The sequence below is a fragment of the Streptococcus parasanguinis genome (assembly GCF_964238605.1).
Lineage (GTDB): Bacteria > Bacillota > Bacilli > Lactobacillales > Streptococcaceae > Streptococcus > Streptococcus parasanguinis_AJ.
Window position 1 is genome coordinate 15550 of sequence record NZ_CAXSMM010000009.1, and the last position, 57671, is coordinate 73220.

Consider the following 57671-nt stretch of genomic DNA (forward strand, 5'->3'; position numbering starts at 1 on the left):
ACGTTCCTTATTACCTTAGCAAACGTTAGTGAGCTTAGGTACATTGATGCAGTTCGAACGACAGTGAGAACTACGATCCTTATAATACTTAATGAGGTGAACTCAGAGAGTTCAACCGAATTTAGAGATATTGATGCAGTTTGAGCTAAGCGAAAACTACGTTCCTTATTACCTTAGCAAACGTTAGTGAGCTTAGGTACATTGATGCAGTTCGAACGACAGTGAGAACTACGATCTTTATTTCCTTAGCGAACGTTAGTGAGCTTAAGTACATGGATGCCTTGCGGAACTACTTTTTACAGGACAACAAAATAACCTCCACGAGAGCTCTGGTTTTTGATCATGACTCTTGGGAGGTTTTTTCATCTTTTATCTTTTTGACATTACATATCTTTGTGGATACGATAAGTATTGTAAGCAGTGACTACATTAGCAACGGCACTGACCCTTGAGCTACGTGCGATATCGGCTTGTAGGGCATTGGCCTCCTCTTGCAGATTCACTTGCGTTTCATGAAATTGTTGCATTTCAAGCAGATTATAGGCTTCTGGCAAGGTAGAGGCACGGCCTTCTGCAATTAAGTTATATAGTCGGAAGAGGTCGTGGTAATTGTAAAATTTTTGCGGGAAACCTTGCATCCCTTGTTGGTAGGCTGGTTGGCTGATTTCCTGGTTATAAAGAGCCCGGGCATTGGCAAGAGCTTGCTTGGCTGGGGCTACAAATACAAAATATTTGATCGCAATCAACCCACCCATCAATCCGAGCATTAGTAGAAAACCGTGCATCAGGTGACTTTGTTCTAAGAGAAAAATCGTAAAAGCAAAAAGAAGATTGAGGGCCAGTGTGACCGTGATTGGCCCATTGAGTCTCTTCGCTGCTTTATTTAAACGGTTTTGTTGCCGTTGAACTTCATCCCAAGCAACTGCTGCAGGGGCTGTTAGCACGCGCTTTTCATCTAATAGCTGTAAAATTTCTTGTGTCGTCATTGTCAAACTCCTTTTGTTATAAGCTTATCTTCTAGAATTGACCTTATTTTATCAAAAATCCCTTCCTAAAAAAGGGCCATGTAAACTATAGTTTCATTTTTCTTAAAAATCGAAGAATTTCTAGTTTTTTTGTCAAAAATTAAACTCAGAGTTTAATTCCAGCCTTTTTTGAGGTATACTAATGGTATGATAATTGAAAGGAAGTTCCCCTATGTCCTCATCTTCGCCATTTGGTCCAACATTTCGTAAGATTCGTGAAGCACGCGGTCTTTCTCTAAAAGAAGTCGCTGCAGATATTGTCTCTCCTCAGTTCCTCAGCCAATTTGAGCGTTCTCAAAAAGGAGTAACCATTGAGACCTTCTCTCGCCTCTTGCTGTCTATGGGGGTGGATTGGGATACCTTTTTGTCCCATTATCCTGGCTTAACCATTCAAAATTTCAGCCCCATTTTGATGAAACACATCAATCAAGAAAACATGGATTTTCTGTCCATTATTGAGCGCTTAAAGCACGAAAAATCACCTGTTGCAGAGGAAAACAAAGAACTCTGGCAACTCTATTTGCGTTCGCTTGAAATCAATGTCAATAACGCGATGGGAAAAGAGATCCACCTAGAAGACGCACCTGTCTCGATTCAACGAATCGCTCAAGAAGTGCCTTTTGCCTATCAAAATGAAATTGAGCAAGACTTTACCATTGCTCTTTTGTCTGTCTTGCCCTATGAAGTCGTCGCTAAGATTCGAAAGGAATCCTTGGAACTTTTTGAAAGCAGTTATTCAGCTTACTCTGCCAATGCATTGGCCTCTTTGCTGTTAAATCTAGCCAACTATCTTATTAAAAAAGAACTCTACTTAGAAGCTCTGAATTTTCTTCAATCGATTAACCAGCTTCGCAAGCGCAAACCGATTTTAAACACCAGTATTTCCATGCAGTTAGAATTTATGCAGGTCTATGCCCTCCTTGGCTTAAATGACAAGGAAGGGGTTTACCGTGCCAAGCAGGTCCTAAAAGCCCTGGAAGGTTTGATTGCACTCGAAAATTTCGGAAGCCCGCTTGTTCAGATCAAAACAAAATTCATGTTGCGAGTCAACGAACTCAACAAAACCGGCATTGATTTCTTCAGCGAATAAAGGCATCTCAGACTTTAGACCGATTCTTTCAATCAGCGCCTTTTCTTAAGATTTCTTTAAGCAAACCGCCTTATAATAAAACCATCAAATGAAGACCTCCTGACTTTGTTTGATAGAAAATCCTAAACTTTTTCATAATAATCTCCCTATAAGAGCCACCAAAACCGGTGGCTTTTTCTACGTACCTTAGTGAGTCAAGTCCAATAGAGACGTAGACGAACTTAGGTACATTGACGCAGTTCGAACGACAGTGAGAACTACGGTCTTTATAATACTTAATGAGGTGAACTCAGAGAGTTTAACCGAATTTAGAGATATTGATGCAGTTTGAGCAAAGCGAAAACTACGTTCCTTATTCCCTTAGCGAACATCAGCGAGCTTAGGTACATTGATGCAGTTCGAACGGCAGTGAGAACTACGTCCCTTCTCCTTCATTTGTACAAATACTCCAATTTATGCTCGATCTATGTTATAATGAAGGGAATTTTTGTCTGAGGAGGATTTATGAAAAAAACACATTCTATGCTATTCATCCCGGGCATCATTATGCTTGGGATTGTTTTACGAACACCATTTACTACGCTTCCGACGGTCTTGTCTGACATCGCTGCTGGTTTGGGGGTAGATGTGAGCTCTCTGGGACTATTGACTAGCTTACCACTTCTCACCTTTGCCATTTTCTCACCTTTTGCGATTCAATTTGCTAAAAGGTTGGGGATTGAGCGCCTCTTTTTCCTAGTTTTGATCGTGATTACGATCGGATCTGCCATTCGGATTATCAATCTTCCCTTTCTCTATCTGGGAACCATCTTGATTGGAGCAAGTATTGCCTTTCTCAATGTGCTGCTTCCAAGCTTGATTCAGGCCAATCGGCCTAAGCAACTCGGTGTGCTAACGACTCTCTACATCACCTCTATGGGGATGTCCACAGCGATCGCCTCTTCTGTGGCCGTTCCGATCACCAAAGCCACTTCTTGGCAAGGTTTGGTCAACATCTTGACAGCCTTATGTGCTCTTGCTTTGGTCATCTGGATTCCTAACCTTCGCTACAACCACCATCTAAAAAAGACAGCTACTACGGAATCTAGTAGCAAGTGGTATACCAATAAATATGTTTGGGCTATCATGATTTTTGGAGGCTTGCAGTCACTGCTTTTCTACACAAGTATGACTTGGCTTCCGACCATGGCTGTTCAAGCTGGCCTTTCAAAGGTTGAATCTGGACTACTGGCCTCCGTGTTCACCCTGATCAGTCTCCCATTCTCCTTAACGATCCCAAGTTTAACGACACGGTTATCCGATCGCAATCGACGCTTGATGCTTACGATTGTTGTCGGAGCAGGGATTCTGGGGGTAGCCATGCTCTTAATCCCGACTAGCAACTTCTTCTACTGGTTGGTATTAAATGCCCTAATTGGAAGTTCCGTTAGTTCGCTCTTCCCTTACCTCATGGTCGCTTTCTCCATGAAATCCAGCACACCTGAAAAAACAGCTCAACTTTCCGGTCTTGCTCAAACAGGAGGCTACGTCTTTGCAGCCTTTGGTCCCATCCTCTTCGGCTACAGCAAATCTCTCTTTCACTCTTGGACACCTGCCATTCTTATGCTCCTGGTCTTAACCATCATCATGGCCATTGCTCTTTATCAGGTGGAAAAAGTCGATCATATTTTATAACCATCGTCTGGCTGGAAGATTCGTCTTCCGGCCTTTTTTGTGTATACAAAAAAAGAACTAGGCACTTGTCCTAGTTCGAAGTTTTATTATCCGTTAAATGAGATATGTACGTGATCGTAGTGGTTTGCTGTATCTCCACCACGGTCTGGCATTTGGTTCCATGTATTAGCTGGTCCGTAAATGTTGTCGACTGGCATGTAGAATTGTTGTTTCCAGATAACATATGAGATACCTGCACGGTCCATGTTGTCAATAGCATATTGGGCAACTTGATCCCCGAGTTGTGAACTTGTTGGTACCATTACGTCCACTGCAAGTCCTTTACCATGATCGTCTGGATCCCCTTCACGGTAACCACCAATGTTTGTGATACCAAATTTTGCAGCGATTTCTTGACGGAAAGCTTGTGCTTGTGGTTGAAGGTGTGGATCATTTGGAATCGTATTTCCACTTGCTGGAGTTGATGCTACTGGTTGTACTTCAGGGGCAGCTGCGGGTTGTGCTGCCGGAGCTTCCTCTGCTGGAGCTGGTGTTGTTTCAGCAGGAGTTTCTGCTGCTGGAGCAGATTGAGGAGCTTCTGCTGGGGCTGCTTCTTGATTTTGAATTGCAACATTGACAGCTGGAGCACCGTAGTTTGGTGTTTCTGGAACAGCTGGTTGAGCTGGTGTTTCTGCTCCTGAGACAGCAATTACAGGAGCTTCCGCTGGAGCTTCTTGAGTGCCCGCTGCTGGAGCAACTGGAACAGCTTTGTTATCTTCGTTTACTGGTTTAGACAAATCGTTAACAGCTACTGTTTGGTCATCAACTGTCACTTGGTTTGTTGTCAAGTCAGCACTTGCAACGGTTGCATCTGTCGCACCTGCTTGAGGAGTTTGGATTTCAACTGAAGTTACTTCTTTTTGATCATTTACTGTTGTTTTCAAAACAGTACCTGGGTAGATCAAATCCATGTTGCTGATGTTGTTCAAGTTTGCCAACACATGTACATCGATTCCAAGCGCTTCTGCGATCGAACTCAATGTATCACCATATTTGATGGTATAAGTTTGTTGGTTTTCACCGCTTTGTTGGATATCATGTTTGATTTCATCTACTGAGCGAGCTACCCAATCTTCAAGTGTTTCTGCAGTGGCTTTTGTAAATGGAATCACTGCAAGAGCTACTGTTGAAGCGATCAAGGCTTTCGTATTAACTTTTAATTTCATCTTTTATCCTCTTTTTTCTTTGTTTTTTTGCTCAATATTTTCTTGAACAAATGAACTACTACTCTATCTTATCACAATTTAAAAATAATAAAAGGTCTTTTTGTCTATTTAACAAAACTGTATTTTTCTTGTAATATTTCGTCTTTCTTGTCACATTGTTACAAACTAGTAACATAAAAATAGGGTAGTGGAAGAAGAGTGAGAGGGTGCAAAAAAGCCTCATCCAGGAGCCGTTCCTCGATGAGGTTCTTGTTTTTTTAAAGTAATTGAGGCCGGGCTGAAAAGCTGGGTGAAAAACGCAAACTGTAATAGTACTAACTTCAAAGGCACAGTAGCTGATTGGATTTTTCTCTCACTTTAAGAGCTCGGAAAAATCCTAATCAGCCTTGTGGGGGCAGGACAACGAAGCATTCTATACAACAGTGCTTCTGTCCTGCTCCCTATTTTCCTTTGAGTTGCTTAACGGCTTTGTATCTTGATGTATCTTATTTTACCTTCATGATTCTGACGAGGTTGGCGCGTTCGGCTTCTTCGAGTTTCATTTCGATATAATAGATAGTCTCTTTGAGGTCTGGGATGGTCGCATACTCGAGTCCGTTCACTCGACGGCGGGTTTTCTCGATTTCATCTGCCATGAGTTGGCAGCTTTTTTCGATTTCCGCTAACTTGAGCAAATCTGGGAGTAGATCCCCCATTTCTTGGATCGTGCTATCCATTTGACTGTTGGAGGCGAGGTAGCTATAAACCACGTCCCCTTCATCATCTCCGTATGGATTATCGATACGGGCATGGAGCTTGGGCACGCGCACACTCATGACATTTTCTTCCTCGATATGGAGCATCACTTCTCGCGTAGGAACGGCAAAGATTTCTTCCACCATGAGGTCGCTCTCTAAGGACTTGGCCATCACGAAATCTTGCATATTGCCCACAAGCGCTGCCTCCACCTTTTGGCGCAGACGATTATTCTCACGCACAGCTTCAATAAAACGGCGCATAAGTTCATCCCGCTTATCCTTGAGCAACTTGTGCCCCCGGGTTGCTGTCTTGAGGCGCTCTTTGAGAATATTGAGCTCCATCCGAGTTGGTTTTACATTTAATCGTGCCATAGGCTAATCCTCTTTGTTTGGCAGATACTTGTCAATCATCTCATCCTTGATCCGTTTAAGCTCTGTTCTTGGAAGGATGGATAAGAGTTCCCAACCGAGATCCAAACTTTCCTCAATCGTCCGATTGGTAGTGAAACCTTGGTTGATGTATTCCTGCTCAAAGCGGTCCGTAAATTTAACATAGAGCTTGTCGGTATCTGACAAGGCAGATTCCCCAAGCACTACAGCCAGTTCTTTGGCTTGTTTTCCTTGGGCGTAAGCCGCAAAGAGCTGGTTCATGGTCGCCGCATGGTCTTCCCGAGTCTTGCCTTCACCAGAACCCTTGTCCTTCAAACGAGAAAGGGATGGAAGAACATTGATCGGTGGGCGGTAACCACTATTGTAGAGATCGCGGGACAGGATAATCTGACCCTCTGTGATGTAGCCTGTCAAGTCAGGGATAGGGTGGGTGATGTCATCTTCTGGCATGGAGAGGATCGGGATTTGGGTCACAGATCCTTTCTTTCCAACCAAGCGTCCTGCACGTTCGTAGAGGGTTGAGAGGTTAGTATAGAGGTAACCTGGATAGCCCCGACGACCTGGAACTTCCCGGCGGGCAGCAGATACTTCCCGAAGGGCCTCACAGTAGTTGGTCATGTCGGTCATGATAACCAAGACGTGCATGTCTTTTTCATAGGCCAAATATTCGGCGGCTGTCAAGGCGATCCGAGGAGTCGCAATCCGTTCGATAGCTGGGTCATTGGCTAGGTTGATAAAGAGGACAGAGCGGTCAATGGCACCTGTCTCCCGAAGGTCGTTCATAAAGAACTCGGCTTCTTCAAAGGTAATTCCCATGGCCGCAAAGACCACGGCGAAGTTTTCTTCCGAATTAAGAACCGTCGCTTGACGAGCAATCTGAGCCGCCAACTCCTTGTGAGGAAGACCAGAACCTGAGAATACTGGGAGTTTTTGGCCCCGAACCAAGGTATTCAAATGGTCAATGGCTGAGATTCCTGTCTGGATAAATTCATCCGGATAGTCCCGCGAAACAGGGTTAATAGCTTGTCCATCAATGTCCAAGTACTTCTCTGGGATAATCTCTGGACCGCCATCGATGGGTTTCCCCATCCCGTTAAAGATGCGTCCGACCATGTCTTCAGACACAGGAAGTTCTAGGGGACGTCCAGTAAAGCGGACCTTGGCTTTTTCCAAGTTGATCCCGCTAGATCCTTCAAAGAGCTGGACCATGGCCTTATCTTCTTGGACTTCGAGGACTTGTCCCTGACGGGTCGTTCCATCATGAAGCTTGATTTCTACTAGTTCATTGTAGTGAACCCCTTCGACCTGATCGACAATCATCAAGGGGCCAACAACTTCGCTGACAGTACGGTATTCTTTAATCACGCTCATTGTCTACTCCTCCTTTTGCGACGATTTGGTGTAGGGTTTCTACGATTTCTTCTTTCAGGGCTTGAATGGTTGCCAACTGATCCTCATGGATGAACTTGCTCCGGGCAATGCGGTCTCGAAGAGCCACGGTTCCTTCCATGATTTCTGTGAAATAAGCTCCCAATTCCAACGCTTTTTGACTTTCTTGGTCAAAGGTCAAAATGTTGGTCAACAAGGCCACCTGCTTGCTGAAAGAGGTATAGGTATCGACCTCATCAAAGGCGTTTTGTTGCAGGTAGTCTTCACGGATCATCTTAGCCGCATTCATGGTCAAGCGGTCTTTTTCAGACAAGGAATCTAGACCAACCAAGCGGACGATTTCTTGCAATTCACTTTCCTTTTGAAGCAAATTCATAGCGCGGGTCACTTTTTCAGACCAACTGATTTGTTCATGTAGATCGATATAGCGACCGACTTCATCTTGGTAAAGCGAATAAGAACTCAACCAGTTGATGGCTGGGAAGTGACGACGTTGGGCCAATTGAGCATCTAAGCCCCAGAAGACCTTGACAATCCGCAAGGTATTTTGGGTCACCGGCTCTGAAATGTCTCCACCTGGAGGGGAAACGGCACCGATGGCGGTAATCGAACCTTCACGCGCAGTGGTTCCGAGTGTCTTAACCCGACCTGCACGCTCGTAATATTCAGCAATCCGGCTACCAAGATAGGCTGGGTAGCCTTCATCCCCTGGCATTTCTTCTAGACGACCAGACATTTCACGGAGAGCTTCTGCCCAGCGTGAAGTCGAATCCGCCATGATGGCAACGGAATAGCCCATATCACGGAAGTATTCGGCAATAGTAATCCCTGTGTAGATGGAAGCTTCCCGCGCCGCTACCGGCATGTTCGAAGTGTTGGCGATCAGAACGGTCCGTTGCATGATGGATTGACCAGTCGTTGGATCGATCAATTCTGGAAATTCATTCAGAACGTCCGTCATTTCATTTCCGCGTTCCCCACAACCAACGTAAATTACGATGTCTACATTGGCAAACTTGGCCACCTGGTGTTGCACAACTGTTTTTCCAGCTCCGAAAGGACCAGGAACAGCTGCAGCTCCACCTTTAGTCACAGGGAAGAAGGTATCGATGACCCGTTGACCGGTGACCAAAGGCTCTACTGGAATGAGTTTTTGTGCAAAGGGACGGCCTCGACGAACCGGCCATTTTTGCATCAGGGTTCCAGTAAAGAGGCTACCATCTGCCTGCTCGATCTCATAGACTGGCTCTTCCACTGTGTAAGAACCTGCTGCGATCTTGGTCACACGTCCACTCACACCAAAGGGTACCATGATGCGGTGCTCCACCATATTGGTCTCTTGAACGGTACCGACGATGTCTCCTGCAACCACTTCTGTCCCTTCAGTCACGCTTGGTTCGAAGGCCCATTTGGTGTCCCGATCTAGATTTGGAACTTGCACCCCACGAACCAAAAAGTCACTGGCAGTCACTTCTTGGAAGCGTTCCAAGGGGCGTTGGATCCCGTCAAACATCTGAGAGATCAAGCCTGGTCCCAATTCAACAGAAAGGGGAGCTCCGGTTGTGACCACTGGTTCTCCTGGACCGACTCCAGATGTTTCTTCATATACTTGGATAGAGGCTTCATCCCGCCGCATCTCAATAATTTCGCCAATCAAACCAAGATCGCCGACCCGGCAAATGTCTTGAATATTGGCCTCCTGCATCCCTGATGCGACCACCAAGGGACCGGAAACTTTGATAATTTTTCCTTGAGTCATGTATTCCTCCTGGGAATCCTTTGTTTCTTTGTTTTACTTTTGTACTATCTCTCTTAGAGATTGCTTTTGTTGGCCATTGGCATCGAAATTACTTGGATCCAACCAGGCTTCGAAGCGCTGTTTGATAGCTGGCCATTCTTGGTCAATGATAGACAACCAGTCTGTATCACGGGTACGACCTTTATAAACAATAGCCTGACGGAAACAGCCTTCATAGGTGAACCCTAAGCGCTCAGCTGCTTTGCGAGAAGCTTGGTTTAAAGCATCGCATTTCCACTCATAGCGGCGGTAGCCTAAATCTTCAAACACGTAGCGCGCTAACAGATACTGGGCTTCCGTAGCCATGCGTGTTTTTTGGAGCGCTGGCGAGTAGGTCACTGCTCCGACTTCGATCACCCGATTAGCTTGATCGATCCGCATGAGAGAGAAAGTCCCCAAAGCCTTGCCTGAATCTTTGTCTACAATGGCATAGTAAAAGCGACCTTGGGCTGTCATAAGATCATCTAATAAGTGGTCCCACTCCTCCTCATTGCGGGCAGGGCCTTTGAACAGAAAGGTCCACATCGCTGCTGGAGAGTCCGGCCCGTAGACCTGATAAAGATCTGCTCCATGTTTTTCTTTTGAGAGGCGCTCGATCACGGTATAGCGACCTTCGATCTGCTCAATAGCTGGCAGACGCCCTGGTGTAAAATCCGGCAGTGCATCGCCAATCGCTTGGCCAAATTCATTTGTTCTCATAAAATATCCTGTCCTACTGCTTTTTCGACATTATCACGAATCCGCTGTTGGCCGAGTCCCGTAGTTCCTCTATGGGTCGGGATAAGGATCAGAGCCGGAGTCAGCTGCTGGTCGTAAAAAGCCACTGTATCTGGAATAGCCTGAGCAATATCCTCTGTCAGGTAGATAATCCCGAAGTTTTCCCGACTGAGTTTTCGCAGGGTATTGATCGCTTCTTGTGGCTCTGTGACCGGATAGGTTTGAAAGCCAATCAGGCGAAAAGGAAGGATGGCGTCCCGATTGCCCACAACTGCGATCTTATAGGTCTGTTTGTCCATAAATCGGTCTCATCCTTTCTTTGATGTCTGCTAGCGGAAAACCATTGTCTAAACCAGAGAGGACCAAACGAAGGTTGGTCACCTCTAACTCTTTTCCGTAAAGATAACGAACAAAGGGTAGGGGTCCATCGACTTCAAAACGGCCAGCGTCTAGAAGACTGAATTTCACCAAACTCTCTAAATACTCCAACTCTACGGTCTTTAGTTGACCAGTGCGCATCTTTTCTTCATAAGTCTCTAAGGCGAGATCGTAGTCCAGCGGATTGACTTGATAAAACCAGGTCAACCACTGACCGGATTCTAACAGGTCGATCACCTGATGGGCACTAAGGCTCCCTTCATCTGAGAGTAATTGGTGCATAAAGCTATGCGGTTTTTGCTGATCCAAGGCCCGCTTAACTGTAATCGCATTGTAAAAGTCAATGGTCACGTCCACCAACTGCTTCAGAATCGGATGATATAGACTGTCCCCTAGGTATCTCAGGTGTTTAAAATAAGCTAAATCCATCCCGATTTCGAGAACCCGCAAGTCCTGATAGTCTTGGAATTCTTGCCAGGTTGCAGCCACTTCTTCCGCCATAAAGGCCGGACAATGCTCTGCAGAAAAGGTCGCCACCAAATGCTCGAGCACATCGAGAGAATAAGGACCGATAGGGATTAATAAGTGCCCCAACTTGCGCTCTGTCGCCTTATGTTTTAGATAAACCTTGAGATTATGATAGGTGTATTTCAAGGTAAACAGGCTAACCAAGTCTGGCTGAGGGCTTACCTCAAAAGCCCATTGGTATTCTGCCAACAAGGCTGCCATCAGACGGGCTTCAAGGGCTGATAAATCCTTGATCTCCTGGCTATCTAGAGCATAAGGTGTCCCTTGTAGCAAGCCTTCTCGACTCTCGCTTGAGGGACTTGCAAGCAACTGCTCGAACTGACTGGGACTGAGAAAACTAGCCTCACGTACGCTGATTCCTGTATTGACTTGAGAATAGGTCCGTTCGCTCATTGCAACCTCCTAGTTCTCTTCATCTGTGAAAATGCTGGCTGCCATCTGGTAGCTTTCTTGCTCCCAAATGGAATCCACCAAATCACGGTAGAGATAGTTGTCATCAACCTTCCCAACCGACAAGACAAAGCCTGCTTGAGCTGGGATCGTTGCATCTGCAACTGTCACATTCTGATGCGTCTGCTTCAATCTCTCGAGAGCTGCTGAATCAAATTTAGCAGCGCTCACCGCTCCAAAGGTCAGGGTCACAACTTGTCCCTGATAGCGATCTAAGACCGTATCTACAAACTGCATTTCCTTTTCAAGGGGCCAAGCCACCATCGCTTCATAAGCATCCGCAAAGAGATCCTTTAAGACTCGTTGCTTGGTGACAAGGGTTGATTGGCGTTTTTTATTTTCGATTTGTTGGGTTTCACGTTGCAATTGACGTTGAATCCGCTTGAGCTGCTCGGAGCGTTGATTGAGTTTGTCTTGGATCAAACGCTCTTCTTGTACAGTCTCTTCTTTTAGGATGGTTTCCTTGGCCTCTTCTAAGAGTTTACGCCCTTTTTCGTGGGCTTGGGCCAAGATCGAATCCTTTAATTGGGTTTGTTCATCCATATCGTTTTTTCTCCTATTGCATGCGTCTTGTGTTTTTCGCCTCGCGAGGCGAATCCATCAAAGCTAGCTCTTAGCCGACGCGTAGGGTCAATAGGAAGGACACAACGAAGGCCAAGATGGCGTAGGTTTCAACCATGGCCGCAAGGATAACCCCTTTCATCATGTCTTCAGGGCGTTTGGCCAAGATTTGCATCCCTGCTGTCGCAACATTTCCTTGGTGTTTGGCTGAGAAATAACCAACAATCGCAACTGGAAGAGCTGTAAAGAAGTAAGCAACCCCTGTTTCAAGTGGCATATCTGGCTTAATTTGCAACCAGATCAAGATCCCGATAACGAAACCGTACAAACCTTGTGTACCTGGCAACAATTGCAAAATCAAGGCTTGGGCAAATTTTTCAGGTTGTTCTTTCAAGAGTGCTGCTGCTGCTTGACCCGTTTTACCAACCCCAAGGGCAGATCCCATTCCACTAAGTGCAACGGCGATCGCCACACCAAACGCTGCAAAGAAGGCGCCCCCATGGGCTGAAAAATATGATGCTAAAGATTCCATGAATATACTCCTATTTATTAAAGATAATACTTATTTTTTTGTTTTAATATAGCGTTCAGAAGGTTTGAGAGGACGAAATGGCTTGCCTCCTCCTTCGTAGAACTTACCGAAGAACTCCACAAAGATCAAACGGGCTCCATGCACATATCCTGACAAGAAGGACAGGAACATATTAATGGCATGTAGGACGATAAAGAGCAGAAGCCCTACCGTAAACCGTCCAAGCGGTGGGAAGAGATTGACAATGAGGTTAAAGGCCGAACCGATACTAGCTCCAGACAAGCCCAAGGCCATCAAACGAGTGAAGCTGACCAAGTCTCCGACATAGCCACTGACATTGTAGAGGTTAAAGAGACCAGAGGCTAGACCGGACAACTTCTTGGCACTGACAATGGAAACAATCAAGATCCCAATGGCATTCAAAATAGCCAGCCACTTGCCAATCGGAACTAGAACGCTCATCCCTGGCAAGATATTGCCTACTGCTAGAAGCATTAAGCCAAGTAGGATCAAGACCCAAGCAAAGCCAGCATTATAGGCTTCGGTGTAGTCTTTGAGGCGAACATTTTTCATTCCTCCTAGGAAGAGGCCCACTAAGACGGTGATAAAACCAAAGACCACTGAGAGGATCAGGATGGTCATGGCGTTGCTGGTCGTACTGATCAGGGCGAAAGGCATCTCAAATCCAAAGAAAGAGCCATAGACCACACCCCAAAGGGCAACTGAAATTCCGAGGAGACTGAAGAAACGAAGGTTCTTGGCTGTACCAGGCTTGAGCTTGAAGGCTTTAAGGGCAAAGCCTGTCGCCAAGGTTAGCAACAGTCCATAACCGATATCTGCGACCATCATGCCAAAGAAAACAAAGTAGAAGAGAGAAACGATTGGTGTCGGATCTTTCTCGTAATACTTAGGCAGGGCGTACATCTCTGTGACTAATTCAAAGGGCTCTACCAAGGCATTATTTCGCAACTGGATCGGAACGTCATCCCAATCTTTTTCCGTCACATCGCGTGTCTCTAGTAAGACCCGAGAACCAAAACCTTCTTTCAAGAAGTCTCGTAATGAGGCCACTTGGGAGGTTTCAATCCACCCCTCTAGAGCTACCAAGCTTTGCGTGCTGGCAAGAAGCGACTTGGCTTCCTCCCGAGCTCCCGAACTCAGCAAGTAATCCATCTGGTACTTGAGCTGGTCCAGCTCCTTCTGGGAGTTTTGTAACTCGGCTAGGGTTGCTGCAACTACAGCGTCTTGCTCTTTGATTTCCCCTTCTAGGCGATCCAAGTAGGCGGCCGGGACCTGCTCTTCTTCATAGTCCAATTCTTTGAATCCATGGTCTTCTAGAAGCTCCTGAACAGCTACACGATCTCCTGAACGATACAAGATGACATAGCCGTGTTCGGTTTCAGATGTAAAGACTTCTTCTAACTCCAGCTCAGGATGAGCTTTTAAGGAAGAACGAACAGCGTCTGTATCGCTATTGGGAATGGTCCCGATCAAGCCATGCACATAGTGAAAATTAGCGAGAGCAGCTGGCGTCACCTCTAACGGTCGCCATTTTTCTAAGCGCTCTATCTCTCCCTTTGCATCCGCAATCTTCTGACAAGCCTTGTCTAACACGCGCAATTGGCGTTTCAACTTGGTCAATAGGAGATCCTCATCTCGAATCATCCCATGGGCCTGCAAGTCATCAAAAGACAAGCTTAAGGGTTCTTCCTTCAGGGCTTGCAGGGCCTTTTTCTCAGGCATATAAGGCTCCAGAGTCTGAATCATTTTTTCAACTTGTTCTTGACGTTTTTGCAGCTCTACCAAAGCTTGACGATTGTCCTCTGTCAAGGGTTGAGACAAGGTATTTGCCTCAAAGGCAGCCTGCCATTCTTCATGCTCACTGAGGTCATAAATCTGGATTTTTGCCTCAGACTGTAGCGCTAGTAGGAGACTGTCCAAGTCATCTTTGGGCAAGATGAGGGACAGTTTTTGCATCTGACTAACGGCCATAGCTTGCTACCACCTTTTCTACAATGGCTTCAACTAGCCCAGCTCGTTTATCGGTCATCGCCTCTTGTACCCTGGCATCATTGCGCGCAACCGTTTCTTCCAGATCTTTCGTTAAACGGACGAGTCTTTCCTGGGCGTTTTTTTCTGCCTCTGTGACCAATTGCTTGGTTTCCTCATCGTAATGCTGTGCCACTGTTGCAAGTCGATCGCGCGAATCCGTTCGGATTTGTTCAACTTGAGCTTCATAACCTACGATCACGCCCTGAGCAGCTTGCTCGATCTCTTGCATCATCTCGAGTGTTGCATTCGACATCGTCACACCTCCTTATTCAACTATTGTTCTTCCAACAACAGTACAATTATCTTAAATTATACCACAATTCATATCGTTTGTTCAGGCCCAACCGGGAATTTTCAGAAAATTGTGGACAACAAATAAGACCTTAGTTTCAAGTTTGGTAGCGTTCTCTTCTTTTCTCCTATCCTGTTCCTAGTTTCAGTATTTCTTGATTTCTTTTACTTGAATAAAGCGGTTACCCATGTTATAATGTGTAATATATTATAGGAGCATCCTGTTATTTCATCTCGTGAGAAAGGAGGATTGCTGTGAAACAAGATCAAGATTTACGCGCCATTATCGCCAGCTATGAAGCTGAGTTAACAGATATGGAACGCGACATTGCCCAATATTTTTTATCATCGGAAGCACGACAGCACTCCCTGTCCTCTTCTCGTGTAACGGAGTTACTCCACGTCTCAAAGGCAGCTTTAACGCGTTTCTCTCAAAAATGTGGTTTTTCCGGCTATCGTGAGTTTGTCTATCATTTTAATGAGGAAACAAAGAATCAAAAACAGGTGCAAGAGCATGACGAACTCACTCTCAGCGTCTTGCAACGCTACCACCATATCAGTAACGTCACTGAAAGTCTGGTAAAAGATTCTCAATTAGATCAGGTAGCTGAACTAATCGATCAAGTAGACCGAGTCTATTTCTTCGGGATCGGTAGTTCCGGATTAGTCGCTCGAGAAATGAAATTGCGCTTTATGCGATTGGGCGTCGTTTGTGAAGCCCTGACTGATCAAGACGGCTTTGCTTGGACGACCAGTATTCTCGATTCCTCTTGTTTAGTCATCGGTTTCTCATTGTCAGGAGGCACCAACTCCATTACAGATAGTCTCCTGGACGCCAAAGAAAAAGGGGCTAAAACGGTTCTTGTGACCGCTAACCCGGCTGCCATCCACCAAGGATTTACAGAAGTGTTACCGGCCGCACCTCTTCCTAGTAGTACCTATATCGATCGAATCTCCGCCATTTTACCACTCCTCATTGTGGTCGATTTGATCTATGCTCATTTCCTTAATAAAAGTCGAGAACAAAAGGAAATTGTCTTTAATAGCTACTGGGAAAACAAAAAACTTTCTAATCAACGTTCTCGAAAATCTTAATATGGTCTCCCTATTTAAAAAGCATGAAAGATCAGGCTTTCTTCATCTTTCATGCTTTTTTTGATGAATCAAAAACAAGTCGCCAACGCGACTTGTTTTATGTTTCATGTTTTTGTCTAAAGTGATAGTAAGCCCCCAACATACCTGCGGCGTTTTGATGGTGGGCAAATTCCAAACGGATCTTATCTGCTAGGCTAGGAACCAGTTCGGCACACAGGGCTTGATAGATTTTTGGCTTGAGGATGGCTTCCTGAGCCATAATCCCCCCTCCAAGAACGATGACCTCTGGATTGACCACATAGGCGATATTGGCCAGTCCTTTTCCGAGATAGGCCACCATCCGATCAATTCCAGCCATACAGATCTTATCTCCCTCCGTTGCCTGCTTGAAGATCCGGCGACCATTCCACTGTTCCACAGGATCACCATGATGTTCTGCCACGTACTCGACCAAAGCCGTCGTTGAAGCTAGATCCTGAAAGGCACCGTCTGGCAAATGAAGATAGCCAACCTCACAGGCTGAATTGCTAAAACCATGAAAGACCTGACCATCAAGCAAGAGGCAACCGCCGATCCCCGTCCCAATTGTCAGGCAAACAGCATTGTTCGATCCTTTTGCATGGCCTGTAGTGACCTCTGCGAGACCAGCACAGTTGACATCATTTTCAATCTCGCAAGGGATCTGAAAGGTCTCTTCGATTTCCTTTTTGAATTGGGTGCCTGCATAGTTGGGAATTTGCGGGCCAGCATAAAAGATTTCTCCCTTATCAGGATCGACCATTCCGGCCGAAGAAATCGCAACCCCTGCCAAGGGATGCTTCTTCAAATAACGGGCTACGATTTCCTTTGTTGTGTTAAGAATGTGAGGTCCTCCTTTTTGGGCCTCCGTTGGCATTTCATGGGTCTCTAGGAGTTGCCCTTTTGCATCGGCTAGACCATACTTGATACTGGTCCCTCCGATATCAATTACAACATATGGATTCATCTAGACCTCCTTTGATCAAAGGAATCTGGCTTTTGTGTCCTGAATGAGTTGAGCAGCACGTTGAATCACTTCTTGATCCGCTTCTACTACTGGCGTCAAAGGGGAGCGAACAGATCCCAAGTCCAAACCTTCATTGATGCGCAAAACCGCTTTGATGACTGCATACATATTGCCATGAGCAGACGTCAAGACTCCGATAATGTCATTGATGGCAAACTGTAGGGCACGCGCAGTCTCTAAATCTTTCTCAGCAATCAGCTGATTGAGCTTCAAGAAAAGTTCTGGCATCGCACCATAGGTACCACCGATCCCAGCATGCGCTCCCATGAGACGGCCACCTAGGAATTGTTCATCCGGACCATTAAAGACGATATGGTCATCGCCTCCTAAAGAAGCAAAGGTTTGAATGTCCTGAACAGGCATCGAAGAATTCTTGACCCCAATCACCCGTGGATTTTTCAACATTTCCTTGTAAAGACTCGGTGTCAAAGCAACCCCTGCTAATTGCGGGATATTATAAATGACGAAGTCTGTATTGGGTGCGGCTGCACTGATTTCGTTCCAGTAGTGGGCAACACTGTATTCTGGCAAGCGGAAATAGATCGGCGGAATGGCCGCAATGGCATCCACTCCTAATTCTTCCGCATGTCGTGCCAATTCCACGCTATCCTTGGTGTTGTTGCAGGCTACGTGAGCAATGATGGTCAATTTCCCTTTAGCTACTGCCATCACTTCTTCTAGAATCAGCTTGCGGTCGGCCACGCTCTGGTAGATACATTCGCCAGAGGATCCGTTGACATACAAGCCCTGCACACCTTTCGCGATAAAATATTCTACCAGCGCACGTACCCGCTCCGGGCTAATTTCTCCTTGGTCATCATAGCAGGCGTAAAAAGCGGGGATGACTCCTTCATATTTTTTTAAATCTGACATTTTTTCTCCTTTTGTCACTAATAAATTCATTTTATTCTTGGTACTGGGCAAAAATCTTTTCCATTAATCCAACTTGTGCAAAAACCAAGCTTGAAAAGCCGAACAAGAAAAAGATCATGAGTCCCAATAGGAAAGCTAAAACCGAGCTTGCAAGAGCCATACATAGAAGTAAGAGAGCACTTCCCATGACGAAGAACCAAGGAAAATGTAAGCCTGTCACAATCATGGCTTTTTGCAAACACTCTTTCCAATCCAATTGGTAGCGGGCCGCAATAGGATAAGCAGCCAATAAGATCAACACAAGAAAGAGAAAGAGGCCTAAACAAATGGTTTTCAAAGCTTGGAAAGCTAGGGAAGTTTGCCCCCAAAATAAGAATAAATCAAAGAGACAAATACCTGCAACAATCAGTTCTAAACTTCCTAGTTGCAAGCCTATTTTCCAATTGTCCCGAAAAGCCTTCGCATAACTACGAATCACCGGAACACGACGCTGGTGCTTAATGGCAAATAAGGTCTGATACAAACTAATTTTCGCAATTCCAATCGTGAGAACTGGTAAACAACTTAGCACAAATAAAAGATTAACAGTTACCAAGTCGAGGACCTTCTCACTAATACGCATCACTACATTGTCCGTGTTAAAAACGGTTTTGATCAATCCTGCCCCCTTAGATGACATAGGCACTCCTTTCTAACGTGATCAATCGATCGCAATTTTAAATAGATATTTTTTCACGATATCTTCTTGCCCTGCATAGCCATTGGGTTGGTGAGGCTCCCCTGGAAAGAAAATCGCAAAATTATGATAGCCTAGATGAAGCGGATAAGACTCCTGGCAATGGACAAAACCGATGTCCGATGCTTCATCAAATGCGATAGCCTCACCTGTCACACGAGATCCATAACTCGAAAACTCATGCCCTTCTACTAATAGATGCAAATCGGCATATCTTTTGTGGTGTTCAAAGCGATCATTTTCTGCTTTGTTGAGGGTATTTTCTTGAACGACGAGAAAGACCTTATCCCCATCAATATCGTATCTCCCCAATTCAAAAGAATCCTTCCGATGCTCATATAGAAAGTCAATGGCCTGATCCAGATTGGGGTGGATCCCTTTGTAAAAGGTGATGTTTTTTAAATCATCAAATATCATATTCTCATCCTTTCGATACTTCTCAGCCTAGAAAACCGATCTGTACACAACTATCGTTTGTCCAAGCAGACGACTTATCCTTTGACCGCTCCCATGGTAATCCCTTGTGTAAAGGATTTTTGGAACACGAGGAAGACCGTAACGATTGGCACTGCAGCTAGGGCTGCCCCAGCCATGATCAAGCCATAGTTGGTGGCCATTTCAGCCTGCATGGTTGCTACCCCTAAGGAAATGGTCAAGTTTTGCCGAGAGGTCAACATTACCAATTGCATAAAGTAGTCGTTCCAGGTGTTGATAAAGGTAAAGATGGCAAGGGCTGCAAATCCCGGCTTGACAATTGGGAAGGCAACGCTCCAGAAAGTCCGTAACTCTCCACAACCATCGATCTTAGCAGATTCTAAGAGTTCTGTTGGGATGTTTTCACTAAATTGCTTCATCAAGAAGACCCCGAATGGCCATCCGACCAATGGTAGAATAACCGCTGCAAGGGTATCATGGATCCCCATAAAGTTAATAATCCGTACCAATGGAACTAAGACAACTTGTTTCGGAAGGGCCATAGCTGCAATGAAGATGGCAAAGAGAATTCGTTGCCCATAGAAGCGTTTCTTAGCCAAGACATAACCTGCCAAGGAAGAGGTCATACACACCAAAAGCATGGTTGCAAGGGAGATGAAGACACTATTCCACAACCATTGTAGGGCTGGGTTTTGTACCATCAACTGTTGGAAGTTTTCCATGGTTGGTGTCTTTGGCCACCATTGAGGTGGGATCATAATGGTATCTGGTTGAGACTTAAAGGCCCCTGTCAAAATCCAATAAAATGGGAAAATGAACAAGACTGTCAAAAGGAGCAAAATGATCGTTGAAATCACTGTAAAGGCAGTGATGGGTTTCTTTTGTGTTGGTTTCATCTGAGGCTCCTTTCTTTAGTATTCTACGTCGTTTCCGAGGATCTTGAATTGCGCAAAACTGATAATGGCAATCATCACCGCAAGGAATACACCCATGGTGTTGGCATAACCGTATTCAGAGAGTTTAAAGGCTTTTTCATAGAGGTAGTACATAAGGGTACTCGTTGAGTAGTTAGGACCACCGGATGTCAACAATTGGATCAAGGCGAAACATTGGAAAGAGTTAATGGTCGTAATGATGGCAATGTACAAGGTTGTTGGCAACAAGCTTGGCCATTTGATCTTCCAGAAAACTTGAAATTCTGTCGCACCGTCGACACGCGCTGCTTCTACGAGAGAATTATCAATATTTCCCATAGCTGCGATGTAGAGGATGATCGGTTGACCAACAGAGGTGGTCAACAAGATGATAATGATGGCCATCAAAGCCCAGTGCTTGTCCCCCAACCAAGAAATGTTTTGGTTGATGACATGTCCAGATTTCAATACAAAGTTCAAAATCCCTGATAGCGGATCATAGATCCATTTCCATACAACCGTTACCGCTACACTCCCTGTAACAACTGGAAGGAAGAAGACGAAACGATAGAAGGAACGCGCAATGGCATTTTGATGGTAGGTCTGAGAAGCCACAAACAAGGAGAACAATACGACGATCGGAACCGAGCCGATAACGATGATGACAGTATTGATCAAGGACTTCACAAAGACCTTATCCGCAAACATGCGGGAATAATTTTCTAAACCGACAAACTTGAAGGATGTCATAGAATAGTTGAAGAAACTTGTCACAAAGCCCATGATCATGGGGGCTAGGACAAAGACCGTAAAGAAGATTAAAATGGGTGCTAGGAATGCGTAGGAAACGAGTGTCTCCCTCATTCGGATTTTGTTTACCTTCACAGTAAGGCACCTCCTAGTGTTCTTTTTCTATTTTCTTTTCTAAATATATCTTACGAAGTAAGAAAAGAAGATCCAGCAAGAATGAAGACCCCTTCGTTCCATTCCAAGTAGAGAGATACGGATTCGAAGGGGCCTGCATATTCTCGTTTCTATGAAAGACTTAGGTCCGCTTCATAGACTGATTATTTTTTCGTAATGGTTTCGTTTGCTTTTTCAGTAAAGGTCTTCAAAGCTGGTTCTGCTTTTTCATCCCCGTTTGAAACAGATTGCAACATTGGGAACCATAGGGTCCGCATTTCTGCAAAACCGTTGATTGTGTTGTAGTATGGTGAGTAGTATTTTGTCCAAGTGCTGATGGTTTCCATCCGTTTGTCATCGTACAACTTACCAAATGAACTACGAACTGGGAAGGCTCCTGTACGCACAACATCTTTTGGACCCCATACTTTGTCGTCTGCGATGAACTGTACAAATTTCTTAGCAGCAGCAATTTTCTTTTCATCTTTATTATTGAAGACCGCAAATCCATTGATAAGGTATTCCAATTTTGGTTTGCCACTATCAGATGGGAATGGCACTTCTACTACTTCGACTTTATTTGCATCCAACAATTTAGCTTGGATACCGTTTTGTGAAGGTGCCCACAAGATGGTGTAAGAAGTTTGACCGTTAGCAAAGTTTTGGATGTCTGCTCCACCATCAAATTGAGAACCGTTCATAAGCAAGCCGTCTTCAATCCATTTAGAAGCTTTTTCTAAACCTTTGACAAATTTTGGATCATCTGTTGTATACTTGGTTACTTTTTCATCTGTTACAGAACCACCGTAAAGGTTGGCGATAAAGGCACGAGTCCCTTGGTCTCCACCTTGACCGTTACTGAAGAGTGATCCTGGTGTGTAACCTTTGTCTTTCAAAGCTTTCAAGACTTTTTCAAAGTCGTCTGTTGTCCAGCCTTCTTTGACAAGGTCTAGCACTCCTGCATCTTTGAGCATCTTTTTGTTCATCGCCATGTAGAATGGTGCTGAACTGATTGGGTACATGTAGGCAGTGTCACCAGCTTTACTAGCTTGGATGATATTGTCGTTGTTGACATCTTTTACAAAATCTTCTGTAAAGAGGTCGTTCAAGTCAGCCAATTTACCATTTTTACCATACTGAATGATCCGTCCAGGTGCATCAAAGAGCACATCTGGAGCAGTTCCTGCTTCAATAGCCGTTGTGATCTTTTCAGGACCTGACTTGAAGTCAATCGTTTCCAAATTCACGTGGATATCTGGATTTGCTTTTTCAAAAGCTGCAATAATTGATTTTTCGTAGGTTCCGACACCATCTTCTGCTTTTTCTTGAGTAAAGACTGGGAATGCCCACCAGGTAATTTCTGTTTTACCAGAATTTCCACCAGAAGATTCTGATTTTGATCCTCCGCCAGAGCCACAAGCTGCGAGTGCTAGAAGAGCTGCACCAGCTACCAACGAGCACAATACTTTTTTCATTTTCATGTGATTTCTCCTCACGATTGCGGTAAGATTACTCTTACAGGGGGTTATCCTCAATGAGGACGCCTATTCTTGTTCATGTTTCAGATTCGACTACTCTCTATTCGGTCTCCTCCTCCTTCAATCTACTGTTTTGTTTTCTCATTTTAAGGCTGCGACGAAGCGCTCTGTAATCTCTTTTGGTCGGGTAATGGCACCACCTACAACGATACCGCGAACCCCGAGATCATGGATTTTCTTGGCCTGATCCGGATAGTGGATCTTGCCTTCTGCGATGACATCTACTCCTGCTTGGCAGAGACTATGGATCAGTTCAAAATCTGGACCATCAACCTTTGGACTGTAGTCTGTATAGCCCGAAAGGGTTGTTCCGACAAAGTCCACTCCCGCTTCGACAGCTGTCAATCCTTCTTCCAGAGTCGAAATATCAGCCATCAAGAGTTGGTCTGGATATTTCTCTTTGACTTGATGGATAAAGTCACTCATCGAAAGCCCATCATGACGCGGACGTTTGGTACAATCAAGCGCAATGACCGCGATATCCAAAGCTGCCAACTCATCGACTTCTTTCATGGTAGCCGTGATAAAGGGTTCTTCAGGTGGGTAATCGCGTTTGATAATCCCAATGATCGGTAACTTGGTCACTTCCTTGATTTCCTTGATATCCCGGACACTATTGGCTCGGATCCCGACAGCTCCACCCTGCTCAGCCGCTTTGACCAAGAGAGGAATGACTCCTCCTGCTTCTGTATAGAGCGGTTCATGAGGGAGGGCTTGACAAGAAACAATGATGCCGTCTTTGATTTGTTCAATCAGTTCATCTTTTGTAATCTTTGACATAACTCCTTCTCCTTTGATAATAAGGCAACTCGAGTACTTGTAAATTGATTATAATCTATTTTTAAAGCGCTTACAATATTAATCGTGCAATTGGATTATAGTTTCACATTTTAGGGGAAAATAAAAAGATCTCTGAAACTAGTTTCAGAGATCTAGGACATGGTGATTCCTTAGGCCATCTTTTGAGTCGCTTTTTCCTTTACGACAAATACAAATCCGATAGAGCCGACAACGGCTCCAAGCAAGATCCAATAGACCATATCCGATGAAGCCATTGGGCCTGCCAAGAGACCTGCTAATAAAAAGAGATCGATATACAGTCGGGTATCCCGATAAAAGGTCCAATTGAAATGGTAGCTACCTTCTGGATACTGACGCGTCGATACAGGCGGTTGAAAGACCTGCAGCAAGATCAAAATCCCAACAAAAGCAAGATAAGCTAGGCTAACTACCGAAAGCGGAGCCCGCATCGTCAACGCCACAGCCGCTAAAAGCAAGACCAAGATCCAGAAATGGAAGTCCATCCAGAATTCACGATGATAACAAAACCGTTTCATAAGATCACACCTTTCTCTTTATGTAATCGTTTTCTGTACTTCTATTATAAGACAACAAATTTATTTTGCAAGGAATCATTGGCTTTTGGGGGTTGAAAATAGGACCAGAATATCTCTGGTCCGTCTAAAAAAACTATGAACAAATATTAGTTGCCACTTCATTCACTGATATCATTTTCGATAATCACCTTGAGAGCATGGTTTTCACCCGCATGTTTAAAGACATCATAGGCTTTTTCAACTTCTGAGAGTTTGAAGTGGTGGGTGATGAGCTTAGTCGCATCGATCTTGCCTGATTTCAAGACATTGAGTAACATTTCAGTAGTATTGGCATTGACAAGACCGGTGTTGAGGGTAATGTTCTTGATCCACAAATCATCCAAATTGAAGCTAACCGGTTTTCCGTGGACACCGACATTAGCGATGTGTCCACCGACAGAGATGACGTTTTGGCAGACATCAAAGGTAGCAGGATAGCCCACACATTCCATGGAGATATCGACACCACGACCTTCGGTCACTTCATTGATAAAGGCCTTGATTTCAGCGATATCGCTGGAGCAGATGGTGTGAGTTGCCCCAAATTTCTTAGCTGCTTCAAGACGAGATTCAGACAAGTCCACCATGATAATCGTAGCTGGTGAGAAGAATTGAACGGTCAAAAGTGCTGCAAGACCGATCGGACCAGCTCCAACGATACAGACATTATCACCTGGTTTTACATGAGATGGGAGGACCCCAATTTCATAAGAGGTTGGGAGAATATCTGAGAGCATGACCAAGGCTTCGTCATCCACAGTTTCAGGCGCATGATAAAGACTTCCATCCGCATGTGGAATGTGGACATACTCTGCTTGGGTTCCGTTGATCAAGTGACCTAAAATCCAACCACCATCTTCACAGTGAGAAGGCAAACTACGTTTACAGTAGTAGCAGGTATTACAAGCTGTGACACAAGAGATGATAACCTTGTCGCCCACCTTGAAGTTATTCACTGCATCGCCGACTTCTTCGACGATCCCGATTCCTTCGTGGCCTAAAATTGTGCCTTCCTTACAAGCTGGCACATCTCCTCCTAGGATGTGAAGGTCTGTCCCACAGATGGTTGTCTTCAAGACTCGCACAATGGCATCCGTTGGATTTTTGATCACTGGCTTTGGTTGATCCAGCAGTTGCAGATTGCCTGCAGATACATAAGTTGCAGCTTTCATAAGCGACTCCTCTTTTGTTGGTTTGATAAAACCATTTTATTTTCGTTTCTTTGTGAATATTATAACATACTAAGTAAGCGCTTGCAAGAATTTATGAGCACATTTTTAAAAGTTTTTTGAGCAAACAAAAACATTCCTCTTATCTCTACCAGAGGAATGTTTCAATCACCTTGTTCTAATTGTTGACGCTGCTTATAGTACTCTTGCTGCTCGCGCTCGCGCTCTTCTTCTAAACGCTCTTCATAGCGCTTGAGTTCTGCCTCAAACTCTTCTTGCAAGGCAAATAAACGCTCCAAGCCACTTTGGGCCTCCGCACTTGGCGCTTGAAAATGAAGGGCACTCAGCCAGTCCACTAAATTTTCTGTATGTTGACGGACATCCATACGCATATCCGCATAATCCCACTCCAACTCGCTAAGCTTTTGATTGAAGCGGTAATGTCGATCTTCTAGTTGTTCTAATTCACTATTTCCTGAATGGTACATCACATACCTCCTTTAATCGGACTCAATAAAATCGGCTTCTTCACTGCTTTCAGTGCTGTCTCTACCGCGTCCGCTGCTCCTCCTGTAAATCCATCTTTCAAATCACTAACCAGAGTCGTTGTAGCAAAAGAGCGCATCTTTTCGGATTGACCGCCCAAGGTTACCTGCAAACTCATCCCTTCCAACATCATCAAGGCTTTTTGCGTTGCAATCAAACTTCTGATCGCAATCCGCTCTTGCTCCTTTTTAATCTCTCGATGGAGCTCCTCAATTCGTTCTCTGTCCTCTCCCAGGATCTCTAACATCTTTTTCTCCTACTTATGAAAAATCAAAGGCCGTCGCTTGTCCCTTGTCCAAGTCCACCAATTGAGCTGATGCTGCCTCCAACTGACCTGCCAAATCTGACAAGCGAGTGGAATAGGCCTTTGCTTGGGCGAGGTTTTCCGCCTCTACCGCTTGGTCCCAACAAGCATCCATGGAGAACTCTCCTAATAGTTGCTCCACTTCTGCATCTGTTAAAAATTGGGCCATGCTGTGGGCCATTTGAGACACCTCAGCGACCTTATGGGAAACCGTCTCCTTAGCCTCTTCCAGTTTATCCTTGACTTCTGCCTCAAAGGCAGTTGCTTTCGCTGAAGCATTCTGCGCTACCGCCAGCACCAATTCCTCCCGCAATTGAATGGTCTGAGTCCCAGACGCGCCTGCCAGTTGCTGATGGAGGCTAGAAATACTTGGCCTTTCCTGCCCATACATGGAGACCACCGAAGCAGATGATGGCTGATTTTCTGAAGTGGAAGTTTCCCGATCTCGTTGGGGCATTTCAATAATTTTCTGTGCCTGATCTTGTCTTCCTTGCACGTCACCTTCTAACTCCATTTGAGATGGCCTCCTTTCTTGGATTTGTTTTTTCATTTCCTATAACTGAAAAAGGATCATAACCCTTCAGCTACAGGCAGATTCATACACTATAGGGTAACATAAAATAGCTCGGAATGCTATAAAAATAACACAATTTTTGAAAAAAAGTCTAATTTTTTATGAAAAAACGAGTTTTGGACCCAAATAGCAAAAATCCCCCACTCTTTCGAGCGAGGGATAGCTGATAAACATCAGTTGTTCGTTGGCGTCTTATTTACGACGTCCTGGACGTTCCTTGTAACCATAGTAAGCATCTTCGATGATTTCTTGCATATGGTCTACCATTGGGAGACGTGGGTTGGCTGGTGAACATTGATCTTCGTAAGCAAGGAAGGCCAATTCACGAGAATGTTTCTTCCATTCTTTTTCATCGATGCCTTGTGCTTTGAAGTTCATTTCGATACCACAGCGTTCACCGAGTTCGTATACAGCTTTTGCGTAAGCTTCAACAGCTTCTTCTGGAGTAGAGCATGGAAGTCCTAGCATACGAGCGATATCTTGGTATTTTTCATCTGCACGGTAGTAGTTGTACTTAGGCCATGTAGCTGTCTTGGCTGGGCGTGTACCGTTGTAGCGGATAACGTATGGAAGCAAGATGGCATTGGTCCGTCCGTGGATGGTGTGGAATTGCGCACCGATCTTGTGGGCCATTGAGTGAGAAATACCGAGGAAGGCATTGGCGAAGGCCATACCTGCGATGGTTGACGCATTGTGCATCTTTTCGCGTGAATGGAAGTCCGCATTCTTGACTGAGCTTTCCAAGTTTTCAAAGACAAGTTTAATAGCTTGAAGAGCAAGACCATCTGTGAAGTCGCTAGCCATTTGTGATACATAAGCTTCTGTCGCGTGCGTCAAGACGTCCATACCAGTGTCTGCTGCAACAGATCCAGGAACTGTCAATACCAAGGCAGGGTCTACGATGGCAACTGTTGGAGTCAATGAGTAGTCTGCGATTGGGTATTTACGGTTGTTTGCTTTATCAGAGATAACGGCAAATGGAGTTACTTCAGATCCTGTACCAGATGTTGTTGGGATCGCAATAAATTTGGTCTTCTTACCAAGCAATGGGAACTTGAAGGCACGTTTACGGATATCCATGAATTTTTGAACCAAGTCACGGAAGTCCACTTCTGGTTGTTCATAGAAGAGCCACATTACTTTAGCCGCATCCATTGGAGATCCACCGCCGAGAGCGACGATAGTATCTGGTTTGAAGGCACGCATGATCTCTGTACCACGTTCAACAGTTGTGATATCTGGATCTGGTTCAACGTCTGCAAAGATTTGGTAAACTACCTTGTTGCGACGAAGGTCAAGCTGTTCGATGATACGATCAAGGAAACCAAGCTCTACCATAGCGTGGTCTGTAACGATCATGACACGTTCAACGTCACGACATTTTTGTAGGTATTCAATTGAATCACGTTCAAAGTATGTTTTTGAAGGAAGTTTCATCCATTGCATGTTATTTCTCCGGCGTCCGACTTTTTTGATATTCAAGAGGTTGATGGCACTAACGTTGTCCCCAACAGAGTTGCGTCCGTAAGAACCACATCCAAGTGTCAATGATGGCAAGAAGGCATTGTAAACATCCCCGATACCACCGAAAGTCGAAGGAGAGTTGCAGATCACACGAATGGCTTTAACTGCTTTACCAAATTCTTTGGTCAATTCTTCGTCTGCTGTATGGATGGCAGCTGAGTGACCAAGACCGTTGAATTCAACCATTTGGCGTGCTTTGTTAATTCCGTCTTCACGGCTTTCAGATTTCAAGACAGCGATGACTGGTGACAATTTTTCACGAGTCAACGGTTCTTTTTCGCCAACTTCTTTACATTCTGCCGCAAGGATATTGGTTCCTTCTGGTACAGAGAAGCCAGCTTGTTCAGCGATCCATGCTGCTGGTTTCCCAACGATGTCCGCATTCAATTTCGCACCTGCACAGTTCTTGCTATTGGCTTTTACGCCGAAGCAGAACTCTTCAAGAAGGGCTTTTTCTTTTTTGTTGACAAAGTAAGTGTGGTAAGATTTGAATTCTTCAACAAACTCATCGTAGATTTCTTTATCGATGATAACCGCTTGTTCAGACGCACAGACCATACCGTTGTCAAATGATTTAGACATGACGATATCGTGTGCTGCTTGGCGGATATTGGCTGATTTTTCAACATAAGCAGGTACGTTTCCGGCACCTACCCCAAGAGCTGGTTTTCCACAAGAATAAGCGGCTTTTACCATGGCGTTACCACCGGTCGCAAGGATGGTCGCAACTCCTTCATGGTTCATAAGGGCACTGGTTGCTTCCATAGAAGGTTGGGTAATCCATTGCACACAGTTCTCAGGTGCTCCAGCTGCAATTGCTGCATCGCGGACGATTTGTGCCGCATGAGCTGATGATTCTTGAGCAGATGGGTGGAAGGCAAAGACGATAGGGTTCCGTGTCTTCAAGGAAATCAATGCTTTAAAGATTGCTGTTGAAGTAGGGTTGGTTGTAGGAGTGATCCCGCAGACAACACCAACTGGCTCAGCAATAAGGGTCAAACCAGTGACGTCATCTTCTGAAATGACACCAACTGTCTTGGTGTGACGCATGTTGTTCACAACGTGTTCACAAGCGAACAAGTTCTTCGTCGCCTTGTCTTCAAAGACTCCACGACCAGTTTCTTCATAGGCATGAAGAGCGAGCTCACCGTGTGCGTCAAGAGCGGCTACAGATGCTTTCGCCACAATGTAGTCGACTTGCTCCTGGTTCAATTTGCGCATTTCTTCAAGCGCTACAAGCGCTTTTTGCACCAACTCGTCTACGTGTTTTTCAGCAGCGAGTTTCTTTTCTTCAGGTGAGAGAGTTTTTTTATCAGCCATTTGATGCTTTCCTCCAATGTTTGAAACCCTTATCCTTTTCTAGAACTTTTTCATGTTTTCGGAAATTTTCAAGAATAGTGTAAGAAATTTCGATTTGTTAATTATTTCACAATATAATTGTACTCTATTTTGAGATTTTTGTAAACACTTCCAAGCAACTTTCACAAAGATTTTTTTGAAGTTTGTGAAAGTTTTATCAATTCTATTGCTGTGAAAGCAATTCTTTAGCAAAATTGTGAAAAAATAATTAAAAAAATTATTTCTTCACAAAGTGATATTTTCAATCGATTTTTGTAAGCGTTTTCTTAATCTTACTAAAAAAAGCAGCTTTTTACAAGTAAAAAGTTGCTTTTTGTTTTATTTTGTTAGGATTTGTTTTGTTTCAGTTTCAGAGAAGCAGTTTTACTTCTTGACCGGACCCTTTTCGGCCTTATCAAGGGCTTCTTTTACTGTTTGAGCATAGAGTTCCCCACCATTGGTTTCCATATTGAAGTGAACAGAGTCTGTTCCCACCCAAATGTTTGGATTTTCAATTGCTACTTGGTACCAGTCCGCAATGGTGATAAAGTCGTATTTCTTAGCTAGTTCCAATTCATAAAGACGCGTTTGAACCGATTCACTGGACTGATCGTTGGCATAGCGCCCATCATATGGTGTCACAAGGATCAAGCGACGGCCTTTTGGAAGTTTCTCAACATACTGATCCAGCAATTCTTTATAGTTGCTTACAGTATTGGTTCCTAGGGCAATGACCACATTTTTTAGGAGAACTTTATTGGAGATATCGGTCTCAAAGACCTTCATTCCATTTTCCAACTGACGGCTCACCACTGCATCGATCTGGATGCCCGGGATCGCTTTAGTTAGGTAGTCCTGCGCTCGCAAGTTAACCGAATCACCGATCATGGTCACACCATTTGAGACGTTATAGTCTGTTGCAGTCGCATTATCCACTTGCGTCCGTGTGACCTGCATTTTGCTGTCTGCTTGATTGAGCCCACTCACTACCAAACTCTCATCAAAAGCTCCGACGGTTGGTGCAAAGGCGGAGATTCCAATCATCAAGAGAGCCAGAGGAATCATGAGGTAAAAGATCGGCTTGGTCAAAAAACTGAGATCCATCTTCATGCCGAAGACACGAGGTTCCTTGCCTGCAATAGTTGGCTCCAAAATATAGAAGGACAGAGCCGTTAGAATCAAGGAAACGATCGTCGTCACAAGGGCTGCCATCATATTTCCCAAATGTTGAGAGAAGATGATAAAGAAAGGCCAGTGGAAAAGGTAAACGCCATAACTGGTATCTGCCAAGAAATTGAGGATGGCTGGTTCTTTTTTATCTGGCGTCTTTTCATGGAGAATGCGGGCCGACAGAATCATGGCACAAGCTGCGATTGTCGCTGCTAAAAAGCCAAACAGATAGGTCCACAAGCTATCAAATGGCAAGAAAAGACTGAGCACAAACAAGAAGGCAAAGCTTCCACCCAAGACCGATAAGGTCTTTTTCATGCTCCAAGACTGCACCAGCTTTGTAAAGTTCGGGCTGACATTGGCAATCCCTGTCACCGTTGCTAGACACGATCCCGCAAAGAAGGGGAAGATGTGAGTGAAGCTAGAAAAATAGATGGTGGAGAAATTAGCTGTCAGAAAGGCGCGGATGAACATGGACAAGAAGGTGAAGAGAAAGAGCCCGCTGGATGCCAGGAAGAGCATGCCTCGGTACTTTCCAACCGTCTTAGCCCGTTTAGCCAAGAACCATGCCAAAAGTGCCCATAGCACATAGTAATGCACTTCTAGGGCCAAACTCCAGGTATGAAGGAAGAGATGCGGAATGAAGTTACTTTCGTAACTACCACCCGTTGCCATCTCAAAGAAATTGGTCACAAAACCGAAGACCGCCGCAATCTGAGTCCCAATACCAGCCACGTAGTCCCGTTGGACCATAAAGGTAAAGGGCATCACGACCAAGACCATAAAGACAAGGGGTGGTACGATCCGGTAAAAGCGCCGTTTCAAGAATGCCAAGTAGTCGATTCCTTGCTTGCGCGCAAATTCATCGATCAAGAGCGCTGTAATCAAAAATCCTGAGAAGGTGAAGAAAATATCTACCCCAATGAAGCCTCCAGGAAAGGCTTTTTGGAAGAAATGGTAAAGCAATACCAATAAGAGTCCTGTAACACGGACTAGTGAAAACCATTTAATGCGCATTTTGATAAATCCCCTGCTTGAATGTTCCTTTGTATACGACGTTGGCTTCTGTGGTTAAGGTGCCTTTGCCCTCCGGCTGGCCATTCACAAACTGCCCTTCATAGGTCCAACCAGCCTTGGACTTAAACTTACCATAGCCACTAAAAGAGCCGTTGACGAGGTTACCTGTATAGGTATCCCCATTTTTAAAGGTGACGGTTCCCTTGCCATTCATCTTGCCACGGACCAAACTTCCGTCGTAACGGATCGCCCCCTTATCCAAGGTCAAGACGCCCTGACCTGGAATGGCTGAAAGGAAAACCAGCAAAGCAGATAGAATAATCAGGACTAATGCTGCTATTTCTAAATTTTTTCGCGTCAGATAGACCTTATAGGTCTCATAAAATTCTTTCATATTCTGTATTCTCTCACATATCAAACTCTTAAGAAGTTGCTAACTGATCTAACCAGGCCTTACAGCCAGTCAGGACTCTGGAATAGGTCTCCTCAAAATCACCGGTATACCACGGATCTGGCACACTTTCAGCAGCAAAAAGATGAATCTTGTGCTCTGTCCCTGCAGGAGCCATTCGCTTCAGATCCACTACATTGTTTTCGTCCATCCCTAGGATCAAATCAAAGTTGTAAAAATCCTCTTCCTTGATCTGTAAGGACGTCTTAGCTGGATCATACGGGACCTGGTGTTGTTGAAAGATTTTCTGGGTTCCCCGATGGATAGGATTTCCATGTTCCCAGCTAGAAGTAGCCCGACTTTCAATCTCATACTGATCGGTCAAATCCTTCATGACAAACTCCGCCATGGGGCTCCGACAAATATTTCCTAAGCAGACAAAGACAATTTTTTTCATGATTCCACCTAACTCCTTGTTCGGACTGCCCAACCTAGCTGAGCTCTTGGCTTTCCACTATGGAAAACCAGCATACTATTACTATTATAACAAAAATGTGACAGAAAGATGACAAAGGGGCTCCATCATTTTAAAGAAAAATCAGATTCCTTATTCAAATCTGATCTGTTTCTCTATTTTGGAAAACGAACCTCTAATAGAGGCCATTTACTCTGCCAATTTTTCTTTTTCATCCGCTCTGTATAAACCGCTAAACGCTCGGGCCTGGCTAAAAAATGCGGAGTCGGCTGAACGATGAAGTCTTCGATATCCCTTGTCCCATAAGGGAGAAAGAGCTCTAGCTGACCATCTTTTCTTAAGCGAACTGCAAGTGCCGTACACTGCTCGGGGTATTTGGAAACCGCGTCACAAGCACTGCGATAAGGAGCCGTCCCTGGACTATGCTGGTGCATATAGACTTGATTTTTCACTTCCCAAGCGTACTGGGGATAGGTCTTCTTTAACTCCTGCTCGATCTGCTGAGTCCCCTCATAGCTAATCGTAGGATCATAAAAGACCAGATCCATATCGGTTGTCGCATCAAACCCTGGTTTTCCAGAAAGCTGGTTCCAGATGAAATTGCGCACCGCACCCGCCGCTAACCAAGAATCTACCAAATCTAGATCTCGAATGATAGCCAAGACAGTCATCATCTCCGGATCCGCTTGGATTTGTTCTACTATTGCTTCTTCCGTCAGCATCTTCTTCTAGTCTCCATTGTAGGGATAACCCAGGTGTTCGTAAGCCTTGCGAGTCGCCACGCGCCCTGTCCGGGTCCGCATGATAAAGCCTTTTTGAATCAAGTAAGGCTCATACATATCTTCTACGGTCTCGCGCTCTTCAGCAATATTGACCGATAGAGTCCCAAGCCCGACCGGGCCACCGCCGTACATCTCAATCATGGTGCGCAGGATCTTTTGATCAACATAGTCCAGACCTTCATGGTCCACATCCAGCATAGAGAGAGCCTTGTCGGTAATGGTATCGTCAATCAAGCCATCGCCCATGATCTGAGCAAAATCGCGCACCCGTTTGAGCAAACGGTTGGCAATCCGAGGGGTCCCACGACTACGAAGAGAAAGCTCTTCGGCAGCTTCGTGGGTGATCTCCATCTCAAAGATTTCGGCGGTCCGCTCGACAATCTCAGTCAAATCATCTTGCTCATAGTATTCCATGTGCCCCGTAATCCCAAAGCGAGCGCGCAAGGGATTGGACAGCATACCAGCTCGCGTTGTCGCCCCAATCAGAGTGAAAGGAGGAAGGTCCAGATGGACACTCCGGCTGCTCTCCCCAGCGCCAATCATGATATCGATGTAAAAATCTTCCATGGCGCTGTAGAGCACTTCTTCGACTGACATAGGCAGACGGTGGATCTCATCGATAAAGAGAACATCCCCCGGCTCTAGATCATTGAGGATAGCTACCAAGTCACCGGCCTTTTCAATGACAGGACCAGAAGTCTGCTTGAGATTGACGCCCAGTTCATTGGCAATGACAAAGGCCATGGTGGTTTTCCCAAGCCCCGGAGGGCCAAAAAGAAGGACATGATCCAGCGCCTCATCCCGAAGCTTAGCTGCCTCAATAAAGATTTTCAGCTGGTCCTTGACCTTATCTTGACCAATATATTCATGTAAATATTGCGGGCGCAACGTCCGTTCAACGGCCTCTTCATCGCCCATGATTTCATTGTCTAAAATTCTACTCATACAGTCTATTATAGCAAAAAATGATACCTTCGGTACCATAAATAGAATGTGTTTTTTAAAGATCCTGGTTCTCACCGTCGTTCGTTAGAAAAAGTTGAACAGTTGCCCTCATCGTCAACCTTTCTTTTTATTATACGGTCCCTTCTTCTTCATCTATCGCTCACCATTTCACTTTATAATTATTTCCTTTAATGATAAAATTAAAGCAACAACGTTTAGGAGGTAAATTTATGTTTACTAAAACAAAGAAGATCCTTCTCGGTTTCTTAGCATTCTTTGCAGTACTCCTTATTGCGGGATGTCAGTCTTCTCCATCGCAGTCTTCTAAAACAAATAAGTCTTCTCAAACAGATAAATCTCCTCAAACAACAAAAGCACCACAAGATCTTACAAAGGATCAACAAGGAACTTGGAAATGGACTGACCAACAAATGACCATTCAGAAAGTATTCCTAGCTTCTAATATCAAAAAACTAGCCGCTGTACTAATGCTTGATGACTTCGATAAGGTTAAGATGACGATGACCATTAAAGACAAAACCGTTGAATTGAAGTACCATTTTGATTACAGAGAACTGTATGAGGATCAAGCATTTGCAACAGGAGAGAACAAAGCGAATTATGAATCGTATTTAAAAAATAAAACTGCTGAATTTAAGAATTATATTCCAAATTTGAAACATACAAAGATTACTCTTGACGAACCTAATTATGCCTATGATTACTCTCTAACTGGAGAAATCGATACGCAGAAACATACTATTACGTTCCCTGAAACACCTACATTTTTAAGTAGAATTGTTATGGGAACCACGTATAACTCACTTGTACCAATTACTTATACTTACACCGTTGAAGGTAACCAACTAACACTTTATGCTGAAGGTAAAGATGAACAAAGTCATTTTAGAGTAATACGTCTTCGTTTCAATTACGTAGGAGACAATCATTAGAAGGAGTGATCAATCATGAACAATATGAAAAAAAGTTCCCTATGGATGTTTTCCCTTCTTGCTCTTCTATTTGTATCAGGATGTGGGCAACAACAGAAACAACAGCAACAGAAACAACAGCAACAGAAACAACAAACAACCGCTGAGACTACAACAGTTGCAGAAACTACCACAGTAGCACCTACCCCAGTCTCACTCGAAGGAGACTGGAAAGCTGTAGATTTTAGAGATACAGTGGAACGTACTTTCTTAATTTATTATGATGATGCTAATAGTCGATTAAAGGTTACTGAAGCCTTCCAAGATATCGTTCCGACTCTAAAAATTACAGGAACAGATGTAACTTATTCTTATAGTGCCGATATGAATAAGTATATTGATTTTTATGCTGAACAGAATAAAGATAAATATCCTACAAAAGAAGAAGCTACCGCCATCCTTCTAGGCGTAAGAGAAAAGAAATTTGGAAGTTTTAAACATCAAACTGGAACGTTTGATAACAATACAAAAGTGTTAACTGCAACGTTAAATGATGGGGTTTTAAACGAGAATGCAAAAACGATCGTATTCCCTGAAGTGCCAAACATCTTTGGAGTTCTACCTCTTTATATTAATTCTACAGACGTACCAATTACTTATCACTACGAATTGAATGGTGACATCCTTACAATTTATGCTGAGAAAACGTACGATGAAACTGGTGCTCATCTTGTTTATCCAATGAAATTCAAGAAAGTTTCAGATCCTAAAACTAATTAAATAACTCACTGCTCCTTGAGAATTTCTCAAGGAGCTTTTTTGTATGCAAAAGCATTAATCCATGAGCTTTCACCCTATTAAAACACTTCGTTACCTTTGGTTCGGTTGAACTCTCTGAGTTCACCTCATTAAATTTTTAAAGATCCTGGTTCTCACTAGCGTTCGAACTGCGTCAATGTACCTAAACTCACTAACGTTTGCTAAGAAATAAGGAACGTAGTTTTCACTCCGCTCAAACTGCATCAATGTACCTAAGCTCGTCTATGTCCCTATCAGGCTTGGTTAGATGAAATAGGTTTAGCAATAATTACATAACGCAGTGGTTGATTGGTATCTTTGTTCGCTCTTATAGCTCCAAAGATTACCTAATCAACTGTGCGGGGGTGAGACAACGAACAATTTTAAAAAATTGTTCTGTCTCACTCCCGGAAAAAAGCCACCGGTTTTGGTGGCTCTTATAGGGAGATTATTATGAAAAAGTTTTAGGAGTTTTATCATTCAAAGTTAGGAGGTCTTTGATGATGGTATTAGTATACGATAGGAAGCTTAAACTTTCCTTATAGTTTTTCTAAAAAATTTTTTTCGAGAAAAAGAGGATGTCCCAAGCAAGGATTTCACATTCTTGTTTGGGTCACCCCTTTCCTCCTTATTTCTTAGCGATGGCATGGTAGCTAGTCTTGCTGGTGAAGACTTGACCTGCTCTCAAGATGACCTTTTCAGCCTGATCACTGTGAATGGCATCTGGCACTGTTTGGAATTCTAGAGCCAAGCCATTGTGCTGCACCATTGGTTGGCCTTGCAGATGAACCGTTTCGTCTACGAAATTGGCTGAATATACCACCAAGGCTGGGGCTTCTGACTTGAAGGTCAAGAAACGTCCAGATGGCTGATGGTAAAGAAAGCCAGCATTTTCATGCCCTTCTGGAAGAGCAAATGGATGGTCTAATCCTTCTACCAGGCGGATTTGCGGATCAGAGTCCTTAAAAAGATCCTCCAAGAGCATGGCTTGGTAGAGATGCTGGACAACCGGACTTTCTCTATCCACGGTCTGAAGAGGAACACCGTCTGGATGGATAGGGTAAAGCCCTTGATGGTTGATCTGAAAGACATGGTCATTGATCGGCTGGGTGAAGTTCCCAGATAGGTTGAAATAGCTGTGGTTGGTCGGGTTGACCAAGGTATCTTGATCCGTTTCTACCCGATAGGCAATCTCAAGTTCACCATCTTCCGTCAAACCATAGGTTACCCAGATCTTGAGATTTCCAGGGAAACCGCCGGTACCATCTGCACGCTCTGTATACAGAGTGATTTCCTGATCCGTTAACGACTCAACGCTAAACAAGGCACTGTCCCATCCCGTCGGTCCACTGTGGTTGCAGTTAGCACCGTTATTAGCTTCCAAATGATAGGTCTCTCCATTAAGTTCAAAACTTGCCCCTGCAATCCGGCCTGCTACCGGGCCAATACTAGCCCCATATTTAGGGCTATTGCCCACATAGTCCTCAAAGCGATCAAAGCCTAGAATAATATTCGTAAACTGGTCTTCTTTATCCGGTGTCACATATTCTAAGATCGTCGCCCCATAGGTCATGACAGATAATTGGTAGCCCTTATCATTTTCGAGGCGATAAGCCCGAACCTCTTGATTCTGCCATTCCCCAAACACGCTTTCTTGATACTGTTTCACTAACCTTCTCCTCTCACTGTTTTTTTCCATTGTATCAGTTCCACAAGAAGAAACACTCCACTTTTTATAGAAAATTAGTGGCTATTCTTTATGAAATGGATGAATGATCACCCCTTGAACAACCCGATTGACAGTACCAGTCGGTGAAGGTGTGTCTGGGCGATTTTGCACCTTGAGCGAAGTCAAAAGAGAAATCAATTGACCATAGATAATGTAAGGGAAGGCACGGTAGATATCTAATGAGTCTGCTGATGCTTCCACCAACACTTCCCGTACATGCTCGATCCCTGCAGCTTGATTGGTCAAGAGGACGACCTGACGAGCAATCTGATCTCCTGCAACTTCTCGAACCAAGTCCAGATCATACTGACGGGTATAAGGATCAATGGATCCAAAGACCAAGACGAGAGTTTGGTCATTGATGAGGGATTTCGGTCCGTGACGGAAACCGACAGGACTCTCATACATGGTTGCGATTTTGCCTGCTGTTAATTCCAAAATCTTGAGCTGGGCTTCATGGGCTAGACCAAAGAAAGGTCCTGCCCCCAGATAGATCACGCGCTCAAAGTCTAGATCAACCACTTCCTTGACCTCACGGTCCTGCTCCAAGATTTGCTCAGACAGATCAACCAGCTCTTCTACTCGTTTTTCCTTGATCTCCTCCTCGCTTGGATCAAAGACCAAGAGAGCTGTTAAAAGCATAGAGGTGAAGCTAGAGGTCATCGCAAAGCCAGCATCATTGGTTTCTTTAGGTTGAAGAAGCAAGAGATTGCGCTCATCTCCGTGGGCTTGCTGGGCCAGCTTCCCTTCTTCAGCACAGGTAATGGTGATCTGATAGAGCTCATCGACCAGATCTTGGGCCAACTGCACGGTTGCGACACTTTCTGGCGAATTACCACTCCGGGCAAAAGATACTAAAACTGTCGGAACCTCTTTTTTCAAATAGGTTTGAGGATGAGCTACGATATCCGTCGTCGCAATCGATTGGAAATTCCAGTGGCGTTCATCGTGCACTTCCTGCAAATATGGAACCAAGGTATCTCCCACATAGGCTGAGGTCCCAGCCCCTGTCAAGATGACCTTGATATAGTCATGCTCTTTCCCAATTTTTTCTAAGAAAGCTTGAATTTCTTCTTTTCTTTCTTGGTACAAGCGAGCCGTTTCTTTCCAAACCGTCGGTTGTTGGTAGATCTCACGAGTGGTGATCTCTGCTCCTAGCTCCTGCAAGTCTTCTTTTGTATAGTCTAACATAGAACCTGTTGTTCCTTTCTACAATCTAACGTTGATAAATGGGAAAGGAGCCTGAGATGATGCTCCCAGACTCCCATACCAACCTACTCATCTTCATCATCATCAAGGTTTGACAAGAGGTCATTGACCTTGACAATACTTTCTTTTGCACGTTCAGGGTAGTCCCCTTCATTACCAGTCAGGCTACTATTGATGAACTCGATGACCATCGGAAGATTCATCCCTGCGTATAAGTCAATCGCACGTCCTTCAAGGATCAAGCGGCTCACGGTGTTGCAAGGAGTTCCTCCCAAGAGATCGGCAAATACAATATAGTCTTCTAGACCTTGGACTGTTGCTTCAAATTTAGCAGTAAAGTCTTCTGGTCCTTCTTCTGGTAAGAGTGCAACCGTATGGATGGATTCTTGTGGTCCCATAATCATCTCTGTGCTAGCTTTAAGCTCTTCACAGAAGCGACCATGACTGACCAATACTAACTCTTTTGCCATACCTTACTCCATTATGCCATTCCAAAGAAGAAGTGGCCAAATGCTGAGAATGCGATTGCTGCAAGGATGATGAGCAAGATAGCTTTTGTAGAGTTCATACCCTTACGTCCAAGCAACCAGTAGATCACACCTGTGATGATAGCTGGTACCAAACGTGGGAAGATCAAATTGAGCATATCTTGAATTTCAATCGCTTTGTCCCCAATGTGTGGAGCCCAAGAAACTTCAACACCAATCATGCTAGCAATCAAGGCACCAACCATGAAGATACCAAGTACAGAAGCTGCGTCGATCAAAGCTGTCAAGGTACTTTGCATGTTGTTGATGAGGTTAACCCCTTCTTTATAGGCAAATTCCAACTGTTTCCAACGGAAAATGTCATAAGCAACTGCCACAGCGATCCACAAGAAGATACCGGCTGGGTTTCCTGCAATAGCCAAAGTTGCTGCGATTGAACCCATAATAGCTGGTACCAAAGATCCAAAGATAGAGTCCCCAAGAGGAGCGAATGGTCCCATGAGACCTGTCTTGATCCCGTTCACCGCATCTTTTGATTTGACACCATCTTTTTCTTCCAAAGCAAGGTCAAAACCAGTGATAATGGTGTGGAAGAATGGTGAAGTATTGAAGAATTGCGTATGCAATTTCATCATTTCTTTCAATTCTGGAGTGCCATCACCATACATTTTACGCAACTGAGGTAAAAGCATATAAAGGTAACCAGAAGCCTGCATCCGTTCGTAGTTCCAACCCAATTGGAAGGTGAAGAGGCTACGTTTGTTGATTTGTTTAAAATCTTCTTTTGTTAGTTTGTAATTAGAATTCGTCATCTTCAATTTCCCCGCTTTCTACATTGCTTGCTGGAGCAGCTACGACTGTACGTTGACTGTTTTTGAAGTGTTGTACTGCAAGGAAGATACCGATAATGGCAATACCAATCATAGATACACTCTTGAAGTTGTTAACAAAAGTAATAGCTTGTTCTTTTGGAAGTTTAGCGAACACTTCAGAACCAACAATGCTAGACACTGCAGCACCAAGGCTTTGAACATTGCTATAAAGCACTGTCAACATTGCTGTTAAGCCAAAGCCAAGTGCTAAGTAGTGAAGGTTACGACGAACAGGAAGGTAACGAAGCAAGATCGCAAATCCAAGACCTGGAAGCATTTGACCTGCAAGTTTCAGACCGTTTGCCAACCATTGTACATTAGCAAGACCTGTAACAACAGTTTCTACGAAAGATCCACCAAAAGCAAGAGCGAAGAAGACCGGAAGGGCACGAGAAAGAGCCCAAGGAATCGCTCCAAGAAGGTAGTTGCGTTCGATACCTTTGTAGTCAAAGCGGTCGATTGCAGCATCTACACGGTGAGCGAAGTAAGTTGTAGTCATACGACCAAGAATATCAAAGTAGGTCAACAAAGTTGCTACCGGCACAGCGATTGTAGCAATAGCAAGCTCTGGATCAATCCCTTTCGCTACTGAGAAGGCAGTCGCAAGAACGGCACCAGAAGTGGCGTCAATACGAGAAGCACCACCGAAAGTACCAACACCGAGCACTGTCAATTGAAGAGAAGCTCCGATAAATAGACCTGTCTTTAAATCTCCCATAACAAGTCCTGTAATGAAACCAGCAAAGACTGGTGATCCTGCTGATGAAACAATCGTCAACTCATCACAGATTTGATAAGCTGAGTACAAAGTAAGTAGTAAAATTTGCCACCATTGTATCATGACAATTTCCTCCTAAAAATTTTCTTTTTTATTTATAAACTATTTGAGCAACTTCAAGAAGTCTTGAACTGGATCATTTGGAACCATTTGAGCAGTTAGCTTAACTCCTTTTTCAGCTAGCTTGTGGAAAGCTTCCACATCGGCATCCACTACGTTGATCGAGCGGGTAATCGCACGCGTCTCATCAGATTGAGACATGTTCCCTACGTTTAAGGTTTCAAGTGGCACACCTGCTTCTACCAAGCCTAGGAAGCGGTCAGGTTTGCGAGCTACGATAAAGAGTCGTTGGCTATCATATTTTCCAGCCAAGATATTTTCCGCAGCCTTTGCGACTGGCAAGATACTAAGCTTAACACCAGGTGGTGTCGCTAGTTTCAAGCCACTTTTTTCGATATCATTTTGAGCGACTTCATCATCGATCACCATGATACGTGAAACATTTAGTTTGGTAGTCCAAAGATTGGCTACCTGCCCGTGGATCAAACGTCCATCGATACGGCATCCTACAATAGTCATAAGTTTTCCCCCTTTACTTCTTTGAATGTAGGTTGTTGAACAAGTTGAAGTGTCTCTTGGTAACGCCCTTCTGTCTCAAAGACGATCAGGCTATTGGCTCCTTCTTTGAGGAAACCATGAGGCACGTAAAGTGAAGTGGTCGGTCCGACCTCCCAGAAGCGGCCAAGGTTATGGCCATTGACAAAGACGACCCCTTTCCCAAATCCTGTCATATCCAGATAAGTATCAAGGGTGTGGTCCAGCTGAAAATCATATCGGTAAAATGCTGGAGCACCTGCCTGCCATTCCTTTGAAAAATCGAGCTGACTGAGATCTTGTAAATCCAGTGGGTACTGCTTCCAATGAAGATGGAAGTGCAAATCTACACAGACACCTGTGCGAATGCCCTTGTGCTGGCTATCAGCTAAGAGCTTGTGCCCGTAGTTGACACGTCCCATATTCTCAAGCAAGATTTTTAAATTCGTAACCGCTTTCTTTTTTCCTTTGATAAAAAGATCTTCACCGATCTCTGTTTGGTATTGCGTTGCTACATGTTGATCATCCAGGTAAATCTGTACCCGATCCCGACCATCAATGATGCGCAGTCTTTCTTCTTCCGCATCCAACTCAAGGTCTGTCTCATATAGGAGATAACCTGTGGTTTGCCCCAACTCTTCCATCTTTTCAGGATAAAGGCTGGTCTCAACCTGAGCCAGATTGTCCAGATTTCCAAAAAGACTAGTCTTGGCTGCCAATTGCAAGGTTTGTTCTGGCAAACACTCTTTGATGAGCGGTTCCTGCTGTGGGTATTCCGGATAATAGGTCGCCATCATTTTTTGAATAGCATAATACTTCTCCGTCGGATTGCCCTGCTCATTGAGCAAAGCCCCATAGTCATAGGACGTCACCTGTGGCAAATCGAGCGTTCCCCGAGCTGAGCAACCATTCATAAAGCCGAAATTGGTCCCGCCATGAAACATGTAGAGATTGATGGAGCCGAGCTCCAAGACCTCATGGACAGCTTCTGCCAACTCTTCTGGATCCCTTTGAATCACAGGTTCTTTCCAGCGGGTAAACCAGCCATCCCAGAATTCCATACACATCAAAGGCCATTTTTTGCCGTATTCGTCAAAGAATTCTTTCATTTGACCAAAGTTATAGGCTGCTTTGGAACCGAAGTTTCCCGTCACGAAGAGGTCTTCTTCAATCAGGGTTCCTGTTCTTAGCGTTGCTCGCCATGGTCCATCTGATGTAAAGAGGGGACAGGTCACGCCTTTTTCCTTCATCAAATCCCGAATGGCACGAAGATAATCCTTATCCTCTCCATAAGAGCCATACTCATTTTCCACCTGCATCATGAGGATTGGACCACCCTGATCCACTTGGTAGGGTATCAACAAGCCAAGCAAGCGATCATAATAACGATCCACTGCTTCGATAAAGGCTGGGTCAGATGAGCGGATTCGCAGGTCTTCTTCCAAGAGCCAGGCTGGTAATCCACCAAATTCCCACTCTGCACAGATAAAGGGCGACGGCCTTACAATCATGTAAAGTCCTAGGGACTGGGCTGTTTGAATGAAACGCTCTAGATCCAATCGACCACTAAAGTCAAACTCCCCTTTGCGGGGTTCATGCGCATTCCAAGGGACATAGGTCTCAACCGTGTTAAAACCCAAAGCCTTTAGATTATACAAGGAATGATACCAGTCTGCTGGGTCAATTCGGAAATAATGGATCGCTCCGGATAAAATCTTGAAGGGTTGATCTTTTAAATAGAAAGCATCGCGAATCTCAAAAACTCCCATAAACGCCCCCCTTTCTTATATGTAACCCTTTTCATTTATTAATATAATAAATTATTTAAAAAATGTCAACACTTTTATAAAAAATATGTTAAAATAGGGTTAAATAAGAGAAATCTAAAGAGAGGTAGCACTATGGCAATTCCAAAGTACCAACACATCAAAGATGAATTGAAGCAGCAAATTATCTCCGGAAAATTTGAAAATGGAGATAAATTTTATACTGAAGCTGAACTCATTAAAATTTATGATGTCAGCTCTATCACCGTTGTCCGTGCTTTGAACGACCTCGCTGCTGATGGCTACATTGTCCGCCAGCAAGGAAAAGGAACCTTTGTTTCTCGTGCTCGAAAACACAAACTGGTTGAATTTTCAGATGTTGAAACCTTCCCAATCCAAAAGGCCAAAGTCAAAGTTCTCTCTATTAAACGTGGAAATACCTTGAGCATCCTAGACAAACTAGGCCTCAACCCAACGCAATTCTACTATAAGATCGAACGGACTCGCCAGACAGGGGATGATACCTATATCTTCCACCAAACCTATGTTCCTGAACAATACATCAATCCAAACTATCCAAATTTGGAATATTACAGCTCTATCTATGATCGCTTCAAAGAAGACTATCACATTCATATGAATGATGAGCACTTCGAAGAAGTCAACGAAATCGTCTTTCCTACACCAAGCAAGGTTGCTAAAGTATTGAAGATCGACGAAAATTTCCCAACGGTCAAACAAGTGAAGACGACCAAGTTAGAAGCTACTGGCCAAATCCTTGAATACACGGAAACCTATAAACGCGGTGACTACTACAAGATCAAGTTCATCTCCTGTGACCGCGATCACTAAGAACCAAAAAGACTGAGACATCTCGGTCTTTTTTATAGCTCCAGTATAGCACGTTGAAAACGATTTCTAAAGACCTCTTTAAAAATATATATAATTAGTGATAGTTTAGCTATAAAAAGTTTAAAAAAGAAGCAGATTCCTCTGCTTCTTTTCGTCTATTTTTCAAATTCCCTTTTTCGTTGCGATTAGTCACCCAAACCGATGCGTTCGAAGATTTCATCCACCCGTTTGGTGTAGTAAGTTGGGTTGAAGATTTCGTCGATTTCTTCTTGAGTGAGACGTGAAGTTACTTCTGGATCTGCTTCAAGAAGTGGTTTGAAGTCTACTTGGTTATCCCATGATTGGGCAGTCTTCGGTTGAACAAGGTCGTAAGCTTGCTCACGTGTCATCCCTTTTTCAATCAAAGTCAACATGGCACGTTGGCTGAAGATCAAACCAAATGTAGAGTTCATGTTGCGAATCATGTTTTCTGGGAAGACTGTCAAGTTCTTAACGATGTTTCCGAAACGGTTGAGCATGTAGTCAATCAAGATGGTTGTGTCTGGTGCGATGATCCGCTCAGCTGATGAGTGAGAGATATCACGCTCATGCCAGAGTGACACATTTTCGTAAGCTGTGACCATGTGACCACGGATCACACGCGCAAGACCTGTCATGTTTTCAGAACCGATTGGATTGCGTTTGTGAGGCATGGCTGAAGAGCCTTTTTGACCTTTAGCAAAGAACTCTTCCACTTCACGTTGTTCAGATTTTTGCAAACCGCGGATTTCAGTTGCCATACGTTCGATAGATGTTGCGATGCTAGCAAGAACTGCAAAGTACTCAGCGTGAAGGTCACGAGGAAGGACCTGTGTAGAGATTTCTTGAGCACGGATACCCAATTTACCGCAGACGTATTTTTCAACGAATGGTGGGATATTGGCAAAGTTACCAACCGCACCAGAGATTTTACCAGCTTCCACACCAGCAGCCGCATGCTCGAAACGCTCGATGTTACGTTTCATTTCGCTGTACCAAGTTGCCAATTTAAGACCAAAAGTTGTCGGCTCCGCATGCACACCGTGGGTCCGACCCATCATGATAGTGAACTTGTGCTCTTTCGCTTTGTCAGCGATGATGTTGAGGAAGTTTTCAAGGTCCTTGCGGATGATGTCGTTAGCTTGTTTATAGAGGTAACCATAGGCCGTATCTACCACGTCAGTAGATGTCAAACCATAGTGAACCCACTTGCGCTCTTCACCAAGAGTCTCAGAAACCGCACGTGTGAAGGCCACCACATCGTGGCGAGTCTCCTGCTCGATTTCAAGAATACGGTCGATGTCAAAATCCGCTTTTTCACGGATCAAAGCCACATCTTCCTTAGGGATTTCTCCCAACTCAGCCCATGCCTCATCAGCCAAGATTTCCACCTCAAGCCAAGCACGGTATTTATTTTCTTCAGTCCAAATGTTCGCCATTTCTGGGCGAGAGTAACGTTCGATCATATTATTATTTTCCTTTCTTTTGATGTTTCACATCAGTTAGCAACCGACTGTCGCTTTACTCAAATTCTTCTTTCCCAATCCACACAGATGGATAGTGATCGAGTGTATTCAAATCCGTATCCAGTGGGACATCATAGATAGCTAAATAGTTTTCAGGGTATTGAGCAGTCAGCTCTTCATACTTAGCTTTCACTTTTTCGTGATCGCTACTAGCATATAAGACTTCGACGACTGCTCCAGTCTTCTCTTTTTCAACAAATGCGTTGACGATAAGTTGAATCATAAAAACCTCCTAAATCGAAATGCCCTTCATATTTGCTTCCAGAATAGGCATCTTCACACCTAACTCCTGACCAGTCTGATAAACACTTTGACAACAATAGAAGATGTCCTGTTTATCATTGTGTAAGGTCATGATTTTTCGGGTTAGCTCATTTTTCGCAAACATAACTTTCATGGCTTTGCCGGCTATCCAAGCGGGAATTTTGTAGGGTAAGAGTTCTGCCTTATAAAGTTTCAAATTCACACCACGCGCTTCTACAACTTTCAAAGCTTCTCGAATGGCCTTGATAGCTAATGATAATTCCGAAGAACTATTCATCAAGTTCAGAGCCAATTCTTCTGGATTTTCCAGATTTCCCGAACGCGCAGCTGTCGAAGTAACACCCGCATTAATCGCCATGTGAATCCAAATCCACTCGACCATATCATGAGGCACTTCCCACTTCAAATCTGCAGAAGTCAGCAAAGTCGTCAGATCAGCATAGTTAGAAATGTGTGCTTTTTGCTCAGCTTCTAGCATTAAATGGTCAAACAAGACACCATCCAAATGGTCCTCCTGCATGTGACCTCCAGCTGTCGGAAAGGCCAGAATATAGTCGTAATCCCCTGCCCACTCTTGGACCTCTTTTCGAGTATCCCAGAAATTGCAGAAGAAAACAAGGGTACCTTTGATGTTATTTTTTCGCAAGGTCTCCACAGCTTCTTTGACAAACCCATGTCGCACACTCAGAAAAATAAAATCATATTCTGAATCAGCTTCTGCCACATGAACCTCATAGGTGTCGTGTTTATTTTCACCTTTGGAATGATAGCGACCATCTAGTAGATCAACCGACAACTCCTTCGGAGCAGTGCTTTTCTTACTATCTCTCAGTACGTGTTCCACTTGATGGCCTGCTTTTTGGAAGGCGTAGGCATAAGTGGTCCCGATGACTCCAAGTCCTAGAATCGCTATTTTCACTTAAAAATCAATCCCTTTCCCAAATTCCTCAACCTTATCAGGCATATCACTAAACAAAGTCACATGTCCCATCTTGCGGTTGTGCTTTGCTTCTAGTTTACCATATAAGTGGAGGTGAGCGCTTGGATTTTCTGTCACATATGTTTCAGCAACCTCGACGTGTTGGCCGAGTACATTGAGCATGACAGCTGGTGCATGAAGGTGAATTGCTGGAAGTGGTGCTCCGAGAACGCCCAAGATATGAGTATCAAACTGGGAGAAGTCACAAGCTTCAATCGAATAATGCCCTGAATTGTGTGGGCGAGGCGCGATTTCGTTGACGATGATGTCATCAGCTGTCGCAAACATTTCCACGCAAAGAGTTCCAGAAAGGTTCAGTTGTTCTGCGATTCGCACTGCCATCGCTTTGGCTTTTTCAGCTAGACTTTCTGAAATGCGAGCAGGCACAATGGTTTTTGAAAGAATGTTGTTGCGGTGGATATTTTCCTGAACAGGGAAGACTGTCACGTCCTTTCCATTTCCAGATACGATGACAGAAATTTCAAGGTCAAAGTTGACAAATTCTTCTAAAACGCAGTCTGCCGAATCAGCTAACGCATATGCTTCTTCTAAATCTGCTTCTGAACGAATAACCTTCTGACCATGGCCATCGTAACCACCGGTCGCGGTTTTGAGGACATAGTTTTTAGACAGGTCGATATCTGCCAAATCTTGGCTTGAGGTCATGACCTTGTAAGGTGCCACAGTGACTTGTGCCTTCTTGGAAAGAAAGTCCTTCTCAAAGATCCGGTTTTGGGAGATGCGAAGTAGGTCAGTCCCTTGAGGGAGCTGTCCTTCTTTGATAACAGCATCCAAACCGTCAGCATCGACATTTTCAAATTCATAAGTGAGAACATCACAGCGGTCTGCCAACTGACGAAGAGCATCTACGTCGTCGTAAGGGGCCACGATGATTTCTGCCACACGAGAGGCTGGGCAATCAGCTGCTGGATCCAATGCAATAACCTTGTGTCCCATGTAGATAGCTGAGATCGCCATCATCTGACCGAGCTGGCCACCACCGATGATCCCAATGGTTTTAGTTGAGCTCATTTGTAGACTCCTCTGCAATTTTTCCTTGTTCTTCAGCGAAATCCGCCAAAGCTGTCGCAATAGCCTGGTCCTCTACTGAGAGGAGACGGAGGGCAAAGAGGGCTGCATTAGTCGCACCAGCTTCACCGATCGCCATAGTTGCAACAGGTACACCACCTGGCATCTGAACGATAGAATAGAGCGAATCTACACCGCTAAGAGCACGTGATTTGACTGGCACACCGATGACTGGAAGAGTTGTTTTAGCAGCAACCATACCTGGCAAGTGAGCAGCGCCACCAGCACCTGCAATGATAACCTTGATACCACGACTACGTGCTTCTTCGGCATGTTTGAACATGAGGTCCGGTGTACGGTGTGCGGAAACAACTTTCTTTTCGTAAGCGACGCCGAAGTTGTCGAGAACTTCAGCAGCTTTTTGCATGGTTGCCCAGTCGGATTTTGAGCCCATGATGATGGAAATTACTGGTTTCATTTTTAATCCTTTTTCTTTTTTTGATAATGGTCTTAGGTGGTGGGGACGGAAGCAAACCTTCGGTTTCATTCCTAAACTTTGAGCCTAAGGTCTCAAAGTTTCCCCCGACCAGAACAGATGCTGTTCTGGTCTTTTCACCACGGCGACCATTAACGTGTTTGGCGACTTCATCGCCTAATATAGCATTGATATTCGAAAACTCGAAGAAAATCATAGAGTGACAAGGCAAAGCGACGAAGATAGAACTAAAGTTCATCAAGGAGCTTTAACACAGTCAATCGAAGATTTTCAAAGAGTTTTATTTATTCGCCTTGCTACCGATATCCGTACGATAGAACAAGCCTTCGGTGTTTTGTTTGTTGAGTTCCTTGTAGATGATGTTTTGACCGTCTTTGACGGTATCTGCTGTTGTGACGAGCATGTAGACACGTCCGCCGTTTGAGAGGAGGTCTTGGCCATTTTCAGCAAATTTGGCACCAGCATAGTAAGTGATGATGTCGCCTTCTGTCTTGGCTGGAAGCTTGACACCCTTCTCATAAGCCAGTGGGTAGCCGTTTGAGGCTACAACCACACCTAGTGTCACACCCTTATCCGTCCAAGTGATGGCCGGCTCTTTGCCATCCAAAATATCCGTGATATTTTGCGCAAAGTCAGATGTCAACCGTGGCAAGATGATTTGCGTTTCAGGATCGCCGAAACGAGAGTTGAACTCGATGACTTTCGGTCCATCAGCTGTCAAGATAAGCCCCGCGTAAAGGACACCAAGATATGGACGACCTTCTTTGATCATACCTTCAAGGACTGGCTTGACAATGGTGTCAACCGCTGTGTCAACCACGCTCTGTGGCAAGTGAGGAACTGGCGCATAGGCACCCATCCCACCAGTGTTAGGACCCTTGTCACCATCGTAGGCACGTTTGTGGTCCTGAGCTGTTGGCATGATGTAGAACTTGTCCCCATTGACAAAGGCAAAGAGAGAGAACTCTTCCCCGTCAAGGAATTCCTCGATGACCACACGCGCACCTGAGTCACCGAATTTATTGTCCAAAAGCATCTCCTGAGCGGCTTCTACTGCTTGCTCGACTGTCTCAGCAACGATGACACCTTTACCAAGGGCCAAGCCGTCTGCCTTGACGACGATTGGAGCGCCTTTTTCCTCGATATAAGCCTTGGCTTCCTCGAAATCTGAAAATGTGCCATAGGCTGCTGTCGGAACATCATATTTGACCATGATTTCCTTAGCAAAATCCTTGGACCACTCCAGTTCAGCCGCAGCCTTGGTTGGACCAAATGCTTTGAGACCATTCGCATTGAAATCATCCACGATTCCAGCCGCAAGGGCATCATCTGGACCGATAAAGGTCCAGGCAATATCATTGACTTTTGCGAAGTCAATCAGCTTAGAATGTTCGGAAATTCCGATATTGATCAAATCTAGACCATCTAATCGCATCCCGTCATTACCAGGAGCCACAAAAACCTGCTCAACGTCCTTAGACTCCAATAATTTCTTGGCAATCGCATGTTCACGACCACCAGAACCAACAACCAAAAGTTTCATCTTGAACCTCTTTTGCGAATTATTTTATTAAATTATATCATAATCGTTCGTTTTATTCTAATGATTTCAGCAAAAGTCTCCTATTTTCAGTAGAATCCAAACATTTTTTGCTATTTTCTCCTATTTCTCATTTTTTTCCGAATAGTATAGGTGAGACCTACTAATTGACGAAAAGGAGTATTATGCAAACGATCAAAAAAATTATCGTACTGACTTGTGCGACATGGGGGATGCAAACCTCTTTTGCTCATGCAGATCAAGCGACCAATGCTATCTATGCCGAAAAAGGGCAGCTGATGATTCATCTTGGAAATGTCCCGGATAAGTATCATAAGATCCAAGTTCCCATCTGGTCTGACCAAAATGGCCAAGATGACCTGATTTGGTATCCTGTGGAGCGAAGTGACACTGGATTTAATCTACAAATGCCATTGACCAACCATTCTGATCAAGCTGGACTTTATCATGTTCATGTCTATGGGATGGAGGCAAATGAACAGTTAACCGGTCTTTACCCTCTCACGACCAGCGTCCAGCAAAAAGACCTGGCTTCTTCCCAGCCAAAAATCACGATTACACCCATCTCCTCACAAGAATTCGAGGTAGACCTGAAGTTATTCGAAGACGTTGACGAAATTGTCTTCCCCATCTGGTCTGAAGAAAATGGGCAGGATGATCTGGTCTGGTATCCCGCAAAGAAGATAGCACCTGGACATTTCCAACTGCGCTTTCAGGCTCAAAAACACAAGGGAAGCAGGCTATTTCATCTCCACGTCTACCAGAAAAGCCAGGGACAACTAAAAGGACTATTCCCCACTACATTTCAAGTGGAAAAGGCAAAGTCAAAGCTCACTCCACTCGCAACACACCCGGGAAACACCTACCCCATTGGTGAGTGCACCTGGGGAGCCAAAGAATTAGCCCCTTGGGCCCACAATTGGTGGGGAAACGGTGGTATGTGGGCAGCTAGTGCACGCGCTGCGGGATTCCGGACAGGAGACATCCCAGAGGTCGGTGCCATCGCCTGTTGGGACAATGGGGGATATGGCCATGTCGCCTTGGTTACAGACGTTGAACATGACCAAAAAATTCAGATCCAGGAGGCTAACTACAACGGCCATCGCTATATCGACAACTTCCGCGGTTGGTTCGATCCAACCAACCCCATCTGGGGGACCGTCACCTATATCTACCCAGATTAAGGTCTTCTTAACTAGCAGAAAAGACACTCATCGCTGAATGAGTGCCTTTTTTGATTAATGTCTAAAATGTCTCACGCCTGTGAAGATCATGGTCAAGCCGTATTTATCAGCCGCTTCGATTGACTCTTGGTCACGGACTGATCCACCCGGCTGGATGATCGCTTTAATCCCTGCTTTGGCGATTTCTTCCACGTTATCCGCAAATGGGAAGAAGGCATCTGACGCAAGAACAGCGCCGTCAAGACGGTCTTTAGCTTGGTCAATAGCAATACGAACTGAAGCCACACGGTTTGTTTGACCAGGGCCAACACCAAGTGTCATGTGGTCATTAGTCACGATAATTCCATTTGATTTGACATACTTGATGGCTTTCCAAGCAAACTCAAGAGCTGTTGCTTCTGTCTCCGTTGGTTGACGCTTGGTCACCACTTGCCAGTCAGCTGGACTTTCTTTCACCACGTCTTGGTTTTGAACGAGAAGGCCGCCAACAACACCAGTGTATTCTGCTTCCACTTCACTGGCATCTTGAGCATCAAACGGTAGCTCAAGAATCCGCAAGTTTTTCTTCTTGGTAGTCAAGATTTCAAGCGCTTCATCTGTATAGCTTGGTGCAATGATGATTTCAAGGAAGACACCGTGCATTTTTTGAGCTGTCGCAGCGTCTACTTCACGGTTGAGAACCACGATTCCACCAAAGATGGATACTGGATCAGACTCATACGCATAGTCCCAAGCAGTCTCGATGTCATCTGCTTGACCGATCCCACATGGATTCATGTGTTTGAGAGCCACAACGGTTGGACGGTCTTTGAAATCACGGATGATCCGGATAGCGGCATCAGCGTCACGGATATTGTTGAAGGATAATTCTTTCCCGTTCAGCTGTTTAGCGGATGCAATGGAGTAATCCGTTGGCAAAGCTTTTTGATAGAAGTCTGCGTCTTGTTGAGGGTTTTCACCGTAACGCATTGGTTGCTTAAGATCATAAGTCAATGTGAGTTTTTCAGGTTTTTCTTCACCCACTTGAGCAGTGAAGTATTCTGCGATCAAAGCATCATAGGCTGCTGTGTGGCGGAAGACTTTCGCTGCCAAACGTTGGCGAGTTTCGTAACTTGTTTCGCCGTTGGCTGCCAATTCGTCCAAAACCACAACATAGTCAGCAGGGTCTACCACAACTGTTACGCTAGCGTGGTTTTTAGCTGCTGAACGAAGCATAGATGGCCCACCAATATCGATATTTTCAACCGCATCCGCGTAAGTCACGTCTGGTTTAAGGATGGTTTCCTTGAATGGGTAAAGGTTTACCACCACAAGGTCGATCAATTCAATCTTGTTGTCCTTAGCAGCCTCTAGGTGGCTATCGAGGTCACGACGAGCGAGGAGACCACCGTGGATATTTGGGTGGAGAGTCTTCACACGACCGTCCATCATTTCTGGGAAACCAGTCACATCGTCAATGGCAATAGTGTCTACTCCAGCATTATCAAGGGCAACTTTAGTACCACCTGTTGAGATAATGTCCCAACCGAGTTTTTTGAGTTCTTGGGCAAATTCAACAATGCCCGCTTTGTCTGAAACACTAATTAGTGCGCGTTTAGTCATTTTCTTTCTTTTCCTTTTTTAAAAAAGTTCTTTATCAGCTACAGTCGAAAATGTTTTTTCCGATCAATGGCTTCCTTATTTTCGTGCTACTCCCAAACGTTCCAAGACTTCTGGATAGAGCTTGTACTCTGTTTCATGGATGCGAGTTTCGAAAGTATCAAGGGTATCACCTTCAAGGCGTGGGACACGGACTTGTTTGATGACCTTTCCGGTATCAACGCCCGAATCCACCCAGTGAATGGTCACACCGCTCTCAGCAACGCCCGCATTCCAAGCATCCTCAATACCATGAGCACCTGGAAATTCAGGGAGATAAGCCGGATGAATATTGATGATACGGCCTTCATAAGCTGCTAGCAAGGTTGGACCAACGATTTTCATATAACCCGCCAAACAAACTAGGTCAATCTGGTGCTCATCCAAAAGTTTGACGATAGCTTCTTCATAAGATGCTTTATTGTCAAATTCCTTGAGTTCAAAGGCATGACTCACCACACCAAGATTTTTGGCACGTTCTAAGACGTAGGCATCCCGGTGATCTGAAAAGACAAATTCTACTGGAAATTGTTCCGCAATCACCTGAAAGTTTGAGCCGTTGCCAGAGGCAAAAACAGCAATTTTCATATTCGATACAAAGGGACGTTTCGGCTAGCCGAACAGTTTCGTAGAAAAATAGGAAATCATTGCTGGGTGCTTGCCCACAAAATGATTTCTCTTTTTTCCTAGAAAATGAGTCCCGTGTTCAGTTAGGCTTGCTAACTAAACATTCCTTTCTACAATTTCTCCGTATAAAATGGTGATAGCACCATTATTTAATCACCACACTTGCGCCATCTTTCTTCACAATCCGACCGATTTCATAAACAGGTTCGTTAAGAACTTCTTTGACACGTTCAACATTTTCTGGTTTCACTGCAAGCATAAGACCAATCCCCATGTTGAAGATTTCAAACATTTCTTCATGTTTGATTTGGCCATATTTTTCAAGGGCTTTGAAAATTGGAAGAACTGGCACTTTACTTTCGTCAATTTCAGCAGCTAAGTCATCTGAGAACATACGTGGTACATTTTCGATGAAACCACCACCTGTGATGTGGGCAATTCCGTTGACCAATTCTTCTTTGATGAGTGGCAATGCTGCTTTGACGTAGATACGAGTTGGTTCCAAAAGAACGTCTTTGAGTTTCTTCCCTTCCAATTCTGGGAGAACTTCTTCACCTGTATAGTCCGCAAAGACACGACGAACAAGTGAGTAACCATTTGAGTGGATACCGCTTGAAGCAAGTCCAAGAATCACATCCCCTTCAGCTACTTTTGAACCGTCGATGATTTGAGATTTTTCTGCAACACCGACAGCAAACCCGGCCAAATCATAGTCATCTTCACCATACATACCAGGCATTTCAGCTGTTTCCCCACCGATAAGGGCTGCACCAGCCTGCACACAACCTTCTGCAACACCAGCAACGACCTGTTCCAATTTAGCTGGTTCATTTTTACCAGTTGCGATATAGTCAAGGAAGTAAAGGGGCTCAGCACCTGCAGCGATGATATCGTTAACACACATGGCCACACAGTCTTGACCGATCGTATCGTGTTTGTCGTACTTAATAGCCAGCATGAGTTTAGTACCGACACCATCTGTACCTGAGATCAAAACGGGCTCTTTGACACCTGTTTTTGAAAGGTCGAACATACCACCGAAGCCACCGAGAGCTCCCATAACACCTGCACGTTCCGTACGAGCCACATGTTTTTTGATCCGTTCAACAACTTCATAACCCGCTTCAACATCCACACCAGACTGTGCATACGCATTTTTATTTGTCATTTGTTTCATTCCTTTTCTTTTGCACTGCTCTTAATAAAAAGAAGTATGTTCTTTCAAACTTTCCACATAGCGTTCTTCATAATCATACAAAGGCGTTGGATATTTTCCATCAAAGTAAGCCACACAAAGACCGCCATTGGGGGCATCTGTATCAATTCCAATAGAATCAATCAAGCCATCGATTGACAAATACGTCAAGCTATCTGCACCAATAATATCGCGTGTTTCCTCTACTGTATGATTGGCAGCAATCAATTCCTTACGTGTTTGAATATCGATCCCGTAGAAACATGGGTAGGCAAGGGCTGGGCTACCGATTGCTACGTGGACCTCTGTAGCTCCTGCTTCTTTCAATAACTTCACAATTCGACGTGATGTTGTCCCACGTACGATAGAATCATCGATCATGACAACCCGTTTGCCTTTCACGACACCGGATACGGCAGAGAGCTTCATCCGAACCCCTTGCTCACGTAATTCTTGTGTCGGTTGAATAAAGGTCCGTTGGGTGTATTGGTTTTTAATCAAGCCCATTTCATTTGGTAGGCCGGATTCTTCCGCAAATCCCATAGCTGCACTAAGTGAAGAGTTAGGTACACCGACCACAATATCTGCTTCATGTTTAAATTCACGTGCCAATTGAGCCCCCATACGTTTACGAGCTGTATGGACATTGACCCCTTGAATATTGGAGTCCGGGCGGGCAAAGTAGATATACTCCATCGAACAAACAGCCAATTGGGTGTCCGTTGTATAGTTATCGTAAGTGATGCCGTTATCATCGATGATCACAACTTCACCTGGATTCACATCGCGGATCCACTCAGCACCAACCACTTCAAAGGCACAGGTTTCAGATGAAACCACGATAGCTCCATTGGCCATTTTCCCAATCGAAAGAGGACGGAAACCATTTGGATCCAAGGCCGCAATCAGCTTATCTTCCAGCATGAGAAGGTAAGCAAATCCACCTTTCACCGTATTCAAGGCTTCTTTCACCTTACCCATGAAGGATGGGTTGTGGCTCCGACGAATCAGGTGGGCCAAGATTTCTGAATCAGAAGTTGAGCTAAAGATCGCCCCGTTATTTTCCAACTCCCGTTTGAGGGACTTGGCATTGGTCAAATTCCCATTGTGGGCCAGTCCAAACTGGGTATCATGAAAGCGAAAGAGGAAGGGCTGGATGTTATCCACCGAAGCTTCCCCAGCTGTCGCATAGCGAACATGGCCAATCGCTCCCGTTCCTGTTAACTTATCCAAGTTAGCAGGATTTCGAAACACTTCTGAGAGAAGACCTGTATCACGATACCGTTTTAATTGACCCGCATCATTCGAAAGGATCCCCGCCCCTTCTTGACCACGGTGTTGAAGACTGTGTAATCCGAAATAAGTCAGTTTTGCAGCATCTGGGTGTCCCCAGATCCCAAAAATACCACATTCTTCATTAAGAGATTTAACTTCGTATGTCATTTTGTATACCTTTTATTTTCCAGTAAAGTATTGAACCGCTGATGCAAAGAGATGTTGATCTTTATTTCCTGGAATATTTTGGAAGAGACCGTCTTCGAAACGTTCTGAGTGACCCATTTTCCCGATGATTTGACCGTTCTTGCTGGTAATACCTTCGATCGCATGGACAGAACCATTTGGATTGTATTTTGAATCCATGCTTGGTTTCCCTTCGAAGTCAACATATTGGGTAAAGATTTGACCATTGTCACGAAGCTCTGCAAATTCCTCAGCTGTCACGACAAATTTACCTTCACCGTGTGATACAGGGATGGCATGGATGTCACCAACTTCTACTCCGGCAAGCCATGGTGAGTTGGTGTTGGCAATCCGTGTTTCAACCATCTTAGCCACGTGTTGGTTGGCATCATTGTAGAAGAGAGTTGGACTCGTGCTGCTCGCATCTTCAAAGTTACCATATGGAAGAAGACCTGATTTAACAAGAGCTTGGAATCCATTACAGATACCAATAATCAAACCACCACGTTCGATGAAGCTATCAATGGCTGCACGTACTTTTTCATTGAGCAAGATGTTCACGATGAATTTAGCGGATCCATCAGGTTCATCCGCTGCTGAGAAGCCACCTGCAAAGAAGATAATGTTACCTTTTTCGATGTTGTCAACCATAGTGTCAACAGATTTGACAATCGCTTCTTCATTCAGTGTGACAAATGGTACCAAGTTGACTTTTGCACCTTCTTTTTCAAAGGCCTTAGCGGAGTCATATTCTGAGTTGGTACCTGGGAATACCGGGATGTAAACCACTGGTGTGTCAACTGTTTCTTTAGCTTTAATCACAGCATTTGTTGCTACAGCAGGTACTTCTTCCAACTCAGTTGCTTGTGCAAATTCCGTTGGATAAACTTCTTCCAATTTACCTTGGAAGGCACTGTCAAGTTTGTGTCCATCAAGCGTTACACCATTGACAGTAAGTGTAAAGTCAGCTACTGTTTGTCCGATCTTAGCAACACCTGCAATTTCTTCAGGCGATGTGAAGACGAATCCACCTAATTGGGCTGTCAAGCTAGTGTCAAGGTCAGCTAATTCGACGTTTGCTCCGATATGGTTCCCAAATGTTGCAAGGGCAAGAGCTTCAACCACACCACCATATTTAACAGCTGATGCAGCTGTCACTTTGTGGTCAGCTTGGATAGCTTCAAATTGAGCAAAGTTCGACTTGATGAGATCAAAATCAATTTCTTGTGCCAAAGCTTGACCTGGGATGTAATAGATATTTTCACCAGCAGCTTTGAATTCTGGAGAAAGAACCTTACGGCTATCCGCAGTTGTGACACCAAAAGCAACCAAGGTTGGTGGTACTGTCAATTCTTCAAAGGTACCAGACATCGAGTCTTTCCCACCGATAGATGGCAAACCAAGTTGAATCTGAGCTTCGATTGATCCAAGAAGAGCTGATACTGGTTGACCAAAGCGCTCTGCTTGTTTATCCATCCGCTCGAAATATTCTTGATAAGAGAAACGAGCCTTAGACCAGTTTGCACCAGCAGCAACCAAACGAGCTGTTGCTTCGATGACTGCATAAGCAGCGCCATGATATGGAGACCATTCGGCGATATAAGGGTTGAATCCTTGCGCCATAACAGATGCAGTTGTTGTCACGCCATGTTGGACTGGCAATTTCTGTACAGAAGCTTCTGTTGGTGTGATTTGGTAGCGACCACCA

Annotated in this window: 56 protein-coding genes (1 of these 56 running past the window's edge); 7 read left to right on the forward strand and 49 right to left on the reverse strand. The window is 44.5% G+C overall.

The window, feature by feature from the left end; translation table 11 throughout:
• Positions 1-383: 383 nt before the first annotated feature.
• Positions 384-986, reverse strand: a complete 603-nt coding sequence (locus ACESR9_RS07415; RefSeq protein ID WP_003015343.1) for a hypothetical protein — start codon at positions 984-986, stop codon at positions 384-386.
• Positions 987-1197: 211 nt separating this feature from the next.
• Between ACESR9_RS07415 and ACESR9_RS07420 the strand changes: the two genes are divergently transcribed.
• Positions 1198-2115, forward strand: a complete 918-nt coding sequence (locus ACESR9_RS07420; protein ID WP_003015436.1) for a helix-turn-helix domain-containing protein — start codon at positions 1198-1200, stop codon at positions 2113-2115.
• Positions 2116-2619: 504 nt separating this feature from the next.
• A complete protein-coding gene (locus tag ACESR9_RS07425) occupies positions 2620-3789 on the forward strand; it encodes a CynX/NimT family MFS transporter (RefSeq protein ID WP_003015375.1) in 1170 nt (389 codons plus the stop codon).
• An 86-nt stretch (positions 3790-3875) separates the two neighbouring features.
• On the opposite strand, the gene ACESR9_RS07430 is transcribed toward ACESR9_RS07425, so the two are convergent.
• The 11 genes from ACESR9_RS07430 to ACESR9_RS07480 all read right to left on the reverse strand — a co-directional run bounded on the left by ACESR9_RS07430 (position 3876) and on the right by ACESR9_RS07480 (position 14779).
• The gene (locus ACESR9_RS07430) at positions 3876-4994 is read right to left on the reverse strand and encodes a VldE C-terminal domain-containing protein (protein WP_373106209.1); all 1119 of its coding nucleotides are present in this window, start codon (positions 4992-4994) and stop codon (positions 3876-3878) included.
• 485 nt (positions 4995-5479) lie between these two features.
• Complete coding sequence (locus ACESR9_RS07435) at positions 5480-6103, reverse strand: V-type ATP synthase subunit D (RefSeq protein ID WP_003002380.1); 624 nt, start codon at positions 6101-6103, stop codon at positions 5480-5482.
• A 3-nt stretch (positions 6104-6106) separates the two neighbouring features.
• Positions 6107-7492: a V-type ATP synthase subunit B gene (locus ACESR9_RS07440; protein ID WP_003002370.1), complete on the reverse strand. Its 1386-nt coding sequence runs from the start codon at positions 7490-7492 to the stop codon at positions 6107-6109.
• Complete coding sequence (locus ACESR9_RS07445; RefSeq protein ID WP_041826169.1) at positions 7479-9269, reverse strand: V-type ATP synthase subunit A; 1791 nt, start codon at positions 9267-9269, stop codon at positions 7479-7481. The genes ACESR9_RS07440 and ACESR9_RS07445 overlap by 14 nt, the downstream gene beginning before the upstream one ends.
• A gap of 33 nt (positions 9270-9302) precedes the next feature.
• Positions 9303-10007, reverse strand: a complete 705-nt coding sequence (locus ACESR9_RS07450; protein WP_373106210.1) for a GNAT family N-acetyltransferase — start codon at positions 10005-10007, stop codon at positions 9303-9305.
• The gene (locus ACESR9_RS07455) at positions 10004-10324 is read right to left on the reverse strand and encodes a V-type ATP synthase subunit F (protein WP_003009443.1); all 321 of its coding nucleotides are present in this window, start codon (positions 10322-10324) and stop codon (positions 10004-10006) included. The genes ACESR9_RS07450 and ACESR9_RS07455 overlap by 4 nt, the downstream gene beginning before the upstream one ends.
• Positions 10305-11324, reverse strand: coding sequence for a V-type ATPase subunit (locus tag ACESR9_RS07460; protein WP_373106211.1), 1020 nt, complete (start codon positions 11322-11324; stop codon positions 10305-10307). The genes ACESR9_RS07455 and ACESR9_RS07460 overlap by 20 nt, the downstream gene beginning before the upstream one ends.
• A 9-nt stretch (positions 11325-11333) precedes the next feature.
• Complete coding sequence (locus ACESR9_RS07465) at positions 11334-11924, reverse strand: hypothetical protein (protein ID WP_373106212.1); 591 nt, start codon at positions 11922-11924, stop codon at positions 11334-11336.
• A gap of 70 nt (positions 11925-11994) precedes the next feature.
• The gene (locus tag ACESR9_RS07470) at positions 11995-12474 is read right to left on the reverse strand and encodes a V-type ATP synthase subunit K (RefSeq protein ID WP_003009435.1); all 480 of its coding nucleotides are present in this window, start codon (positions 12472-12474) and stop codon (positions 11995-11997) included.
• A 30-nt stretch (positions 12475-12504) separates the two neighbouring features.
• Positions 12505-14466, reverse strand: coding sequence for a V-type ATP synthase subunit I (locus ACESR9_RS07475; protein ID WP_373106213.1), 1962 nt, complete (start codon positions 14464-14466; stop codon positions 12505-12507).
• Positions 14456-14779: a hypothetical protein gene (locus tag ACESR9_RS07480; protein WP_024055125.1), complete on the reverse strand. Its 324-nt coding sequence runs from the start codon at positions 14777-14779 to the stop codon at positions 14456-14458. The genes ACESR9_RS07475 and ACESR9_RS07480 overlap by 11 nt, the downstream gene beginning before the upstream one ends.
• 293 nt (positions 14780-15072) lie before the next feature.
• Here ACESR9_RS07480 and ACESR9_RS07485 point away from each other — a divergent pair, with 293 nt between their 5' ends.
• Complete coding sequence (locus ACESR9_RS07485) at positions 15073-15912, forward strand: MurR/RpiR family transcriptional regulator (protein WP_373106214.1); 840 nt, start codon at positions 15073-15075, stop codon at positions 15910-15912.
• Positions 15913-16009: 97 nt separating this feature from the next.
• On the opposite strand, the gene ACESR9_RS07490 is transcribed toward ACESR9_RS07485, so the two are convergent.
• The 19 genes from ACESR9_RS07490 to ruvB form a co-directional block, all read right to left on the reverse strand.
• Positions 16010-16897, reverse strand: a complete 888-nt coding sequence (locus tag ACESR9_RS07490; RefSeq protein WP_070586618.1) for an ROK family protein — start codon at positions 16895-16897, stop codon at positions 16010-16012.
• A gap of 15 nt (positions 16898-16912) precedes the next feature.
• Positions 16913-17830, reverse strand: a complete 918-nt coding sequence (locus ACESR9_RS07495) for a dihydrodipicolinate synthase family protein (RefSeq protein ID WP_037608222.1) — start codon at positions 17828-17830, stop codon at positions 16913-16915.
• 31 nt (positions 17831-17861) lie between these two features.
• Positions 17862-18509 carry a DUF624 domain-containing protein gene (locus ACESR9_RS07500; RefSeq protein WP_373106215.1) on the reverse strand — a complete coding sequence of 216 codons (648 nt, stop codon included), beginning with the start codon at positions 18507-18509 and terminating at the stop codon, positions 17862-17864.
• Positions 18510-18530: 21 nt separating this feature from the next.
• Positions 18531-18983, reverse strand: coding sequence for a NanQ anomerase/TabA/YiaL family protein (locus ACESR9_RS07505; protein WP_003015325.1), 453 nt, complete (start codon positions 18981-18983; stop codon positions 18531-18533).
• A gap of 74 nt (positions 18984-19057) precedes the next feature.
• On the reverse strand, positions 19058-19897 hold the full coding sequence (locus ACESR9_RS07510) for a carbohydrate ABC transporter permease (RefSeq protein ID WP_003002334.1): 840 nt from the start codon (positions 19895-19897) through the stop codon (positions 19058-19060).
• Between the two features lie 15 nt (positions 19898-19912).
• Positions 19913-20800: a carbohydrate ABC transporter permease gene (locus tag ACESR9_RS07515; protein WP_003009412.1), complete on the reverse strand. Its 888-nt coding sequence runs from the start codon at positions 20798-20800 to the stop codon at positions 19913-19915.
• Positions 20801-20982: 182 nt separating this feature from the next.
• Positions 20983-22299, reverse strand: a complete 1317-nt coding sequence (locus ACESR9_RS07520; RefSeq protein ID WP_373106216.1) for an extracellular solute-binding protein — start codon at positions 22297-22299, stop codon at positions 20983-20985.
• 138 nt (positions 22300-22437) lie between these two features.
• Entirely contained in the window at positions 22438-23136 is a 699-nt protein-coding gene (locus ACESR9_RS07525; RefSeq protein ID WP_195529475.1) for an N-acetylmannosamine-6-phosphate 2-epimerase, read from the reverse strand.
• A 170-nt stretch (positions 23137-23306) separates the two neighbouring features.
• Positions 23307-23693, reverse strand: a complete 387-nt coding sequence (locus tag ACESR9_RS07530) for a hypothetical protein (protein WP_031572794.1) — start codon at positions 23691-23693, stop codon at positions 23307-23309.
• A 158-nt stretch (positions 23694-23851) separates the two neighbouring features.
• A complete protein-coding gene (locus ACESR9_RS07535; protein WP_003015314.1) occupies positions 23852-24904 on the reverse strand; it encodes a zinc-dependent alcohol dehydrogenase family protein in 1053 nt (350 codons plus the stop codon).
• 161 nt (positions 24905-25065) lie between these two features.
• Positions 25066-25389: a hypothetical protein gene (locus ACESR9_RS07540; protein WP_003009394.1), complete on the reverse strand. Its 324-nt coding sequence runs from the start codon at positions 25387-25389 to the stop codon at positions 25066-25068.
• Positions 25389-25694, reverse strand: coding sequence for a hypothetical protein (locus tag ACESR9_RS07545; RefSeq protein WP_049472664.1), 306 nt, complete (start codon positions 25692-25694; stop codon positions 25389-25391). Before ACESR9_RS07545 ends, ACESR9_RS07540 begins: the two co-directional genes overlap by 1 nt.
• A gap of 13 nt (positions 25695-25707) precedes the next feature.
• The gene (locus tag ACESR9_RS07550; RefSeq protein ID WP_201089631.1) at positions 25708-26265 is read right to left on the reverse strand and encodes a hypothetical protein; all 558 of its coding nucleotides are present in this window, start codon (positions 26263-26265) and stop codon (positions 25708-25710) included.
• 252 nt (positions 26266-26517) lie between these two features.
• Positions 26518-29169: a bifunctional acetaldehyde-CoA/alcohol dehydrogenase gene (gene adhE, locus ACESR9_RS07555; protein WP_049515273.1), complete on the reverse strand. Its 2652-nt coding sequence runs from the start codon at positions 29167-29169 to the stop codon at positions 26518-26520.
• A gap of 402 nt (positions 29170-29571) precedes the next feature.
• Positions 29572-31374, reverse strand: coding sequence for an acyltransferase family protein (locus tag ACESR9_RS07560; RefSeq protein WP_023920066.1), 1803 nt, complete (start codon positions 31372-31374; stop codon positions 29572-29574).
• Positions 31364-31768 (reverse strand): MORN repeat-containing protein, encoded by a 405-nt coding sequence (locus ACESR9_RS07565; RefSeq protein ID WP_195623551.1) that lies wholly within the window; start codon positions 31766-31768, stop codon positions 31364-31366. The genes ACESR9_RS07560 and ACESR9_RS07565 overlap by 11 nt, the downstream gene beginning before the upstream one ends.
• A gap of 28 nt (positions 31769-31796) precedes the next feature.
• Complete coding sequence (locus tag ACESR9_RS07570; protein ID WP_009731979.1) at positions 31797-32222, reverse strand: low molecular weight protein-tyrosine-phosphatase; 426 nt, start codon at positions 32220-32222, stop codon at positions 31797-31799.
• A gap of 173 nt (positions 32223-32395) precedes the next feature.
• On the reverse strand, positions 32396-32962 hold the full coding sequence (locus ACESR9_RS07575) for a nucleotidyltransferase family protein (RefSeq protein WP_070590655.1): 567 nt from the start codon (positions 32960-32962) through the stop codon (positions 32396-32398).
• 6 nt (positions 32963-32968) lie between these two features.
• Positions 32969-33967 (reverse strand): Holliday junction branch migration DNA helicase RuvB, encoded by a 999-nt coding sequence (gene ruvB, locus ACESR9_RS07580; protein WP_021154208.1) that lies wholly within the window; start codon positions 33965-33967, stop codon positions 32969-32971.
• A gap of 230 nt (positions 33968-34197) precedes the next feature.
• On the opposite strand from ruvB, the gene ACESR9_RS07585 reads away from it, so the two are divergent.
• Both ACESR9_RS07585 and ACESR9_RS07590 read left to right on the forward strand, forming a co-directional pair.
• Positions 34198-34920 (forward strand): hypothetical protein, encoded by a 723-nt coding sequence (locus ACESR9_RS07585; RefSeq protein WP_373106217.1) that lies wholly within the window; start codon positions 34198-34200, stop codon positions 34918-34920.
• A gap of 15 nt (positions 34921-34935) precedes the next feature.
• Complete coding sequence (locus ACESR9_RS07590) at positions 34936-35679, forward strand: hypothetical protein (protein WP_373106218.1); 744 nt, start codon at positions 34936-34938, stop codon at positions 35677-35679.
• Between the two features lie 646 nt (positions 35680-36325).
• On the opposite strand, the gene ACESR9_RS07595 is transcribed toward ACESR9_RS07590, so the two are convergent.
• The 7 genes from ACESR9_RS07595 to ACESR9_RS07625 form a co-directional block, all read right to left on the reverse strand.
• Positions 36326-37366, reverse strand: coding sequence for an aldose epimerase family protein (locus ACESR9_RS07595; protein WP_373106219.1), 1041 nt, complete (start codon positions 37364-37366; stop codon positions 36326-36328).
• An 81-nt stretch (positions 37367-37447) separates the two neighbouring features.
• A complete protein-coding gene (locus ACESR9_RS07600) occupies positions 37448-38617 on the reverse strand; it encodes an SIS domain-containing protein (protein ID WP_373106220.1) in 1170 nt (389 codons plus the stop codon).
• An 83-nt stretch (positions 38618-38700) separates the two neighbouring features.
• Positions 38701-39105 carry a PTS sugar transporter subunit IIA gene (locus ACESR9_RS07605; protein WP_003002366.1) on the reverse strand — a complete coding sequence of 135 codons (405 nt, stop codon included), beginning with the start codon at positions 39103-39105 and terminating at the stop codon, positions 38701-38703.
• Positions 39106-39116: 11 nt separating this feature from the next.
• A complete protein-coding gene (locus tag ACESR9_RS07610; protein ID WP_195623704.1) occupies positions 39117-39935 on the reverse strand; it encodes a PTS system mannose/fructose/sorbose family transporter subunit IID in 819 nt (272 codons plus the stop codon).
• Positions 39922-40836: a PTS mannose/fructose/sorbose/N-acetylgalactosamine transporter subunit IIC gene (locus ACESR9_RS07615; RefSeq protein WP_373106221.1), complete on the reverse strand. Its 915-nt coding sequence runs from the start codon at positions 40834-40836 to the stop codon at positions 39922-39924. The genes ACESR9_RS07610 and ACESR9_RS07615 overlap by 14 nt, the downstream gene beginning before the upstream one ends.
• 39 nt (positions 40837-40875) lie before the next feature.
• The gene (locus ACESR9_RS07620; protein WP_373106222.1) at positions 40876-41352 is read right to left on the reverse strand and encodes a PTS sugar transporter subunit IIB; all 477 of its coding nucleotides are present in this window, start codon (positions 41350-41352) and stop codon (positions 40876-40878) included.
• On the reverse strand, positions 41349-43136 hold the full coding sequence (locus ACESR9_RS07625; protein ID WP_373106223.1) for a glycoside hydrolase family 35 protein: 1788 nt from the start codon (positions 43134-43136) through the stop codon (positions 41349-41351). Before ACESR9_RS07625 ends, ACESR9_RS07620 begins: the two co-directional genes overlap by 4 nt.
• A 132-nt stretch (positions 43137-43268) precedes the next feature.
• Here ACESR9_RS07625 and ACESR9_RS07630 point away from each other — a divergent pair, with 132 nt between their 5' ends.
• The gene (locus tag ACESR9_RS07630; protein WP_049472675.1) at positions 43269-43985 is read left to right on the forward strand and encodes a GntR family transcriptional regulator; all 717 of its coding nucleotides are present in this window, start codon (positions 43269-43271) and stop codon (positions 43983-43985) included.
• A 185-nt stretch (positions 43986-44170) separates the two neighbouring features.
• On the opposite strand, the gene purB is transcribed toward ACESR9_RS07630, so the two are convergent.
• The 6 genes from purB to purD form a co-directional block, all read right to left on the reverse strand.
• On the reverse strand, positions 44171-45469 hold the full coding sequence (gene purB / locus ACESR9_RS07635; RefSeq protein WP_373106224.1) for an adenylosuccinate lyase: 1299 nt from the start codon (positions 45467-45469) through the stop codon (positions 44171-44173).
• 55 nt (positions 45470-45524) lie between these two features.
• Entirely contained in the window at positions 45525-45752 is a 228-nt protein-coding gene (locus ACESR9_RS07640; RefSeq protein ID WP_045760093.1) for a hypothetical protein, read from the reverse strand.
• 9 nt (positions 45753-45761) lie between these two features.
• Positions 45762-46712 carry a ketopantoate reductase family protein gene (locus ACESR9_RS07645; protein WP_373106225.1) on the reverse strand — a complete coding sequence of 317 codons (951 nt, stop codon included), beginning with the start codon at positions 46710-46712 and terminating at the stop codon, positions 45762-45764.
• Complete coding sequence (purK, locus tag ACESR9_RS07650; RefSeq protein WP_373106226.1) at positions 46713-47804, reverse strand: 5-(carboxyamino)imidazole ribonucleotide synthase; 1092 nt, start codon at positions 47802-47804, stop codon at positions 46713-46715.
• Positions 47791-48279 carry a 5-(carboxyamino)imidazole ribonucleotide mutase gene (purE, locus tag ACESR9_RS07655; protein WP_003015335.1) on the reverse strand — a complete coding sequence of 163 codons (489 nt, stop codon included), beginning with the start codon at positions 48277-48279 and terminating at the stop codon, positions 47791-47793. The genes purK and purE overlap by 14 nt, the downstream gene beginning before the upstream one ends.
• A 298-nt stretch (positions 48280-48577) precedes the next feature.
• Entirely contained in the window at positions 48578-49840 is a 1263-nt protein-coding gene (purD, locus tag ACESR9_RS07660) for a phosphoribosylamine--glycine ligase (RefSeq protein WP_373106227.1), read from the reverse strand.
• Between the two features lie 182 nt (positions 49841-50022).
• Between purD and ACESR9_RS07665 the strand changes: the two genes are divergently transcribed.
• Positions 50023-51042, forward strand: a complete 1020-nt coding sequence (locus ACESR9_RS07665) for a GBS Bsp-like repeat-containing protein (RefSeq protein ID WP_373106228.1) — start codon at positions 50023-50025, stop codon at positions 51040-51042.
• 54 nt (positions 51043-51096) lie between these two features.
• On the opposite strand, the gene purH is transcribed toward ACESR9_RS07665, so the two are convergent.
• The 5 genes from purH to ACESR9_RS07690 all read right to left on the reverse strand — a co-directional run.
• Positions 51097-52644 (reverse strand): bifunctional phosphoribosylaminoimidazolecarboxamide formyltransferase/IMP cyclohydrolase, encoded by a 1548-nt coding sequence (gene purH / locus ACESR9_RS07670; protein WP_373106229.1) that lies wholly within the window; start codon positions 52642-52644, stop codon positions 51097-51099.
• Positions 52645-52719: 75 nt separating this feature from the next.
• Positions 52720-53268 (reverse strand): phosphoribosylglycinamide formyltransferase, encoded by a 549-nt coding sequence (gene purN / locus ACESR9_RS07675; RefSeq protein ID WP_373106230.1) that lies wholly within the window; start codon positions 53266-53268, stop codon positions 52720-52722.
• A gap of 184 nt (positions 53269-53452) precedes the next feature.
• Positions 53453-54475: a phosphoribosylformylglycinamidine cyclo-ligase gene (gene purM, locus ACESR9_RS07680; protein WP_373106239.1), complete on the reverse strand. Its 1023-nt coding sequence runs from the start codon at positions 54473-54475 to the stop codon at positions 53453-53455.
• A 30-nt stretch (positions 54476-54505) separates the two neighbouring features.
• Entirely contained in the window at positions 54506-55945 is a 1440-nt protein-coding gene (gene purF, locus ACESR9_RS07685; protein WP_003009289.1) for an amidophosphoribosyltransferase, read from the reverse strand.
• Positions 55946-55957: 12 nt separating this feature from the next.
• Positions 55958-57671, reverse strand: the 3' end of a protein-coding gene (locus ACESR9_RS07690) for a phosphoribosylformylglycinamidine synthase (RefSeq protein WP_373106231.1). It continues 2012 nt past the right edge of the window; only the last 1714 of its 3726 coding nucleotides appear in the window; its start codon lies off the right edge, out of view; the stop codon is at positions 55958-55960.

What these genes read in the sequence shown, in the direction of transcription:
- ACESR9_RS07435 (WP_003002380.1), bottom strand. Translation starts at nt 6,103, where the DNA reads ATGGCACGATTAAATGTAAAACCAACTCGGATGGAGCTCAATATTCTC.
- ACESR9_RS07590 (WP_373106218.1), top strand. Translation starts at nt 34,936, where the DNA reads ATGAACAATATGAAAAAAAGTTCCCTATGGATGTTTTCCCTTCTTGCT.
- ACESR9_RS07455 (WP_003009443.1), bottom strand. Translation starts at nt 10,324, where the DNA reads ATGGACAAACAGACCTATAAGATCGCAGTTGTGGGCAATCGGGACGCC.
- purF (WP_003009289.1), bottom strand. Translation starts at nt 55,945, where the DNA reads ATGACATACGAAGTTAAATCTCTTAATGAAGAATGTGGTATTTTTGGG.
- purN (WP_373106230.1), bottom strand. Translation starts at nt 53,268, where the DNA reads ATGAAAATTGCTGTTTTTGCCTCTGGCAACGGCTCAAACTTTCAGGTG.
- ACESR9_RS07545 (WP_049472664.1), bottom strand. Translation starts at nt 25,694, where the DNA reads ATGTTAGAGATCCTGGGAGAGGACAGAGAACGAATTGAGGAGCTCCAT.
- ACESR9_RS07525 (WP_195529475.1), bottom strand. Translation starts at nt 23,136, where the DNA reads ATGTCAAAGATTACAAAAGATGAACTGATTGAACAAATCAAAGACGGC.
- ACESR9_RS07470 (WP_003009435.1), bottom strand. Translation starts at nt 12,474, where the DNA reads ATGGAATCTTTAGCATCATATTTTTCAGCCCATGGGGGCGCCTTCTTT.
- ACESR9_RS07510 (WP_003002334.1), bottom strand. Translation starts at nt 19,897, where the DNA reads ATGAAACCAACACAAAAGAAACCCATCACTGCCTTTACAGTGATTTCA.
- ACESR9_RS07495 (WP_037608222.1), bottom strand. Translation starts at nt 17,830, where the DNA reads ATGTCAGATTTAAAAAAATATGAAGGAGTCATCCCCGCTTTTTACGCC.
- ACESR9_RS07615 (WP_373106221.1), bottom strand. Translation starts at nt 40,836, where the DNA reads ATGATACAATGGTGGCAAATTTTACTACTTACTTTGTACTCAGCTTAT.
- ACESR9_RS07535 (WP_003015314.1), bottom strand. Translation starts at nt 24,904, where the DNA reads ATGAAAGCTGCAACTTATGTATCTGCAGGCAATCTGCAACTGCTGGAT.
- purK (WP_373106226.1), bottom strand. Translation starts at nt 47,804, where the DNA reads ATGAGCTCAACTAAAACCATTGGGATCATCGGTGGTGGCCAGCTCGGT.
- ACESR9_RS07440 (WP_003002370.1), bottom strand. Translation starts at nt 7,492, where the DNA reads ATGAGCGTGATTAAAGAATACCGTACTGTCAGCGAAGTTGTTGGCCCC.
- ACESR9_RS07420 (WP_003015436.1), top strand. Translation starts at nt 1,198, where the DNA reads ATGTCCTCATCTTCGCCATTTGGTCCAACATTTCGTAAGATTCGTGAA.
- ACESR9_RS07475 (WP_373106213.1), bottom strand. Translation starts at nt 14,466, where the DNA reads ATGGCCGTTAGTCAGATGCAAAAACTGTCCCTCATCTTGCCCAAAGAT.
- ACESR9_RS07425 (WP_003015375.1), top strand. Translation starts at nt 2,620, where the DNA reads ATGAAAAAAACACATTCTATGCTATTCATCCCGGGCATCATTATGCTT.
- ACESR9_RS07460 (WP_373106211.1), bottom strand. Translation starts at nt 11,324, where the DNA reads ATGAGCGAACGGACCTATTCTCAAGTCAATACAGGAATCAGCGTACGT.
- ACESR9_RS07560 (WP_023920066.1), bottom strand. Translation starts at nt 31,374, where the DNA reads ATGCGCATTAAATGGTTTTCACTAGTCCGTGTTACAGGACTCTTATTG.
- ruvB (WP_021154208.1), bottom strand. Translation starts at nt 33,967, where the DNA reads ATGAGTAGAATTTTAGACAATGAAATCATGGGCGATGAAGAGGCCGTT.
- ACESR9_RS07530 (WP_031572794.1), bottom strand. Translation starts at nt 23,693, where the DNA reads ATGAAACGGTTTTGTTATCATCGTGAATTCTGGATGGACTTCCATTTC.
- ACESR9_RS07575 (WP_070590655.1), bottom strand. Translation starts at nt 32,962, where the DNA reads ATGCTGACGGAAGAAGCAATAGTAGAACAAATCCAAGCGGATCCGGAG.
- purH (WP_373106229.1), bottom strand. Translation starts at nt 52,644, where the DNA reads ATGACTAAACGCGCACTAATTAGTGTTTCAGACAAAGCGGGCATTGTT.
- purM (WP_373106239.1), bottom strand. Translation starts at nt 54,475, where the DNA reads ATGACAAATAAAAATGCGTATGCACAGTCTGGTGTGGATGTTGAAGCG.
- ACESR9_RS07490 (WP_070586618.1), bottom strand. Translation starts at nt 16,897, where the DNA reads ATGAATCCATATGTTGTAATTGATATCGGAGGGACCAGTATCAAGTAT.
- ACESR9_RS07665 (WP_373106228.1), top strand. Translation starts at nt 50,023, where the DNA reads ATGCAAACGATCAAAAAAATTATCGTACTGACTTGTGCGACATGGGGG.
- ACESR9_RS07630 (WP_049472675.1), top strand. Translation starts at nt 43,269, where the DNA reads ATGGCAATTCCAAAGTACCAACACATCAAAGATGAATTGAAGCAGCAA.
- ACESR9_RS07610 (WP_195623704.1), bottom strand. Translation starts at nt 39,935, where the DNA reads ATGACGAATTCTAATTACAAACTAACAAAAGAAGATTTTAAACAAATC.
- ACESR9_RS07500 (WP_373106215.1), bottom strand. Translation starts at nt 18,509, where the DNA reads ATGTCATCTAAGGGGGCAGGATTGATCAAAACCGTTTTTAACACGGAC.
- ACESR9_RS07550 (WP_201089631.1), bottom strand. Translation starts at nt 26,265, where the DNA reads ATGGAGTTAGAAGGTGACGTGCAAGGAAGACAAGATCAGGCACAGAAA.
- ACESR9_RS07605 (WP_003002366.1), bottom strand. Translation starts at nt 39,105, where the DNA reads ATGGCAAAAGAGTTAGTATTGGTCAGTCATGGTCGCTTCTGTGAAGAG.
- adhE (WP_049515273.1), bottom strand. Translation starts at nt 29,169, where the DNA reads ATGGCTGATAAAAAAACTCTCTCACCTGAAGAAAAGAAACTCGCTGCT.
- ACESR9_RS07465 (WP_373106212.1), bottom strand. Translation starts at nt 11,924, where the DNA reads ATGGATGAACAAACCCAATTAAAGGATTCGATCTTGGCCCAAGCCCAC.
- ACESR9_RS07415 (WP_003015343.1), bottom strand. Translation starts at nt 986, where the DNA reads ATGACGACACAAGAAATTTTACAGCTATTAGATGAAAAGCGCGTGCTA.
- ACESR9_RS07640 (WP_045760093.1), bottom strand. Translation starts at nt 45,752, where the DNA reads ATGATTCAACTTATCGTCAACGCATTTGTTGAAAAAGAGAAGACTGGA.
- ACESR9_RS07430 (WP_373106209.1), bottom strand. Translation starts at nt 4,994, where the DNA reads ATGAAATTAAAAGTTAATACGAAAGCCTTGATCGCTTCAACAGTAGCT.
- ACESR9_RS07445 (WP_041826169.1), bottom strand. Translation starts at nt 9,269, where the DNA reads ATGACTCAAGGAAAAATTATCAAAGTTTCCGGTCCCTTGGTGGTCGCA.
- ACESR9_RS07480 (WP_024055125.1), bottom strand. Translation starts at nt 14,779, where the DNA reads ATGTCGAATGCAACACTCGAGATGATGCAAGAGATCGAGCAAGCTGCT.
- ACESR9_RS07620 (WP_373106222.1), bottom strand. Translation starts at nt 41,352, where the DNA reads ATGACTATTGTAGGATGCCGTATCGATGGACGTTTGATCCACGGGCAG.
- ACESR9_RS07450 (WP_373106210.1), bottom strand. Translation starts at nt 10,007, where the DNA reads ATGAGAACAAATGAATTTGGCCAAGCGATTGGCGATGCACTGCCGGAT.
- ACESR9_RS07600 (WP_373106220.1), bottom strand. Translation starts at nt 38,617, where the DNA reads ATGTTAGACTATACAAAAGAAGACTTGCAGGAGCTAGGAGCAGAGATC.
- ACESR9_RS07565 (WP_195623551.1), bottom strand. Translation starts at nt 31,768, where the DNA reads ATGAAAGAATTTTATGAGACCTATAAGGTCTATCTGACGCGAAAAAAT.
- ACESR9_RS07570 (WP_009731979.1), bottom strand. Translation starts at nt 32,222, where the DNA reads ATGAAAAAAATTGTCTTTGTCTGCTTAGGAAATATTTGTCGGAGCCCC.
- ACESR9_RS07540 (WP_003009394.1), bottom strand. Translation starts at nt 25,389, where the DNA reads ATGTACCATTCAGGAAATAGTGAATTAGAACAACTAGAAGATCGACAT.
- ACESR9_RS07520 (WP_373106216.1), bottom strand. Translation starts at nt 22,299, where the DNA reads ATGAAAATGAAAAAAGTATTGTGCTCGTTGGTAGCTGGTGCAGCTCTT.
- purE (WP_003015335.1), bottom strand. Translation starts at nt 48,279, where the DNA reads ATGAAACCAGTAATTTCCATCATCATGGGCTCAAAATCCGACTGGGCA.
- ACESR9_RS07585 (WP_373106217.1), top strand. Translation starts at nt 34,198, where the DNA reads ATGTTTACTAAAACAAAGAAGATCCTTCTCGGTTTCTTAGCATTCTTT.
- purD (WP_373106227.1), bottom strand. Translation starts at nt 49,840, where the DNA reads ATGAAACTTTTGGTTGTTGGTTCTGGTGGTCGTGAACATGCGATTGCC.
- ACESR9_RS07625 (WP_373106223.1), bottom strand. Translation starts at nt 43,136, where the DNA reads ATGGGAGTTTTTGAGATTCGCGATGCTTTCTATTTAAAAGATCAACCC.
- purB (WP_373106224.1), bottom strand. Translation starts at nt 45,469, where the DNA reads ATGATCGAACGTTACTCTCGCCCAGAAATGGCGAACATTTGGACTGAA.
- ACESR9_RS07505 (WP_003015325.1), bottom strand. Translation starts at nt 18,983, where the DNA reads ATGATATTTGATGATTTAAAAAACATCACCTTTTACAAAGGGATCCAC.